A 57671-nucleotide genomic window follows, 5' to 3' on the forward strand; every position below is an offset into this window, starting at 1 on the left:
GGCCTTGCGTTTCCGACTCTATCAGATCTTTCCGATCCGATTTCCTCGGTGCTTTCCAGGTTCCCGCTCTCGCGTTTCCCTTTCCGGCGGTTCCGACTTTATCAGAAGTTCTGAGTCGAAATTCCCGCCCCCTCGGGGACTGGTTCCGGCGCACGAAGCGGCCGGGTTCCCGTCTGGGCGGAGCCGTAAACCTACTGGAGCGGGGCGCCTCGATGCAAATCGAGGCGCCCCGCTCCTGGTTGACGCAGATGAGGGCCGACGGACCGTCAGACCTCCACCACCACAGGGAGGATCATCGGCCGACGCCGGTAGTTGTCCGAGACCCACTTGCCCAGGGTCCGGCGGATGAGCTGCTGCATCTGGTGGGGCTCCACGACGCCGTCCTGAGCTGACCGCTCCAGGACCTCCGTGACTCTCGGGATGACATCGCTGAAGGCCGAGTCCTCGATGCCGGAGCCGCGGGCCTGGACGTGCGGCCCTCCGGTGATCTTGCCCGTCGAGGAGTCGATGACCACGAAGACCGAGATGATGCCCTCGTCTCCCAGGATCTTGCGGTCCTTCAGCGCCGGCTCCCCGACGTCACCGACCGAGAGGCCGTCGACGTACACGTAGCCCGCCTGGACCTTGCCGGAGATCTGCGCCTTGCCCTCGATGAGGTCGACGACCACGCCGTCCTCGGCGATGACGATCCGGTCGTGCGGGACGCCGGTCAGGGCACCCAGTTCCGCGTTGGCACGTAGGTGGCGCCATTCCCCGTGGACCGGCATCAGGTTCTTCGGGCGGCAGATGTTGTAGAAGTACAGGAGCTCGCCAGCGGAGGCGTGGCCGGAGACGTGCACCTTGGCGTTGCCCTTGTGGACGACGTTCGCGCCCCAGCGGGTCAGGCCGTTGATGACGCGGTAGACCGCGTTCTCGTTGCCTGGGATCAGCGACGACGCCAGGATGACCGTGTCGCCGGGGACGATGCGGATCTGGTGGTCGCGGTTGGCCATGCGGGACAGGGCCGCCATCGGTTCGCCCTGGGAACCCGTGCAGACCAGGACCACCTCGTGGTCCGGGAGGTCGTCGAGGGTCTTGACGTCCACGACGAGGCCCGGCGGGACCTTCAGGTAGCCCAGATCCCGGGCGATGCCCATGTTGCGGACCATCGAGCGGCCGACGAAGGCGACCCGGCGGCCGTACTCGTGGGCCGCGTCCAGGATCTGCTGGATACGGTGGACGTGGCTGGCGAAGCTCGCCACGATGATCCGCTTGCGGGCGTTGCCGAAGACGGTGCGCAGGACGTTGGAGATGTCGCGCTCGGGTGGAACGAAGCCCGGTACCTCGGCGTTCGTCGAGTCGGAGAGGAGGAGGTCGATGCCCTCCTCGCTCAGTCGTGCGAACGCGTGCAGATCCGTGAGGCGGTTGTCCAGCGGAAGCTGGTCCATCTTGAAGTCGCCCGTGTGGACCACCATGCCGGCGGGCGTGCGGATGGCCACGGCCAGGGCGTCCGGGATGGAGTGGTTGACCGCGACGAACTCGCAGTCGAAGGGACCGATGCGCTCGCGGTGTCCCTCCGTCACTTCCAGGGTGTACGGACGGATGCGGTGCTCCTGGAGCTTGGCCTCGATCAGGGCGAGGGTCAGCTTGGAGCCGATGAGCGGGATGTCCGGCTTCTCGCGGAGGAGATAGGGGACGCCACCGATGTGGTCCTCGTGGCCGTGCGTGAGGACGATGCCCTCGATGTCGTCCAGGCGGTCCCGGACGGACGTGAAGTCCGGCAGGATCAGGTCGATGCCGGGCTGCTCCTCCTCGGGGAAGAGCACGCCGCAGTCGACGATCAACAGGCGGCCGCCGTACTCGAAGACGGTCATGTTCCGGCCGATTTCGCCGAGGCCGCCGAGCGGGGTGACGCGCAGGCCGCTCGCGGGGAGCAGCGGGGGCGGGCCGAGTTCAGGATGCGGATGACTCAAAAGACTCTCCTCACCACACGCGCCACGTACCGGTGGGCACGTGGCGCGCATGACGTTCGTGCAGAAGCAGTTGTCGTTGTGGACACAGGCACCGGTGACCTGTTTATTCAGTTGTGAAGTCTTGATCGCGCGAAGCAGTTCGCGAAGTCTGGTGCTAGAGCTGTACCCCGCCCGCGGCAAGATCGATCTTGAGCTGCTCGATCTCCTCGGGCGCGAGCTCGACCATGGGGGCGCGCAGCGGTCCGGCGGGCAGGCCCTGGAGGGCGAGCGCGGCCTTGGCGGTCATGACGCCCTGGGTGCGGAACATCCCGGTGTAGACCGGGAGCAGCTTCTGGTGGATCTCGGTCGCCTTCTGGACGTCACCGGAGGTGAACGCGTCCACGAGCGCCCGCAGGTCGGGAGTGACCACGTGGCCGACGACCGAGACGAAACCGACCGCTCCCACGGAGAGCAGTGGCAGGTTCAGCATGTCGTCGCCGGAGTACCAGGCGAGGCGGGAGCGGGCGATGGCCCAGCTGGCTCGGCCCAGGTCTCCCTTGGCGTCCTTGTTGGCGACGATCCGCGGGTGCTCGGCGAGGCGGACGAGCGTCTCGGTGTTGATCGGGACGCCGCTGCGGCCGGGGATGTCATACAGCATGACCGGCAGTTCGGTGGCGTCGGCGAGGGCCGTGAAGTGCCGGTACAGGCCCTCCTGCGGGGGCTTGTTGTAGTACGGCGTGACGACCAGGAGGCCCTGTGCGCCCGCCTTCTCGGCCGCGCGGGCGAGCTGGATGCTGTGGTGGGTGTCGTTCGTGCCGACGCCGGCGACGACGTGGGCGCGCTCGCCGACGGCCTCCAGGACGGCTCGTACGAGATCCGATTTCTCCGCGTCGCTGGTGGTGGGCGACTCGCCGGTGGTGCCGTTGACGATCAGGCCGTCGTTGCCTGCGTCCACCAGGTGGGTGGCGAGCCGCTGTGCGCCGTCGAGGTCAAGTGCGCCGTCCGCCGCGAAGGGCGTGACCATGGCGGTGAGGACCCGCCCGAAGGGGGTCTGCGGAGTGGAGGTCGGAGCCATGGGTAACACGCTACTCGCTGCTCAAGGCCGGGTCTGCCCTCGGGTGAGGCGACAAGTGGTGACAAATGCGGAACCCGGCACTGCCTGCTCGGGGGTTCAAGCAGTGCCGGGTCCGTTTGATCAGGCTAGATGAACTTCGCTAAATGCCGCAATACGGACACTTCGTGAGGCTGACCCGTACATCTGTGCCCTGAAGGGGAACGGGGGTGCGCTACGGCGCCACTCGGCCGTTCGCGTTGAAGGCCGCGTACGTGAGTGGCATGAGCTTGGCCCACTCGGCCTCCATCTTCTCGCCGACCATCTCGATCTCCCGCTGCGGGAAGGACGGGACCTTCGCCAGCTCGTGCTGGGTGCGCAGGCCGAGGAAGTGCATCAGCGAGCGGGCGTTGCAGGTGGCGTACATCGAGGAGAAGAGGCCGACGGGGAGGACCGCGCGGGCGACCTCGCGGGCGACTCCCGCGGCGAGCATCTCCTGGTAGGCCTCGTAGGCCTGGCGGTAGGAGTTCTCCATGGTGCGGCCGACCAGCTCCTGCTGCGCCTGGGTGCCCTCGACGAAGACGTACTTGCCCGGGCGGCCCTCCTGGACCAGCTTGCGGGACTCACCGGGGACGTAGAAGACCGGCTGGAGCTCGCGGTAGCGGCCGCTTTCCTCGTTGTACGACCAGCCCACCCGGTGGCGCATGAACTCGCGGAAGACGAAGATCGGGGCGCTGATGAAGAACGTCATCGAGTTGTGCTCGAAGGGGCTGCCGTGCCGGTCCCGCATGAGGTAGTTGATCAGGCCCTTGGAACGCTCCGGGTCCTTGCCCATCTCCTCCAGGGACTGCTCGCCGATGGTCGAGACGCGGGCGGCGAAGAGCACGTCGGCGTCGGACGCGGTGTGCTTGACGAGCTCGACGGTGACGTCGCTGCGGAAGCCGGGCTTGAGGTCGTCGGCGGGGGTGTCGGTCACGGCTCGGAGGGTCCTTCCATCACTTCTCTCGGGCGGCGCCCACTCTACGGCCCGGCACTGACATCGGGGCGTTCGGTGCCGGGACGCGACAACTTCGGTGAACTTCTGCGAATTCGGGGAATCATGGCACCTTTTGGGGCACCCGCTCGTCTGTGTCAGTGAGAGTCACTCGTTCGACCCCGAAGGGAGAAGCACCCCCGATGTTCCGTCGGCGCGAACCCGTACCGTTCGCCTTCCTCGCCGAAGCCGACAAGTTCCGCAGCAATGTCGCTCCCCCGCCCCGCGAGCGGGCGTCCGTCAGTCAGATTGCCGGGCGCTGGCTGCTGGGGCTCACCATCGTCGCCGCCCTCGTGGGTTCCCTGGTCGTCGGGATGCCGGCGCTCAGTCCGGACCAGTCGGCGCAGACGCAGCAGTCCCAGGCGTCCCAGGGGCGCTGACTCCATCCGGACCCCCAGATGTGGTGGGCAGGGACGCAGGTCGATAACCTCACCGGGCACAGCCCATGGATGGATTGAGTGAGGACCCAGCCGTGCCCCTGCCCTTCCTGACGGCCGACCGCGCATTCGAGTCAGCGGACGACGTCGCGTTGCCTTTCGACGACCGCGACCGCTGGCGGCGCCCCTACCGGCCCGGCCCGTGGCGTGTGGGGGCGGCCGCGGTCCTGCTGCTGCTCGCCTCGTACGTGCTGTTCGCGGCCGTGATCATCGCGCTGACCGGCTCGGTGTCCGAGGCGAGTGTGGTGTTCGGTATCGCGCTGCTCGTCATCGTCGGCGCCCTGCGGCTGCTGCGGGTGGGCGTGTGGGTGAGTGCCTACGGACTGCGCCGAGTGGACTTCCTCTTCACGCGCACCGTGCCCTGGGACCGGGTGACGGCCGTGCGGACGGTGCAGCAGCCGGTGCGCTGGCTCGGACTGCCTCGCACCATCCAGGGGCAGGCGCTGCTCCTCGTACGGCACGACCGGGCCGCGGACGACGTGTCGGTCCTGCTGACCACGCACAACGCGGACTTCCTGGCGCGTGCCGAGGCCTTCGACAGGGCGTCGGACGCGGTCGAGGTCTGGGCCTACGAGTACCAGCGAAGCTGACGTCGGCAGCGACGCGAAGGGGCCGGTCCGCAGGTGGTGCGGGTCGGCCCCTTCGGCGTACGGAGCGAGCGGTCAGGCCCTGACCGGCCTGCCTTCGTGGAGGGCGATCGCCCGCTGCATGGCCTTGCGGGCGCGCGGGGTGTCGCGGGCGTCCTGGTAGGCGACGGCGAGACGGAACCAGCTGCGCCAGTCGTCGGGGGCCGCTTCCGTCTCGGCCTTGCGCTGGGCGAAGACCTCGTCGGCGGAGTCGCGGTCGATGCGGCCGCCGGGGGTGCGCTTCAGCTCGTCGACGGGCAGGCCGCCCTGGGCGTCTAGTTCGGCGGCGAGCCGGTTGGCCTTGCGGACGAACTGGGTGTTCTTCCACAGGAACCACACGCCGATGACCGGCAGGATCAGCACCGCCACGCCGAACGTGACGGTGAGGAGCGTGCCGGTCTGGATGAGCATGACACCGCGGCTGCCGACCAGGACGAAGTAGAAGACCAGGACGGCGGCCGTTACGGCGTAGGAGAGCTTGGCTCGCATGGCGGTGTCAGCCCAGGTCCAGGAAGTTTTCCAGGCCGAAGGTCAGGCCAGGGGTGGTCGCCACGCGGCGGGCGCCGAGCAGGATGCCCGGCATGAAGCTGCTGTGGTGCAGGGAGTCGTGGCGGACGGTCAGCGTCTCGCCCTCCCCGCCCAGCAGGACCTCCTGGTGGGCGAGCAGTCCGCGCAGGCGGATGGCGTGCACGGGCACGCCGTCCACGCTGGCTCCCCGTGCGCCGTCCAGGGCCGTCGCCGTGGCGTCCGGCGCCGGAGCGGAGCCGGCCGCGCGGCGGGCCTCGGCGATGAGCTGGGCGGTCCGCGTGGCGGTGCCGGACGGGGCGTCCACCTTGTTCGGGTGGTGCAGCTCGACGACCTCGACGGACTCGAAGTACGGCGCGGCGATCTGCGCGAACTTCATGGTCAGGACGGCCCCGATGGAGAAGTTGGGCGCGATGAGCACGCCGGTCTCCGGGGACTGGGCGAGCCAGCCCTCGAGCTGCGCGAGGCGCTCGTCGGTCCAGCCGGTGGTGCCCACGACCGCGTGGATGCCGTGCCGTACGCAGAACTCGAGGTTGTCCATGACCGAGGCCGGCGTGGTCAGCTCGACGGCGACCTGGGCGCCGGTCTCGGCCAGCGTCTCCAGCTTGTCGCCCCGGCTGAGGGCGGCCACCAGCTCCATGTCCTCGGCGGCCTCGACCGCCCGTACCGCCTCGGAGCCGATCCGGCCCTTGGCGCCGAGGACCGCCACGCGCAGCTTGCTCATCTTCTTGCTTCCTTAACCGTGGTTCCGGAGTCCCGGGGTTCGGATTGGTTAGGCGACGGCCTCGTGCAGACGGGACGCCTGCTTGTCCTTGAGCGGGCCGATGACCGACAGAGAGGGCCGTCGGCCCAGGATCTCGCCGGCGACCGCGCGGACGTCGTCCGGGGTGACCGAAGCTATCCGGGCCAGCATGTCGTCGACGGACATCTGTTCGCCCCAGCACAGCTCGCTCTTGCCGATGCGGTTCATCAGCGCGCCGGTGTCCTCCAGGCCCAGGACCGTGGAGCCCTGGAGCTGGCCGATGGCGCGGCCGATCTCGTCGTCCGAGAGGCCGTGCTCGGCGACGTGGTCGAGTTCGTCGCGGCAGATCTTCAGCACGTCGTGCACCTGGCTCGGGCGGCAGCCCGCGTACACGCCGAACAGGCCGCAGTCGGCGAAGCCGGAGGTGTACGAGTACACGCTGTAGGCCAGGCCGCGCTTCTCGCGGACCTCCTGGAAGAGGCGGGACGACATACCGCCGCCGAGGGCGGTGTTCAGTACCCCCAGCGCCCAGCGCCGCTCGTCCGTACGCGCCAGGCCCGGCATGCCGAGGACGACATGGGCCTGCTCGGTCTTGCGGCCGACCAGTTCGACGCGGCCCGCGGTGCGCAGGGCGCGGCGGCCTTCGCGCGGCGCGACGGGGCTGGCGTCGGGCTCCTTGAAGGCGCCGGCCTTCTCGAAGGCGGCGCGGACCTGTCGTACGACCTTGTTGTGGTCGATGTTGCCGGCCGCGGCGACCACGAGGTGGGTCGGGTCGTAGTGCTTCTTGTAGAAGCGGCGGATGCGGTCGGCGGTGAGGGCGTTGACCGTGTCGACCGTGCCGAGGACCGGGCGGCCGAGGGGGTTGTCGCCAAACATGGTGTGCGCGAACAGGTCGTGCACACAGTCGCCCGGGTCGTCCTCGGTCATGGCGATCTCTTCGAGGATCGCGCCGCGCTCGACGTTGACGTCCTCTTCGCGGATGAGCGAGCCCGTGAGCATGTCGCAGACGACGTCGATGGCCAGCGGCAGGTCGGTGTCGAGGACGCGTGCGTAGTAGCACGTGTACTCCTTCGCCGTGAACGCGTTCATCTCGCCGCCGACGGCGTCGATGGCGGAGGAGATGTCCAGGGCGGACCGGCGCTGCGTCCCCTTGAAGAGGAGGTGCTCCAGGTAGTGGGTGGCGCCGTTCAGGGCCGGGGTCTCGTCGCGGGAGCCGACGTGGGCCCAGATGCCGAAGGTCGCGGAGCGTACGGAGGGCAGGGTCTCGGTGACGATGCGCAGGCCGCCGGGGAGGGTGGTCTTGCGGACGACACCGATGCCGTTGGTCCCCTTGATGAGGGTTTGGGTACGGGCGACGGCCCGCGCCTCCGAGGAGGTGCGGGCCGTCGCCGTGGAGCTACTCGACGTCACTGGTCGGTGTCGTCCTTCTTCTCGTCGTCGCCTTCGCCCTCGATCACGGGGATGAGGGAGAGCTTGCCGCGCGAGTCGATCTCGGCGATCTCGACCTGGACCTTGGAGCCCACGGCGAGGACGTCCTCGACGTTCTCCACGCGCTTGCCGCCGGCGAGCTTGCGGATCTGCGAGATGTGCAGCAGACCGTCCTTGCCCGGGAGCAGCGAGACGAACGCACCGAAGGTGGTCGTCTTCACGACCGTGCCCAGGTAGCGCTCGCCGACCTCCGGCATGGTCGGGTTCGCGATCGAGTTGATCGTGGCGCGGGCGGCCTCGGCCTGCGAGCCGACCTGGGCACCGATGTAGATGGTGCCGTCGTCCTCGATCGTGATCTCGGCGCCGGTGTCCTCCTGGATCTGGTTGATCATCTTGCCCTTCGGGCCGATGACCTCGCCGATCTTGTCCACGGGGATCTTGACGGTGATGATCCGCGGGGCGTTGGGGGACATCTCGTCCGGCGTGTCGATCGCTTCCATCATCACGTCGAGGATGTGGAGGCGGGCGTCACGGGCCTGCTTGAGGGCCGCGGCCAGGACGGAGGCCGGGATGCCGTCCAGCTTGGTGTCCAGCTGGAGAGCGGTCACGAACTCCTTGGTGCCGGCGACCTTGAAGTCCATGTCGCCGAAGGCGTCCTCCGCACCGAGGATGTCGGTGAGGGCGACGTAGTGCGTCTCGCCGTTGATCTCCTGGGAGATCAGGCCCATGGCGATACCGGCGACGGGGGCCTTCAGCGGCACACCGGCGTTCAGCAGCGACATGGTGGAGGCGCAGACCGAGCCCATGGACGTCGAGCCGTTGGAGCCGAGAGCCTCGGACACCTGACGGATCGCGTACGGGAACTCCTCGCGCGTCGGCAGGACCGGCACGATGGCGCGCTCGGCGAGAGCGCCGTGACCGATCTCGCGGCGCTTCGGGGAGCCGACGCGGCCGGTCTCGCCGACGGAGTACGGCGGGAAGTTGTAGTTGTGCATGTAACGCTTGCGGGTCACCGGGGAGAGGGTGTCCAGCTGCTGCTCCATCCGGAGCATGTTCAGGGTGGTGACGCCCAGGATCTGGGTCTCGCCACGCTCGAACAGCGCCGAACCGTGCACGCGCGGGATGGCCTCGACCTCGGCGGCGAGCGTACGGATGTCCGTCAGCCCACGGCCGTCGATGCGCGTCTTCTCCTTGATGACGCGCTCACGGACCAGGGCCTTGGTCAGCGAGCGGTACGCGGCGGAGATCTCCTTCTCGCGTCCCTCGAACTCCGGCAGGAGCTTCTCGGCGGCCAGCGCCTTGACGCGGTCCAGCTCGGCCTCGCGGTCCTGCTTGCCCGCGATGGTGAGCGCCTGGGCGAGCTCGGGGCGGACCGCGGCGGAGAGCGCCTCGAAGACGTCGTCCTGGTAGTCCAGGAAGACCGGGAACTCGCCGGTCGGCTTGGCGGCCTTCGAGGCGAGGTCGGCCTGGGCCTTGCAGAGCACCTTGATGAAGGGCTTCGCGGCGTCCAGACCGGAGGCGACGACCTCCTCGGTCGGCGCCTCGGCGCCGCCCTTGACCAGCTGGATGGTCTTCTCGGTGGCCTCGGCCTCGACCATCATGATCGCGACGTCGCCGTCCTCCAGGACGCGACCGGCGACGACCATGTCGAAGACGGCGTCCTCGAGCTCGGTGTGCGTCGGGAACGCGACCCACTGGCCGTTGATCAGCGCGACGCGGACGCCGCCGATCGGGCCGGAGAAGGGCAGGCCGGCCAGCTGCGTGGACGCGGAGGCGGCGTTGATCGCCACGACGTCGTACAGGTGGTCGGGGTTGAGCGCCATGATGGTGGCGACGACCTGGATCTCGTTGCGCAGGCCCTTCTTGAAGGACGGGCGCAGCGGGCGGTCGATCAGGCGGCAGGTGAGGATGGCGTCCTCGGAGGGACGGCCCTCACGGCGGAAGAAGCTGCCGGGGATCTTGCCGGCGGCGTACATCCGCTCCTCGACGTCCACCGTGAGGGGGAAGAAGTCGAGCTGGTCCTTGGGGTTCTTGGAGGCGGTGGTGGCCGACAGCACCATGGTGTCGTCGTCCAGGTACGCCACGGCGGAGCCGGCGGCCTGCTTGGCCAGGCGGCCCGTCTCGAAGCGGATGGTGCGGGTGCCGAAGGAGCCGTTGTCGATGACGGCCTCGGCGTAGTGGGTCTCGTTCTCCACTAGTACTTTCTCCTCGTCTTCGTCCCTCGGCTGCCCGTGTGGCAGGGGGACGGTTGCGGAGAAGCGCTCCGTCTGGTGCGGGCCGGTCTTCGATCGAAGCCCTCGGGGCTCTCTTCCCCCGGGGGCCACTACCGAGGACCGGCGGCGGCGAGGTGCGCTTCTCCTCGTTCGTTTGTCGTGATGACGCCCTACCCTCAGCGAGTACCCGTCATCACTCTGTGTCGTCCGTATTGCGTTGTGCTACCACACTACAAAGCGTCGGTGACACTCCGCACGTTTCCGTACGTACAGCAAAGGGAGCGGCCCCGATGATCACGGGAACCGCTCCCCTCACGGCGTCTTACTTGGCGCCCGCCGCACCGCGGCGGATGCCGAGGCGGTCGACCAGCGCACGGAAGCGCTGGATGTCCTTCTTGGCGAGGTACTGCAGCAGGCGGCGACGCTGACCGACCAGGATGAGCAGACCACGGCGGGAGTGGTGGTCGTGCTTGTGGGTCTTGAGGTGCTCGGTCAGGTCCGAGATACGGCGCGAGAGCATCGCGACCTGGACCTCGGGGGAGCCGGTGTCGCCCTCCTTGGTACCGAACTCGGTGATGAGCTGCTTCTTCGTTGCGGCGTCGAGCGACACGCGTACTCCTCGTAGTCTGTGAAGGGCCACCGAGTGCCCCCGGTCCACATCTCGGGGGAGCTTCCGTTACTCGGGAGGCGGGGATCCGCTGGGCGCGGCCTCCAGGGCCTGGGCTCCGGAAGGGCGTACACAAACGGCCACAGCACAGACTACCAGCCTGCGAGGATGCCCCCCGACCGGGGTGCTCTCCATGTCAGCCGCCGGTCTCGAACCCGTCGGCGAGCCACAGGCCCTCCCCTTCGTCGTCCTTGCTCACCGGTCCGGCGAGGCTCGTGGCGGCGAAGAAGACGCGGCCGTGTTCGTAGCGGACGTCCAGATACTCGAAGGGCAGCATGCCGACCGTGCCGTAGAGCAGGAGCAGGGTCTCCTTCCCCGTCCTGGGATCGATGCTCACGGCGGCGCTGGGCGTGTGGGCGGAGGTGGACTCCCGGACGGCGATCAGCCTGTCGCCGCTCATGCGGACGGGGTACATCGGCCGGCCGGCCCGGGCATCGAACTTCCCGGCGCTCTTCCCGGTGGCCAGGTCGAAGGCGACGATCTCGTTGGGCACCTGTCCGTGGGCGCTCGCGGTGCCGGTGTCGCGGGCCTGCGTGGCGACGTACAGCTGCCGCTCGTCGACCACCACCGCCTCGCAGGTCTCGACCGGGCCCGTGACGTCGATGCCGTCGCCGCACTTGGTGAGGTAGTTCTGGCCGGGCACCGAGATGGTGGCGCGGAACTCGCCCTGGTCACCGAGGGAGATCAGGTCGGTGATCACGGAGTCGCCCGCCGCGACGGCGATGACCACGGGGGACGAGGAGATCAGACGAACGTCCTGGACCCCTGGGCTCACCGCGTAGCTCCACAGGGGTTTTCCGGTCCCGGGGTCCGTCCCCTCCACCCGAAAGCGCCGGTTGTCCGCGTTGCCGCACTTGACGACGCGCACGAGGGCCTTGCCCCCGGAGTAGCCGCTGTCCCCGCAGGCCGGTCCGGGCGTGTGCGACCAGAGCGGTTTCCCGTTGGTCATGGCGTAGCCAGCCGAGCCGTCCTCCCAGGCAGCGACGACCTTTCCGCGCGTCATCGTGACCCTGGCGGGCACGAGTCGCCGCTCGGGCAACTCGACGTGCCACAGCCGCTTGCCCGTGTCGATGTCGAACATCGCGATCCTGTCGCACGGACCGCTCATGGTCCCCCCGCTCGGATCGGTCCTGGTGGGTTCGCTCGAGAAGGCCACGGCGGTCCGGCCGTCCACGGTGACGTGCGGGGTGGCGGCGCAGACACCGCCGGGGAAGGTCAGTTTCCACGCCTCGCGGTTGGTCGAGACCCTGTACCCCGTGATGCGGTTGCCCACGGTCTTCGCGAACGTCCTGGCGGTCGCCCAGGTGCCCGTCGCCTTGACGTTCTGGCCGGCCTTGATGCCCTCGGCGCGACGCTCGACCGCGCTCACCGCTTCCGGAGTCGCCGGCCGCCGCTCGATCGTCTCCCGGATGTCGTCCGGGGCCTGGCTCACCGCGGCCGGGCTCTGGTGGGAGGCAGTGCCGGTGCCGTCGTACGACAGGACCCAGATGCCCGCGAGCAGCAGCGCGAGCGCGGTCGTGGTTGCTCCGAGGGTGAGCAGTCGGCGGCGTTTTCTGCAGTTCTCGGCCGCCAGGGTGGACTCTGTGTAGACGGACGGCGGTGGGCCGAAACTCACGGACGGGACCTTTCTGCCGAGGGCGTGGATGTGTGAGGGAGTTGTCGCCCTTCGTGACGGTTACTCATGAGCAAACCTCTGACCTGGGGGAACGGCGGCAAGTAGGGTGGCTGGACAGCTCGTTGCAGAGGGAAGGATCAGAAGTCGCCATGGCCGACACCAAGGACGAGGAAGTCAAGGCACGCAAGGAGCGCGAGAGGGACGAGCTGTACGCCCTCGACATCTCCGGCGTCGAGTGGCACAGCGCCCCGGGCACCGAGGAGCACGAGGAGCGGGTCGAGATCGCCTACCTCCCCGAAGGAGCCGTGGCCATGCGGTCGTCGCTCGACCCCGGCACCGTGCTGCGGTACACGGAGGCGGAGTGGCGGGCGTTCGTGCTGGGGGCGCGGGACGGGGAGTTCGATCTGGACCCTGCGCCCCCCGGTGGCGGGCCCGCCGCTCAGTGACAGGCCGGGGCGGGGAACGGGTGCACGGCCGGTTCCCCGCTCGTCGTCTCCGCTACCGGGTCGCGGTCATGCTCGCCCGCGCGGCGCTCTCGATGCCGAGGGCCAGCCAGATCCACTGCTTGCCCTTGGCGGGGCCGTTCGCCTCCTTCGCCGCGAAGAACAGCCGCCCGTTCTGGACGAGGATGTCGTACGAGTCCCTGAGGGTGAACACCTCGGCCTCCAGTGGCAGACCGAAGTAGAAGTACGGGGTCTCCTCCCCTGTCTTCGGGTCGAGACTGACCAGCGCCATCGGTGAGATGCGGTCGCCGCTCTCGCGGAGTGCGAGGAGTCGGTCGCCGCTCATCCGCATCGGGTACAGCAGCTCGTTGGGCCCCGAGTCGAACTTCTTGACCGTGTTCCCGGTTTTCAGATCGAAGCCGACGATCCAGTTGGAGGGACGCTTGGCGTCCTCGTGGTCCTTGCTCCGGAGGAAGACCTGGCCGCCGCCCACCGGGATCGTGGGGCAGTCGTCGATGATGCCGTAGTCGAGCGCGGCGTCGTTGCACTCACCGACGTACTGCCCGCCCTGCAGCCGGACCGTGGCACGGTTCTTGCCCTTGCCGTCCAGGGAGAGCAGCTCGGTGTAGCCGGTGTCGCCGGCCGCGACCGCGAGGACGGCGGGGTCGGTGGACGGGACCTGGACGTCCCGAACCCCGGACGCGATCCGGTAGGTCCACACGGTCCTGCCGGTGCCCGGCGCCACCTTGCGCACCTGGTACACCGTGGACTCCCACGCGGTGGCGGGCTTGTCACCCTGGGGACAGGCGACCAGCACGAGCAGGGCACCCCCGCCGGCCACACCGCGGTCCTTGCAATCGCCAGGGCCCTCGGTGCGCCACAGCCGCCGGCCCCCGTTCATGTCGTACGCCTCGGAGCCGCCGTCCCGGGTCACGGCGACCGTGGCGTGGGTGAGGGTCACGCTGGTGGAATCCCACTTGCCGGACGTGAACGCGCGCTCCCAGATCTTCCGGCCGTCGTCGAGGTCGAAGAAGGCCACGTGGTCGCAGTGGGCGTCCTCGCCGGTGCCCGAACGGAAGAGGACGGCCGTACGGTTCTCGACGGTCACATGGCGCGTGTAGCCGCAGATCGGGCCGGGGAACTGGAGCTTCCACTCCTCGTCGCCGACGGAGGCGTCCGTGCCGATCCTCAGGCCGACGAGGCTTCTGTTGATGCCCTTGGCGAGGATCTCGTCCGTGGCCCACGTGCCGGGCATTTGGACCCGCTCGCCGGGGGCCATCTCGTCCTCCGAGAAACGGAACGCCATGACGCCGGTGGTGCTCTTGGGCGGTGTCTCGACCGATTCCCGGACGTCGAGGCGGCTTTGGGGGGCGGCGGCCAGGGGCTTGTTCGACGGTGACGGATCCCGGTTCCACAGCAGCCGGCCGCCGACGGCCAGGACGACGACCAGGACGGCCGCCGCTCCGCCGAACAGCAGCGCCCTACGACGCTTCCTGCGCTGGAGGTGCGCCGAGACCGTCGACTGGGTGAATATCGAGGGAGGTGGGCCGAAGCTCACGCTCAAGGGTCCCTTCGCTCATAGCCGGATCGGCTGGGTCAGCTCGTCATCGACCGGGCGGTGGTGTACACGTCGAAGACGGCCAGGGCCAGCGGCACCAGGGTGAGCAGCACAAAGCCCTCGGCGATCTCCAGGAAGCGTCCCCAGAACGGGGTGGGACCGCCGCGCGAGACGATCAGGCCGAGTGAGGTGACGAGCGCGGCCGTCGCGGCGATCGCCGCGACCAGCCAGATGGTCCGGATGTCGAGGTCGCCGCGGTCGCCCAGGAGGGCGTCGCGGACGATCGACTGCGGCGGGTTGAGCGCCAGACCGAGGCCGAGCAGGACGAGGGAGGCGAGTCCGGCGGAGAGGACGGGTGCGACCTGACCGGTGTACCGGAAGAGGTGGGCGCGCATCAGCAGGGCCACCCCGGTCGCGAGGGCGAGGAGCTGGGCCCAGACGTTGGACGAGAAGCCGAGGACCGCCGAGGAACCGACCACGGTCACCGCGCAGCCGCCCACCAGGCCGACCAGCAGCTCGTGGCCGCGCCGGGCCTTGGCGGTGATCCGCTCGGCGTCGACCGGCTCCTGCGGGGTGGGATCGGTGTCGTACGCGCTGCGCGGGGCGGCCTCCGGGGTGTCGAAGCCGATCGGCAGCCGGGCGAAGCGCATCGACAGCCCCGGCAGGAAGGCGAGGGCGCCGACGGCGATCGGGGCGCACAGGGCGGCGATCTCGGAGGCCGTCCAGTTGGCGAGGGTGGCCGCGAACACGGAGAGCAGACCGATGGCGGAGGCGAAGACGAAGGCGACGAACGGGCCGTCTCCGCTCGGCGAGCACAACGTGAGCAGGAACGAAGCCAGCAGTACCGCGGCGCAGGCGAGGAGGAACTGGAGCTTGCCGATGCCCTGCCCGTCGGTGAGCGGGAGGAGTCCCGAGCCGGCCACGCCGACGTTGGGGAGGGCGCCGAGTCCCAGAGCGATGGCCGAGGCCCGGTCGTCGTAGACCCGGGCGCGTACGCACGCGAGGACGACCAGGAGCACACCGGCGATTCCGGCGAGGACGCCGGGCAGGCTGTGCATGTCGTGGCGCGGGTCGCCGGTCCAGGCCACGAAGGCGAGCAGGACCGGCAGTACGCCGCCTCCGACGAGGCCCGCGGCGCGCGTCAAGTCGCCGCTCCACAGGGTGCGTTCACTCGTCACCGCGGAGGCGACCGCTTCGGAGACGTCGTCGAAGACGGACGGGGGCAGGGACTCGGCGAAGGGGCGCAGGGTGAGGAGTTCGCCGTCGAGGATGCGCTGGGCGGCGAAGGACCGGGAGCTGTCGAGGACGGTGCCGTCCCGGCGTACCAGGTGGTAGCCGACGGGTGCGCCCTCGGTGGGGCTCTGCTGGGAGAGCCTGAGGATCTCCGGATAGATGTCGGCGACCGGGATGTCGTCGGGCAGTGCCACATCGATCCGGCTGTCGGGCGCGACGATCGTGACCCGGCAGAAGCCGAGCCCCGTGCCCGTACCGGAGGTCCCCGTACCGGTCCCTCCTCCGGTGGCTGCCGCGGAGGCCGTCATGCTCACCTGCTGATCCCCCTCAGTGATAATTCCGCGTCTGCGGTGTGAAAGTCCTGCGCCGCTTTCCCCGCCCGTCAGGACGGACGCCGCGGGAAGGTGGCGACCAGTCCGCCGCAGGGCTGACACCGGTGTTCCGTACCTCGTCAGATGGCACGGAATGCCCTGATCCTCCAGCCCAACTCGCGTGTGCTCACGCGAACATCCGGCACCCTACCGTCCCGTCGTCTCTTATGAAGTCAGTAGGATCACGCGGCGGCCTGCGTCCGCCCGAGACGGGGCGGCGGACGGACTCTCCGGGCCGGCCAAGGGAATGGATGACAGTGAGCCACATCGTCGTGAAGCGCCCGCCTCGGGTGCTGCCGTCCGAAGTGTCCACGCGGGAGATCGTCCTGCAGCCTCCGCCCGAACTGCCGCGGGGGCACCAGGAAAGCGTGCTGATGCAACTCCTGCCGACGCTCGGCATGGGTGGCTCGGTGGTCTTCTTCTTCACGAGCGGGCAGCCGTTCATGAAGATCATGGGCATGATCATGATCGCGTCGACGATCGCCATGTCCATCGCGATGGTGGTCCGCTTCCGCCGCGGCTCCCAAGGGGAGTTGGCGGACATGCGCCGCGACTACCTCAGCTACCTGGCGCAGACCCGGCGCACGGCCGTCGACACGGCGAGGGCACAGCGGGACGCGCAGTACTTCCTCCACCCCTCCCCCGAGCAGCTGTGGGCGCTGGTCGCCGAAGGCAGCCGGGTGTGGGAACGGCGCCCCGGCGACGAGGACTTCGCCCAGGTCCGCATCGGCCTCGGCTCGCAGGCGCTCGCCAGTGCCCTGGTTGCCCCCGAGACCGCCCCCGTCGAACAGCTGGAGCCGCTGACGGCGGGCGCGATGCAGCGCTTCCTCGCCGTCCACAGCACCCTGGACGACCTGCCGATGGCGGTCTCGCTGCGTGCCTTCTACCACGTCACGATCAGCGGTGACCCGCAGTCCGTACGGTCCTCGGCTCGGGCCATGGCCGGCTCGCTGGCCGCGCTGCACTCCCCCCAGGACCTCCTCATCGTGGTCGCGGCAGGCCGGCAGGCCCTGCCCCACTGGGAGTGGGCCAAGTGGCTCCCGCACGTCCAGGCGCCCGGTTCCGTGGACGGCGCCGGCAGCCGCAGACTGATCGACAGCGACAGCCGCGAGCTGGAGAACCTGCTCGCCAACCGGCTGACCGGCCGTCCGCGCTTCCACCCGAACGCGGCGCCACTGCCGGAGGAACCCCACATCGTCGTCGTGCTCGACGGCCTCTCCCTGCCCCCGGACTCCGTCCTCGCCAACCCTGAGGGCCTGCAGGGCGTCACCGTCCTCGAGGTCGTCCCCGGCGAGCTGACCGGGGCCGGCGGCGAGCTCTCCATCGTCGTACAACCCGAGGCGCTGCACCTGGAGTCGGGGCACGGCGTCGTCTACGAGGGAACTCCCGACACCCTCTCCTACGAGTCCGCCGAAGCGCTCGCCCGGCAACTCGCCCCGCTGCGGATGGCCTCCGGCGGCGACGACGACGAACCACTGCTGGCCAACCTGGAGTTCACCGACCTGCTGAACCTCGGTGACGCGGCGTCCGTCGACACCCAGCGCACCTGGCGGCCGCGTTCGCTGGCCGAGCGGCTGCGGGTGCCGATCGGACTCGGCGAGGACGGCCGGCCCGTCATGCTGGACCTCAAGGAGGCCGCGCAGGAGGGCATGGGCCCGCACGGGCTGTGCGTGGGCGCCACCGGTTCCGGCAAGTCGGAGCTGCTGCGCACCCTGGTGCTGGGCCTCGCGGTGACGCACTCCTCGGAGACCCTGAACTTCGTCCTCGCCGACTTCAAGGGCGGCGCCACCTTCGCCGGCATGGCGCAGATGCCGCACGTGGCGGCCGTCATCACCAACCTCGCGGACGACCTGACCCTGGTCGACCGCATGGGCGACTCCATCCGCGGCGAGCTCAACCGCCGCCAGGAGATGCTGCGGGACGCGGGCAACTACGCCAACATCCACGACTACGAGAAGGCACGCGCGGCCGGTGCGCCGCTGCAGCCGATCCCCTCGCTGGTCCTGGTGATCGACGAGTTCAGCGAACTGCTCACCGCCAAGCCGGACTTCATCGAGATGTTCGTCCAGATCGGCCGCATCGGCCGGTCGCTCGGCGTGCACCTGCTGCTGGCCTCGCAGCGCCTGGAAGAGGGGCGGCTGCGCGGACTGGAGACGTATCTGTCGTACCGGATCGGTCTGCGCACCTTCTCCGCCGCGGAGTCCCGGGCGGCGATCGGTGTACCGGACGCCTACGAACTGCCCAACGTCCCAGGCTCCGGCATCCTGAAGTTCGGCACGGGCGAGATGGTGCGCTTCAAGGCGGCGTACGTCTCCGGCGTGTACCGCTCGGGCACGCAGCGGTCGGCGCTGGGCAGCGGCCGGCTGCCGATGGACCGGCGGCCGGTGCTGTTCACCGCGGCCGAGGTGCCCGTCCAGTACGTGGCGGTACCGCAGCAGCGCCCTGCGGCCTCGGACACCCCGGACGTCGACGACGCTCTCGCGGACACCGTGCTGGACGTGGTGGTGCGCCGGCTGGAGGCGCAGGGCCCGGCCGCCCACCAGGTGTGGCTGCCGCCGCTGGACAGCCCACCCTCCCTGGACAGCCTCCTGCCCGGACTCACCTCCGTACCGGGCCGCGGCCTCACCCAGCCCGGCTACGAAGGCGCGGGCCGCCTGATCGTGCCGGCGGGCCTGGTCGACAAGCCCTTCGAACAGCGCCGCGATCCGCTCTGGGCGGACTTCTCCGGCGCGGCCGGCCACATGCAGATCGTCGGCGGCCCGCAGTCCGGCAAGTCGACGCTGCTGCGCACGCTGATCTCCGCGTTCGCGCTGACCCACACGCCGCACGAAGTCCAGTTCTACGGCCTGGACTTCGGCGGTGGCGGCATGGCGGCGATCGCCGGACTGCCGCACGTGGGTGGCGTGGCCTCACGACTGGACCCGGAGCGCGTGCGGCGCACGGTGGCCGAGGTGTACGGCGTGCTCACCCACCGCGAGGAGTACTTCCGCTCCGCCGGCATCGCGTCCATCGCCGACTTCCGGGCCCGGCGCGCCCGGGGCGAGATCTCGGTCACGGACCAGCCGTGGGGAGATGTCTTCCTCGTCATCGACGGCTGGGGCAACTTCCGCGCGGACTACGAGGCGATGGACCAGGTGATCCACGACATCGCGGCGCGCGGCCTCGGCTACGGCATCCACCTGATCCTCACGGCCTCGCGCTCGATGGAGGTCAGGGCCGCCCTCAAGGACCAGCTGATGAACCGCCTGGAGCTGCGGCTCGGCGACACCATGGACTCCGAGCTGGACCGCAAGGTGGCCGCGAACGTTCCGGCGGGCGTGCCGGGCCGCGGACAGGCACCGCAGAAGCTGCACTTCATGGCGGCGGTGCCCCGCATCGACGGTCTGACCTCCGACACCGACCTGGCGGAGGCCACGGCGGCACTGGCGACCGAGGTCTCCCGGCACTGGCAGGCACCCGGAGCTCCCGAAGTCCGCCTGCTCCCCCGCGAGTTCCCGGCCGAGCAGCTGCCGCCCGGCAACCGTTTCCCCCAGCGCGGTGTCTCCTTCGCGCTCGACGAGGACAACCTCGAACCGGTCTTCGTCGACTTCGAGCAGGACCCGTTCTTCCTCGTCTTCGGTGAGAGCGAGTCGGGCAAGTCCAACCTGCTGCGGCTGTTGATCAAGCAGCTGACGGAACGGTACGAGGGCCACGAGGCCAAGCTGTTCGTCATCGACAACCGGCGCTCACTGCTGGACGTGACGCCGGCGTCGCACCTCGCCGAGTACATCCCCATGTCCAACTCCATGGACCACCACATGGCCGCCCTGGCCGACCTGATGCAGCGCCGCTCACCCACGGCCGACGTGACTGCCCAGCAACTGCGGGACCGGAGCTGGTGGCAGGGACCGACGGTGTACGTCGTCGTCGACGACTACGACCTCGTGTCCACGTCGAGCGGCAATCCGCTGGCGGGCCTGACCGAGCTGCTTCCGTTCGCCCGCGACGTGGGCGTGCGGTTCATCATCGCGCGGTCGACGGCCGGCGCGGGACGGGCCTCCTACGAGGCGTTCATGCAGCGCATCAAGGAACTGGGCGCCCAGGGTGTCGTCCTGGCCGGCGACCCGGGCGAGGGGGACCTGCTCGGCGGGGTCCGGCCACGGCCGATGCCCGCGGGGCGGGGGGTCTTCGTGTCTCGGCGGCGAGGGAAGCCGTTGGTTCAGGTGGGGTTGGTGGCGGAAAGGGAGTTCTGAGGTGACCTGCGTGAGGTCGGTGGTGTACGTGGCATCGGTGGCTCGTGCGGCATCGGTGGCTCGTGCGGCGTCGGTGGCTCGTGCGGCGTCGGTGGCTCGTGCGGCGTCGGTGGTGGTGGACGAGGTCTCTGTGGTCAGCGAGGCCTCGGTGGTGTGCGTGGCGTCGGTGGTGTGCGTGGCGTCGGTGGTGTACGTGGCGTCGGGAGGGACGTACTGATGGTGGGAGTGGGGATCTTCATGATCTGCTCGCGCTGGCCCTCGCCGGGCTCGGTGCGGCCGATCAGCGGGCGCTGTGGTGGCGGTTCCAGGCGCGCCGGTTCCGGGATCCGGAGGCGAACGAGCCGTCGGACTCGGAGTATCGGTCCAAACGGGTCGTGGCGTTTGTCTGTGCGGTGGTGATGGCGGGGATGGCTGTGTGGACGTTCTCGTTGGCTGCGCAGATGTAAGGCGGCGGCGGTGGGCTGGAGATCCTCCGATCCACGACCGTCAAGCGCGTGGGATCTGTGAAGTCGCTTGAAACGAGTGCACGGGTCTGGCCAGTTAGTACTTTGACGGAACAAGTTCCGCCCTGAGAGGCGGACTTCACGGGGACACGGGGAGAGGTACACGCATGGCCTGGGACGAGTGGGAGCAGCTGAAGTCGCAGGCTGCCGAGCGTCAGCCGACGCAGATGCAGCTGAACCAGTTGGACCCCGGTGACGGCGGGGGCTACACCTCGACTCCCAGCCAGTACGGCGAACTCAAGGTCAGTCAGGGCGACCTGTCGAACATCGGCAAGAAGGCCTTCGCCTTGTACAACGACCTGTGGGACAAGGGACGCAGGGCTGTACCCAGCAGCGAGACGGCCGCGGGGACCCTGTCCAAGGAAGGATTCGCCCTGGGCGGGGGCCTCCAACATGTGGCGACGCGCTGGGACGAGCAGTTGTCTTCCCTCCGGGACGCGTGCGCGCACATCTCCAATCACATGACGGTCACCAAGAATCTGCACTCGGACGGCGACGACTACATCCGTCGCCAGATGAGCAGCATCGACACGCTTGACGCGGGCTTCGACGAAAGGGTCGGTGAACCGGGCGCGAAGAATCCGGCCTACGCCGACTCCGGCGAGAAGAAAGACAAGAACTGATGGACCTCGACGCTCTTCGTTTCGCCAACTTCAGTCAACTCGACACCGCCATCGACGACTGGTCGACGATGATCAGCGACCTCGAGACACTCAAGGACGACGCCGAGAAGGGTCTCCGGGGGGCCTCTAACAAGGCCAACTGGGCGGGCTACAACGCCACCGTGTCCAAAGAGTTCATCGGCAAGACAGCAGGCGAATTCGCTGATGCCCACACGCAGGCGACGTCGATCCGGAACATCCTCCGTGACACACGGGACGAGCTCAAGCGCTACCAGGGCAAGCTCAACGACTCGATCGACCGGGGTCTGAAGAAGAACCTGACGGTGGTGTCCACCGGTGACGGCGGGTTCACCGTCACCATGAACATCCACCCTGACCGCGCCGCGAAGGGCACGTCGGTTCCCGAGCACCAGGAGAGCGACGTCACCGCCTTGCGCGATGAGGTACAGAGGATCCTGAACGAGGCTACGGAGAGCGACAGCTCGGCCAGCACTGTCCTCAAAGCAATCGCTGACCAGAGCGCACTCGGATTCTCGGAAGCCAACTACAAGGACCGGGACACTGCGGCCGAGGCCGTCAAGCAGGCCGACGAACTGGCCAAGCTCGCGAAGAAAAACCCGGAAGACCTCACTCTCGAGGAGTTCGATCGGCTCAACGCAGGCCTCAAGAAGTACGGGAACGACGAACTGTTCGCCGAACGGTTCGCCACGGGTCTCGGGCCCCAGAAGACCCTGGAGTTCTGGACTGGTGTCACAAACCCGCACACCAACTCTGACGTATTCCGTAACCGGCTCGAGCAGCTCGACGACATGCAGCGGAACCTCAGCCTCACCCTCGCCGGTGCATCGCAGAGTGACTCCGCCGCGATGACCGACTGGAAGAGCAACATGGTCGGCCTCGGAGAGAACCGTATCGGCGGTCCCAGCGGACCCATGGGCTTCCAGGTCATGAGCAACCTCATGCGCATCGGCGACTACGACGACACGTTCATGAAGCAATACGGCACCGAACTCATGGCGACCGAACGGAAACTGACCGGCAATGGCGAACGAGACAACCTCGCCTGGCACTTCGGTGGAGCCGGAGGCACGATGCAGTACCTCAATCGCATCGGTGAGGACAGTGGGGCCGACCCACTGACGGGCTTCTTGAAGGGTCTGTCCAACAGCCCGGATGCCGCGACGGGGTTCTTCAACGAGGAGTACATCTCGAAGGACGATCCGAATAACCCCTTCGAGCGGGACTCCGACGATGAGAACGACTACAAAGGGAAAGTCACACTGTCCAACTTCCAGTACCTGTTCGAGGAACGGGACTGGCCCCAGGAAGTGGACTCCCACGGAGACGATCTCCATACCGGACAGAACAATCTGGCGTTGGCACTGGAGGCGGCTACCACGGGGCATCCGGCGGGTGAGCTTCCGACAGCAGATACACCTGCCCACAACGGAGAGCAGACGAAGCTCTTTGAGAGCATCGTGTCCTCCATCTCGGACGACAATGGGCGACTCACCGATAACAGCTACATGTCCGACAGTATCGGACAGATCACGTCAGAGTATCTCCCGGATATCAACCGAGCAATGACGGACGACTCCGATGGAGACACAAACAGGCTATTCCCGGTAGCGGGATCCTCCGCCACGCTCAACCACAGGGACGTGACCGCCCTACTCGTTTCAGTCGGGCAGAATCCTGAAGGTTATGCAGCCGTCGAAGTGGCAAACAAGGCCTACATGGCGAACATGATGGATTACCATATGAACCCGAACTTGGCAGCGGGTGATCGGTACTCCAACGACACGCAATTTGCCGTCGAACAGCTAGCTCACGGTTCGGGCGAGATCTCCGGAACACTCGCCATCGGGCGTCAGGAAGCAGTAGCCGGTCCCGCGAAGGAGTCCGACGACGCCTACGACCAGTCTGTCACCCAGTGGAAGAATGGCATCTCAGGCGGTATCGGCACGGGTATCGGCGTCGGCGTGACCTTCATCGCGAGCCCTATTGGTGGTGCTGTGGCCGGCGGCGCAGCCAGCACTGTCAGCAGCATGGTTCTCGAGGAACTGTTCCAGAATGCCGAGGGCCATGCAAAGGATGACGCCGGCGCCGTTATGGGGGCGAAGTGGGAAAGCGGCCTCGAAGAGAACTCGGCTTATACGGAGCGGGCTGCCGAGCTTGCGGCCAAGGCTCACAACCGGACTGACCTGCAGGACAGCAGCATCGACGAGAAAGCGCGCGCAGCGACGCAGCAGGGCTTCAGGGACGCGGGCATAAACACCGAGTACATGGCCCCGCATCTCAAGACAGAAATCTGACCCCACGCGAGAGGGCCTCTTCATGTTCCGCCCCCGACTCACCCACCCCGCACGAGCCGTCCGAGCTTCGGCTTCCGTCGCCATAACACTGGCCGGAGCACTGACTCTTTCTGCGTGCTCAGGCGGAGGCGGAGAAGAAGAGAAGAACTACACAGTGCCCAGCACCCTCTGTGGCATTTCACTGGACTCCAAGCTGCTCGATGCTTTCCTGTCGGGCGGTGATTCCATCTCCGTGAAGCCCTCGTCTCCCAACGGGGGAACAAAACGGTGTGATGTCGTCGTCGACGGCGATATCGCGGTTCGGCAGATTCAGGCATGGTGGAGCAACGGGGAGAGCGCGTCCACTGTCGCCGCGGGATACGACAAAATGGATGACGGCCAAGTGACCGACGATGATCGCTATCTGCACTCGGGTACTGGTGCGGTAGGGAAGACCACGGCGTCATGCAAGTCCTCGGATCACCCGGATCAGACTCTGTACGCCGTAATCCAGGTGTTCACTCCGGACCGATCTGACGCCGATGCGATGAAGACACTGATCACGGCCTACACCAAGGCTCTTGAGGACTCCGGCGCGTGCGGCTGACCACTGCTGCGGCGAGCGGGCCGGACCTGCCATGACCAGAATGGCCGTGGCGGAAACGGTGCACATATGAAGCATCGTCGAGTGCACCAGTTCGCTGAGGCTCCAGGAGATACAGACGATCCGCACATGACACAGGGTGGGCACCTCCCGTGCGTGCCCACCCTGTCATGTCGATCCGCTCAGCTCACTGGAAGTAGCTGGCTCCCTTGAGGTCACCGGCGCGGTAGTCGCCGCCGGCCTGGGTGACCTTCTGGCCGATGGACACGAGCGCCGTGTGGAGCGCGGCGGCGTCGGTGTCCCACTGCTTCATCTTCGCGCCGAACGCGTTCGCGGCCTCACCTTCCCAGCCGGCGGCGACCTTCATCACTGCGGCCTTGAGCGCCTGGATGTCCTCTTCGAGCTTGCTGGCCTGCTTACCGAGCGTAGTGGTGATCGTATCGAGGCCGTCGTACTTCACAGCCATCTCGTCGTTGTGAATGCTCACCGTGGGTTCCTCATCTCTTCATTGGCTTTTTTTGGGGGCACGACGGCCCGGAGACGTGACGGGTGCCGCTCAGTAGCTGTTGAGAGCCGACTTCTCGCCGCCGTACTGGACATCGATGCTCTGCATGGTCGAGCGCACCGCGTCCTCATTCGTGTTCGTGAGCTTGCGGGTCTCGTTGATGTTGTCCAGGAACCACGTGAGCAGTGCGCCGATGCTCTTGACGCGCTGGTTGATCTCGACCTGCTTGTCGTTGAAGGCCTTGGCTCCGATGCCTCGCCAGTTGACCTCCATCGTGTCCAGCGTTCCCTGGAGAACGCTGAGCTGACCCTTGATCGACTCGTACCGCTGAACCATTTCCTTTTCGAGCTTGATTACTTCGGCATCGTTGAGCTTCTGCCCAGCCACCATCGCCAGACTTCCCTTCGTCTAATTCGCTGTTGGTCGTAGAGGTGTTCAGGCCCGCTTACGGGGAGCGGGAAGCGGTCAGGCGGTTCGCCGCTTGCGTGCCAAAGCGAAGGCACCGCCGCCGATTGCGACGACAAGGACGGCGCCCAGGATTGCGTACAACTGGGTGTTGTCGTCGGAGGAGTTCGAGCTGGATGCTGCTGCTGAGGTCGCGCCGCCCGACGTTTCCTTCGGCGCTTGGGGCGAGGATGAGGCGGGAGCCGATGGAGAAGAGGAGGCTCCGGTGACGCCGGTCCCGTTCTCGTAGCCGAGAGGGTCCGTGTTGGCGGGGCCTGGGTTGATGCTGCTGTTGTCGAGCACCTTGCGAGGGCGGACCAAGCCATAGCCCAGATACCTGCTCGGCTGGTCCTTCGGCCAGTCGCGGCTGGCAGTGTCGAGCAAGGTGCGGAGAACCTGGTTGGCTGTCCAACTGGGGTGGGCGGACCAGATCAGTGCGGCAGAGGCAGCGGCGATGGCAGAGGCGATACTCGTTCCCTCCTGATCGCAGTATGAGCGGAACGATGAGTCGCACCATACGGGTGCATTGAGGCCGGGAGCCGCCAGATCCACATAGTTGCCGTGCTCCGAGAAGTCTCCGACTGTCCCCGTCTGGTCCGCGGCAGCGACCCCGACGACATAAGGGTAGGCCGCGGGATAGCCGATGTCGTTCTTCTTTTCTGCGTCGTTTCCGACACTGGCGAACATCAACTTGCCCTTGGAGTGGGCGTATTCAATCGCCGCCTGCTCATCGGGATAGATATAGGGCGTGCCGAAGGACATGTTGATGATCTTGACGTCGGTGTCAGCAGCAGCTCTGATCGCTTGCGCCGCGTCGGGGGTTTTCTCTCTCTCCGCCTCGCCCTTCAGATCCTCGAGCCGGATCCGGTAGGGCACAATCTTCGCCCCCGGCGCCAGGCCCTTGAGGCCACCACCAGCCCCTGTGCCGGCGATGAGTTCCGCGATGCTCGTACCGTGGCCGTTGAAATCCTGGGTCGCGTGGTACGCAACAGATTTCGGCACCTCGTCGACGAGAACCTGCCCCTTCAGGGAAGAAGTGCCTGGGTTGACGCCCGAGTCGATGAGGGCGACTTTGACACCCTTGCCTGTACTCACCTTCCACATACCGTCGACGTTCATCGGGCCCAAGTACCACTGCCTCGACTGGACGTCCGCGGCGACCGCGCTCTGCGCCAGGCCCGAAGACACGATGGCGAATGCACCGAGTACGGCGCACACGGTTGACACACGTCTCCCGGCACGTCCTGCGAAGAACGCGGTAAATGCGCCGTGGGGGCTGGTCCCTGTCATGCGTCTGTCGATCCTCGCTCGTATTCAGTCATTTGCGGGTGGCGCGTTGCGCCGCGGGGTCTCGGGCTGAGTGTCGTCCTCGCGGCCCGCGCGGTTGACGTTCCGCCGATTGCCGGTCGGGCCTGGCGCGGCACCCGCGTTGCCTGCGACAAGCCCGGCGTTCCTCGCTGCGGCGGCTCGCCCTGTGGGCGTACCGACAACCCCGTCGGAATTGCCGGTCACGGGCCGGGCAGTCCGTCCCGTGCGCGCGCCCGAACCAGGGTTCGGCGCCCCGATTACTCCACGCTGCCCGATCTGGCCGGCGGGTGTACGGGATGCACTGTTGCCGTCGGCGCCGACGACCGTACCGCGAGGAACCCTGGAACCGGTCGCTGACTGAGGACCTGTGGCAGGCCTTCCTCCCACGACACCATTGCCGCGTGCCGCACCTGTCGAACTCGTGCCACCTACCCGGCCGTTCACCGGCCCCGCGACAGGGCGTGGCGTTCCGCCAGAGACACCTCGGCCCATGGGAGACGGGGTCCCGCCCCGGCTTCCCGACTGCCCCATAGGAGCGGTGCGTCCCATCGGCCCCGTGGTGCCGCGCCCACCGGCTTGGCCGCTGGGAGTGGTTGTGCGGCCTTGCGCCGACATCGGGGACCTGTTGCCATTGGCTCCGCCGGAGACCGGAGTACGGCCGGACTGTCCGCGGAGGCCAGGAGGAACATTGGTCGGTGAGAAGGGAGGGACCTGTCCTCCGTTCCCGCTACTCGGGCCGGTCGGTGTCGGCGGCACATGGGTCGTCGGCCTCGCGCTCTCCTGAGGCGGGAGGGTACCCACGCTGTCGATCTTCGTGCCGACATTCACATCCGGCCGGGTGGTCGGGTCGTCCAGATTCTTGAGCGGCGGAGTGATGACGTCTCTCTGACGCCCCTCGCCTGTCGCCCCGCTCGAAGAGTCCTGCCCCGCCGTCACGGATTCATGAGCGGCGCCAAGCCCGCCGGAGGCCTGCCGTTCCGCTGGGAACTCTCGCGTGGGATCCGGCTTGGGCACCCCCACATCCGGCATGGCCTCGAACGTAGGCGCCTCCTGCTTCGCCAGGTATCCCTCCGACACCTCGTAGAAGGAGGCCAGCCGGTTCATCTGATTGATCGCCTCTTGGCGGTCCTTCTCGACCTTGACCGCCGCCGCGTACTCCGCGTTGCCGTCGACCTGCTTGGGGGTGGGGATGTCCTCCACCGGCGTGCGGACGAGTCGGGTGTCGCGGGGCGGCATGGCGCTGCGGACCGACGCGAGGCCCGTGGCCGCTGCCGCGATCTGCGTACCGGCAGTTTCGGCGAAGGTCGCGAGGTCCAAGGCATGCTTGACGAGGTTGTCGCCCCATTTGTGGAAGGCCGTGGCGGACTCGCCTTCCCACTCGACCCTGCCGATATGGTCCTTGAGCTCGTTGGCGGCCGTTTCGATGGCGTCCTTGGCGTCCCACAGAGCCTTGCCCGCGGTCTCCAGATCCTCCGGTTTCGCGGACTCGACCAGGTCGATCATCGCGTTCAGGTCGTGGCTCTCGAAGTCCGTCTTGCCGAAGACCCGGGGGATACCACCGCCGAAGGGAAGGGCCCTGCTGACGAACGCCGTCCCCTGATTGATCAAGTCGATGGCGCTGAGTTGCGCGGCGGCGTCTTCCTTTTCCGCCAGGTGCGGATCCTGGCTCTTCTGCTCGTCACTCATTAGAGGCCACCCCCTGCGTTCTTGTCGTCGGAGAGCTCCTTCGCACCTTCGCGGTGCTCCGACGCTTCCGCGGCGGCCTTCTCCTGCCGCGCTTCCTCTTCCTGCCGCCCGATCTCGGTCTGGATCTCCCAGAACCGTCGCCGCTGCTCCTCTTCGATGGAGCTGAAGTTGCCGCGCGCGCCGTTGACGGCGATCTGGAGCGCCTCTATCTGCAGGCCCAGGTTCTTGGAGAGCGTGGTCAGGCGCTCATGGACCGTCTCGTACGCCGTATGGAGCGCCGTGGCCTCGTCGAAGCGACCCACACCCTTGAACGATGCCTCGGAGAGACGATGCGCCCCGACCTTCTGCGCACTGCCCTGCGAGTCCTCGAAGTTGGAGAGCGCGACGTCCACGCGCTTCTTGAACTCTCCGAGCGACTCCAGCGTGACCTTGAGAGCCTGGCGCTCCGCAGCAGGCACGATGCCTTCCCTCCCCGTTCCCCGTTTGTGAAGCTGTCGAGCGGTGCACAGGCCGTGGCCTGATCAACACACTCGATGACCACTGTAGTCATTGTGTAAATCGCGGCCAACTGAACTTTGTGTTAGGTGAGTTACGAAGTTGTCGAGACACCGTCAGGAGACCCGCTCCGAACCTCCCCGAAGGATCTGAAACTCGGGCAAGCCATGCTCGCCTCGCCGCACTCGGTGCCCGCAAGGAACCGTCCAGTGGGTCAGATGCCGTGCATGGCTCATTCTTTGCGATGCCAAAACGTGCCTGTCCTTCTCAGCACCCCGCCGCCAACGTCGGCATGACCGCCGCGAGCGACACGAGAGCAGTGCGCACCGCCTCGCCGTCACGTCCCGGACGGATGCCGCTCCCGCAGCCAGCGTCGCGCACCGACCTCGCTCGGGTATTCGCGGACCGTGAGCCAGGCTGTCAGCCAGCCGACGACGTACGCGGCGAACGCCGGCATGACGGGCGCCGCGAGGAGGACCAGGGCACGGCCGGCGGCGATCCGTCCCGGGCCGCGCCTGTTGTGGTCGCGTTCGGCGTGGAGGGTCTGCTCGGGGGTGGGCGGGTGGAGGAGCCCTTCGCGGTGGCTCCGGCGCTGCCTGATCCAGCCCCAGGCCAGGGCTGCGCAGGACGCTACGGCCTGCGTCCAGTTCCACACCGTGCGCGCGGTGGGCGACCACTCGCTGGTGAACCCCCGGTAGAGGTTGAGGGCGAAGAAGCAGACCATGGCCATGACGACGATCAGGAAGACGGCCGTCCGGGCGCGGCGCAGCCAGTAGGGCATGCCGCGCTTGTACCAGGTGGTGCCGAGTTTCGGCAGGGCCGGAATGTGGGCGGGCGTTCCGTGAACCGGGGCCTCAGAAGATGCCTGTGACGCCATGCCAGATGTCCTTCCCCAGTCGCGCGACATCGTCCCCGGTCTCCGTGGCGACGTTCCCGGCGCCGTGCAGGACCCCGCCGACCACGCCGTGGTCGTGGATGTCCTCGCTCCAGTGTTCGTGGAGGGAGTGGTCGAGGACGTCCGTCGCGAGGATCGCCGCCCCCACGCCGACCACAGCCACCGCGGCCGCGCCTTCGACGGGCAGGGCGGCCACCGCGACGGCTCCGGCGGCGACACCGGCGACGGCGGCCCCGACGTCGACGGTGACGGAGTGCTGCCAGGACCAGCCCTTGTCATGGTCGTCCTTCGCCTCGACCAGTCCGCAGGCGGCGGCCGCGGCGACGTCCAGCACCGGGATCTCCCTGAGGAATTCGGGAAGCTTGCTCACCCCTTCGCCCAGGCGCAGCGCGTCCGCCGCGTCGGCCAGCTTCACGTTGAGGGCCCGGTCGTACGGCAGGGCCGTACTGCCGTGATCGGCGCGGGCGATGGCGTCTTCCAGCGAGTCGACCTTCATGACCGCGTCGCGGTAGGCGCCCTTGGCGGGAAGGTCGTCGGGCAGCGCGCGGCCCGCCTTCTGGAACGCCTTGCGCTCGGACCGCAGTTCCTTCTTGGCGGACCGTTCCTCGGCCTTGGCGCCGTCGAGCAGCTCGCGGGCCTGTTTGCCGCCGGCCCGGGCGTCCTCGGCGTCGTAGGCGTACAGACCGCGCAGCGCGTCGGCGATGGTGATCTTGTCTCCGGTGGACACCGGTGCCGTCACCTGCGCGTACAGGCCCCGGAGTGCGTTCGCCGCGACCAGCCGGGCGTGCTGGGCGGTGTGCAGGATCTCCGTGCGCACCTTGTCGTACTCACCCCTCGCGGCGATCGCCTTCTGGTCGTCGGCACTGGGCGGATTCGCTGTCGCCATCTCCAGCGGGACCCCCTTGTCCCTCATGGCCACGCCCTTGCGCGTGGCCGCGTGCTCCGCGTTCTGCAGGGCCGTCTCGCAGGTGGAGAGGGCGTCGGCGAGGTCGGACAGGATGCCGCCCGCGGCGTGCACGAGGCTCGCGAAGGCGCCCGCTGTCAGCGCGTCCTGACTCCAGGTGGCGCGGAACGTCTCCGCCGCCTCACCCTTCCAGGAGGCGTCGTCGACCAGCTCCTCGACCGCGCGGCTCAGCGGGCGGACGACGTCGTCGAGCTTCTGCTTCGCGTTCTTGTACGTCTCGGCCATCGTGCGCAGCCCGCCGATGTCTCCGCCGACCCAGCTGTCGACCATCAGCCGTCACCCACCATCAGGTCCTCGAACAGGCCGTGTACGTCGATGTCGTGCCGCTGGAAGGAGTCGCGGGCGTACGTCACCCTGTCGCCGTGGTCGTCCAGGCGGTCGGCGAAGCCGATGTGCAGGGCGACGATCAGGTCGGCGACCTCCTTGACGGCGTGATCGAGCCCGGCGTCGCCGCCGTCCGCCACGGGCGGGGCGACATCGGGGTGCAGCTTGCGGTAGTTGACGGCCTCGTCGTGGAAGGTCTTCGACATCGCGGTGAGGTCGCTCAGCACGGCCTTGAAGTCGACGGCCATCAGCTCACCGCCCGCGCGTAGGCGGCCAGGTCGGCCGACAGCCAGTTGGGGTGCATGGTGGCGGCGACCGGCGGGTCCAGGAGGACCGTGACGCCGTGCTCGTCCAGCGCCTCCGCCAGCAGTCCGATCGAGGTGGCCACCCACGGCTGCGCCTCACCGAGCGCCGCGACCAGTTTGGCCGGCGTGGTGAAGGCGAACACCACCCTTCCCTGCACGGGGTGCTCGAACAGTTCGTACGCGATGAAGGGCGCACGGGCGGGTCTGCCGGAAACGTCCGTCGTGTCGACGTACCGGGGATGGGCGGGGACGAGGACAGGAGTGCGGTACGGGGGTACGCCCGGTTTCGGGCCCGGTGACCGCTGCGTCTCAAGGTGTTCGGTGTGCTCGCTGTATTCGACGTAATCCAGGAGGCGCGATCTGCGGGGCTGCGGGTCCAATGCCCCGGCCCTGGCCGGCGCCTGGGCCTGGCCTGCGGGCGGCTCCGCCTCGAAGTAGTCGAGAAGGTGGGAACGGATCGGTACGGCCACCGCCGTCTCCTCTCCCCCGTGGACGATGTGGCGGCACCACCGTAGCCAGCGGACGATCGGGCAAATCCCGCTATGTCAGGTTGGTGGGGTCGGGGCATGCGGAACCCATACGACGGTTTGGCCACGACCCGGTCGGGGCTTGACTGCGGGATGACCCCCGCGCTCAGCCGTCGCTCGGCTGAGGCCCGTACTCCGCCCGCGGCACACCGAGCCGATCCGCGACCAGCGCGAGCCACCCACCCGGCGAGTACGGGGCCGGCGGGTCGACCTCCATGCCCAACTCGGCGACGGCCAAGGCGTAGTCGGACTCGTCGAGGCCCAGCGCGAGCAGCTCGTGCAGCTCGCCGACGAGCCGGGCCGTGAGCTGCGGGTCGGTGGAGGCCCGGTAGTCGTCGACGGCCGAGTCGTGGCCGTCGAACTCGTCCGGCATGTCCTGGGAGAACCAACCGCCGAGGAACTGGCCCAGCTCGGGGAAACGGGCCTGCCACTCCCAGTGGGTGGCGGGCGTGGCCGTGGGCGGGACCTCGCCCTCCTCGACACTGTGCTTGATGTGGTCGGCGAGGCAGTACAGCCACTGCTGGATCTCACCCTCGGGCAGGCCGACGTCGGGGATCGGGTAGAACTCGCCGAGGCGCAGCCGGAGCCGGCCGGGCGGGTGGTCGGCGTACTCGCGCAGTTGCCGCTCGGCGACGGCCAGCGCCCACGGGCGGCTGTGCCAGGTGTGTCGCAGGTATGCGGTCAGGGCCGCGCTGGGCTTGTCCGCGGTGTCGTCCGCAGTTTGCCCGGCGTAGGCACGCATCACCTGGTCCAGCTCGCCGTAGCGGCGGTCGTGTTCAAGAGGGCTCAAGGGCACGGTGATCAGCCTCTGCAGGTCTCTACAGGTAGACGGGGAACGTGGCGTGGACGGCGAAGCCGTGAGGGCGTGACGCGTCCCGCTTGAGGACCACCCGTGCCGCGCGGACGTCCACCGGGTCCCGCCCGGCCAGCATCATCGCCTGCAACAGCACCCGGCCCACCGGCTCGGGCCGCGAGGGCCAGGACGCCTCGATCGACAGGCGGGCGCGCGTGGACTGGGCCAGCCAGCGGTGGATGACCTGCTCGTTGGCTGTGACCACCTGCTGAGTGGTCCATTGGGCGGTCTCGCGGTCAGGATACGTGGCGGCCCGGGTGCGGACCACGGCTGCTGCTGCGCCGTCCATGCCGTCCATGCCGTCCATGCCGTACGTGGTGTTCATGGGAGTCCCATCAGGTGGCGTCGAAGGACCAGAAAATACCGAGTTCGGTCTCGGACACCGCGATCAGGCCGAGATCCCAGTCGTACTGGGACATGGGGGTACAGCCAGTGGTCGCCTCATAGAAGTCAGGGGGCGTGGCGTGGCTGCCCGTGATCGATCCCGGGTAGCCGGCGTTCGTGTAGAAGGACGTCCCCTCCGGGAAGCGGGAGAGGATCACCCTGGCCTTCCGCTCGAGTTCCGACCGGCGGGTCTCGAAGTGATTGTGGGCGCGTTCGCTGGGGACATCCAGCCATGTGGTGGACAACATGACGAGCAGTCCTTCCACCGACGTCCGGGGCACCGTCCACAATCCGGCCCGCCACGCCGCAGCGGCCTCCGGGTCGGAAGGCGGCAGGACGAAGGGGAAAAACGGGTCCTCCAGACGTTCCTCCTCTCCTTCGTCGACGTCGATCCACCTCCAGGACCGGGGATCCGCCACCTCCCGGCGCATGACTGCCGCTACGTCCCGTTCCCAGTCACGGTGCGCGCGGGGGCCCACCAGGACGTACGAGTACCGCCCCTCGTACATGGTGAGCGCCTCGGCCCAGGCCTCGGCTACCAACGTCGACATCGCGGCTCCCTGTGACGGTCGTGTGGTGTTCTGTGAGGCAAGGATTCAGCCTATTTGGGCATGGAGGTGACCACGACGAAGGGCGGGGTGAGGCTGTTGTCGTATCTGAGCCGGGTGGCAACGCCGTGCGCTTCCGTCACCGGGGTCGCCTGGCCATTGACCATCCTGGAGGTGCGTCCGGTCACCGGGGCCGCGGCCAGCGGGTTGTTGGGGTCGGTACCCACCGAGCTGACCTGGAAGATCGGGCTGGCCGGCTGGGGCGGAGGGCCAGTCGCCAGCCACGCGTTGATGGCACCGGTGTTTTGCCGGATACAGGCCTGTGTGTACTTCTGGGCCGAGGCCAGGTCCGTGAAGCTGGAGGCCGCCGGAATGCCGGACTGATCGCGCAGACGCTGGAGAAGTTGGGCGTCGGTCTTGCCGACGTGTTTGTCGATGGTGTGGCCGCCGCCGAGGTCCTCGGCCATCGCCAGGTCCATCGTGTACATGTATGGGAACGGGTTCTCCCCGTTCAGAATTTTGTGCTCCTTCTTGAATTCGTTCAACGAGCGACCGGCGAAGGCCTCGGCCCGGGCCTCCTGTGCGATGAACGTGGGTGCGCTCCTGAGCGCCTCGTCCAGTTCCCATTCCAGCGCGAGGAGCGTGGTGGCGGCGTCACTGAACTTCTGTTGATAGATCTCGACGGCCCTGTCCGCGGCCGCGCGGTCCATGTGCTTGCGGAACGTCAGCACCAGCTGGCCGAACATGGCGGAGCCCGCGAGCTTGAGCAGTTCCAGCGCATCGAGGCCGACCGTCAGATCCTCCACCATCTTCTGAGCCGCCGTCTTGGCGAGGGCGGTGGTGGTCTCCCGACAGGTCTGCGCGGCCTGGGCCAGGTCGTCACAGGTCTTCTGAATGGTGTCCGCCGTGTGGTGCAGCACCTCCAGGATCGGCCTGCGCTGTGCGGGCGCCACGTTTCCCGAGGTCTTCCAACTCCGCCCACCCTGGTGAGGCGGGGTGATCTGTCCCTGCGAGTTCCGGCTACGGCCCCATGCGGTGGTCCCCCAGACCGACTGGCAGAACGACTTCATCGCGCTCTGCCATTCGTTGTTTCCGCTCGGGTCCGTCATGTAGCTGATGGCGGACGTGAAATTGTCACCGGCCTCGAGCGCGGTGCTCGCCGCATCCCGCCACGCGGTGGCCATTCCTTTGAGGTCGTCATCGCGAGCGCCCGGCGTGATCTCATGGGTCTTGCCGAGGTTCAGCCCCTGCTCGATGGCCGGCCGGATGACGTCGGCGAGGAAGTCCGGAATCTCGCCCATGGCCCCGGAGATCGCCCACGAGTCGGCGTCCTCGCCGGTCCCGGTCCACTTGATGTCGTTGATCTTCCCGTAATTGGGCTGTTTGTCGATGACGACGGGAGGACTGCGGCGCGGCGCCGGGCCCTGCATACCGCGCGTGGACCAGTCCGCTGCCTGGTAGTTGTTGGCAGTCGTGGTCAGGCCCACCGCGACGCCGCCGACGCTCACCACGCTGGCCGCCCAGACCTGGACGAACTTCTCGGCTATCTGCATGTAGACCTTGGCGAAGGAGTCCGGGCCCCACCCGGTTCCTGCCGACTGGCTGTACTGGTTGAGCGCACCGACCAGCTTGGTGGCGCCCTTGTCGTAGTCGAACTGCCCGTCGCGTATGACCACTGCCGAGTAGTACAGGTGTGGTGGCTGCACGTCGAAACCACCCCCGCTGTCCGGCGCCGCCGGGTTCAGCCGGTCCCGCTCCTCCTTGCGTTCGGCATCGCTTGGCCGGTCTGCCATCAGGCGGCCCCCCAGCCCCGCAGCACCGCCTGGTGCGCCGCCGCGTAGTTGACGTGCCCGTTGGTGACGTACTCGTGCAGCCACTTCTGGGCCGCCTGCAGATCCTGCGCCGAGCGGTCCCACTCGTCGAGCTTGTCGACGAAGACGTCGCGTGTCTCGCCCTCCCAGGACAGCACGACGGGCACCACACGGTCGTAGAGGCCGTCCAGCTTGCCGTTGAGCTGCTTGAGGATGTCCTCAAGCTCCGCGGCGAGGTCGTGGAGCGTGCCGAAGGTGACGGATATGTGGTCGTCGGAAGCGGGCCCGGTCGACATGATCCCCCAGTGGATGTCGGTAACTACGTGTGCGAATACGAGAGTTGGCGGTGCGGATCAGAATCCGTCGAGGCTGCTGCGCGGTGCCGGTGGTTCCGTGTTGGGCGTCGACAGTTTGTCCACCTCGCTGCCGACGTCCACCTGGATCTGCCGCATCTGCGTCAGCACCTCGAGGTCGTCCCGGGAGAAGCCGTCGCGGCTCAGCCGTACCGCCTCCTCCAGTAGCTTCATGACCTCGCGGATGCGTACGGCGTCCTCGGCCGCCGCCTGGTGGAACTTCCGGTATGCCGTCGCCGCCGGGCCGCGCCATCCGGCCTCGATGCGGTCGACGACCGCATCCATGCGTTTGACCTGTTTGTCCAGGTGCTCCTGCATGTCGTCCAGGTCACCCGCGAGCTTGGTCAGATCCTGGGACGAGACCCGGAGGTTCTCGCCGCCGCCCTGCGCCGAACCTGCTCCGGCTCCGGCTCCGTTCACACCCATGCCGTACCTCTGCCCCCGTCGCTTCGGCATCACGAGCCCCGCACTGTTCCGACAATCGTATGATTTTCGGAACCGGCACGCCCAACTCCAGTTCTCTGGCGGCGAGATACGCGTGCCGCCGCCTACTCCGCTCCCACGACCCGTCGCGCACGCCTGCGCGCGTCCCGGATCGCCACTGCCGTACCGCCGAGCCCGGCGACGAGTACCGCCGCGCCCACGGAGACGTACGTCGCGAGGCGGGCGTTTCGTTCGGCGGCCGTTTCGCCGATCTGGAACTTCGCCGGTGTGGGGGCTTCCGGTTTGCTCAGGCCCGCTTGGGGGTCGGGGGTCTCCAGCGGTTCGTCGTCCTCCGTGAGGGCACGTACGGGGTCGACCACGCCCCAGCCGACGTAGATGTCGTGGCCCCCGGTCGTACGTTCCGCGGTCTGTTCGATCTGGGCGACGATCTGCTGGGCCGTCCAGGTCGGGTGCTTCGCCTTGATCAGCGCCGCGACGCCCGCGACGTACGGCGCGGAGAAGCTCGTACCGTTGTCGGAGCAGTGGCCGCCCTTGGGGACGGTGGAGATCATGTCGACGCCGGGGGCGGCCACGCCGACGAACTCGCCGGACTGGGAGAAGGAGGCGCGCTCGTTGTTGCGGTCCGAGGCGGCGACCGCGAGAACGCCCTTGTAGGACGCCGGGTACGTCTCCTTGACGTTGCCGCCGAGTCCGTCGTTGCCCGCCGAGGCCACCACGACGATCTTCTGGGCCAGGGCCTCGTTGATCGCCTGCTCCAGGTCGGAGGAGGGCCTCACCGCGTTCGAGGTGTCCTGGGAGATGTTGATGACGTCGGCGCCGGCCTGGATGGCGTAGAGGATCGCGCTGGTCAGGGTGTCGGCGGTGCCGTGGCCCTCGGCGTCGTTCTGCTGGATCGGGATGATCGTCGCGTCGGGGGCCAGGCCCACGAATCCGGTGCCCGCGGCGGGGCGGGCCGCGATGATGCCCGCGACCTTGGTGCCGTGGCCGACGGTGTCCGTGGTGCCGTTCTCCTTGCCCCGCTCGATGGGGTTGCCGTCGTCGTCCTTGAGGTTCTTCGGCAGGAGGTTGCGGCCGCTCTTCGCGTCGACCGCGTCGGCGAGCTGCGGGTTCGTCACGTCCACGCCGGTGTCGATCACCGCCACCCGCACGTTCTTCCCCTTGGACTGGCGCCACAGTTCGTCCAGGAGGACCCGTTGCAGGGCCCAGGGGCGGCCCGGGTACTTGCCGTTGGGGAACGTGCACTGTTCCGAGTAGGGGAGGTCGGCCGCCGCGGCGGGAGGCGCGAAGAGGACGGGGGCGGTCGTCAGCAGGGCCGCGGCCGACGCGGTCGTCAGGCGGCGTACGGAGGGGAGAAGTCGCATGCCCGCACCCCTCAGGAGCCCTGCGGCTGGCGTGCCGCGGTGGTCGACAGGCGTGGGCCCGTGGGCAGGAACTCCGACCAGGCGGCGGGGACCGGTGCGGGGTCCACCTCCTTGTAACCCAGCCGGGTCTGGGCCTGCTCGGCCTCTTCCTGGGCCTGCTTGCGCTCCTTGGCCGTCGTACCGATGCCGGAGTCGCCCGTGCCGCTGTCGGCGTTGGACTGCAGTACGTAGCGCAGGCCGGTGTCGGTGACCAGGAAGACGGGTCCCGCCTTGGTCTCCTGGCCCTGGAACTGGCGGTAGAGCTGGCCGGAGCCGGGCGTGACGTAGGCGCTGGAGGAGCCGGTGGGGAGCTTGGCCGGGAAGTCCTTGCCCGCCCATGTGCTCAGCGTCGTCGCGCCGGAGCCGTTCACGTCGCGCAGGACGTTGCAGACGGTGCTGCGGCTGCCGGCCGCGCCGGAGGCCTCGTTGACGGGCTGGGGATCCTCGGTGGGCCAGCGGTGTTCCGTGCCGAACGGCTTGCCCGGGACGATCGCGCCGGGGCCCATCTCCTTGGCCTGACCGGCCTGTCCGAGGGAGGCGAGGTCCTCGCTGAACAGCAGGAGCTGGGCGACGAAGGCCGAGATGGGGGCGACCCGGCCGGGCAGCACCACGTAGTACTGCTCCGTGTTGTTGTCGAGCGCCTTGAGCACCATGCCGACCTTGTTGGTCGACTCGTCCAGCTGGCCGGGGGCGCCGGCCGCTGTGCCCGCCTGGTCGGCGATCTCCGGGAAGGAGATCGCGTCGCCCGTGTGCAGGGTCTCCAGCCACTCCTTGGACACCTTCTGCGGCTCCCGGCCGGAGCCGACGACGGCACGCAGCAGCAGTTCGTCGCTCTTGTCGATGGGATACGCCCGTCCGCTCGCGTCCACGACATAGCGGTTGCCGTCGGGGCCCTCGACGTACAGGAGTTGACCGCCGGCCAGCTTCTCGCCCTTGCCCTCGGTCGCCTTCATGTCGCGGGAGGCGAGGACCAGGGCCGCCTTCTGGATGGACTCGCCGCCGGCGCTGGGCCGTTCGCAGACCACCCAGCGCTTGTCGCTGCCCGCCTCGGACGCCGACGGCAGGCGGTCGGGCGCGTACGGGATGCCGATGGTGACGCCGTGCGGGATCTTGCCGTTGTCGAGGACGGACTCGGAGACGGTCACGACCTCGCCCTGGCCCTGGTTCAGGAGCAGCTTGGCGGACGCCATGTTGAGAACCGGGTGCAACTGGACCTGCCCGGTGGTCTTCAGGACGACGTACCGCGTGGTCGAGTCGCTGGCGATGATCACCTTGGCGTTGGGGACGTTCCAGCCCTTGGGCGCGGTGGGCTTGAACATGCCCCACGCGCCGAAGCCGGCGATGACGATCACGCCCACGATGATGCCGGGGAGGATCGAGCGGAGCGGGCGGGGCGCGCCCTCCTCCGAGCCGTCGGGCGACGACTGCAGGAAGGCCGCGAGCATGCGGCGCTTCGCGAAGGTGTAGGCATTGAGCTGATCGCGCCGAGATGCCATCTGTGCCTGTCTCTCCCCGTGTTCACATGGGCCGCGCTCGCCGGGGTGACGTGGTCCCCCGCCTCCGATGTCAGAGCGGCCCCCTACTATGCCTGGTATCCGCGGGGACTTGCGGAGCGGGTAGGGTACGCGGGCCTTCAAAGGCCTTGTGTGGTGCTGAAATACCAGTGAGTTGTGAGTAAAACGGGGGGATGGAGTGATGGCTTCCGGAACACGCGCCCGGTCCCGCGGCCGATCGCGGTCACAGGGCTCCTCGGCGGTCGGACAGACACCGGCAGTGCCCCGGCGGACACCGCCGCCGCGGCCGGCGACGCCGGGCGCGCTCCACCTCAGGGTGCGTTCGGGTCAGGCCGGGGCATTCCGGCTGCAACGTGTCGTCCTGCTGGAGATCGCGCTCGCCGTCGTGCTCGTCGGGTGGGTGATCGGTCCCGTCGCCCTGGTGGCCGCGGCCGTCGTCGCCGTCTGCCTGGTGCTGCTCTCCCTCTTCCGCCGCCGCGGCCGCTCCCTGCCCGAATGGCTCGCCACGGCACGGGCGTTGCGCGCACGGCAGCGCCGGGCCGCGAGCGGGCCGATACCGGAAGGTACGGAACCGGGTCTCGCGCCGGCCGTGGAGTGCGACCCGACCCTGCGGACGTACACGTACGCCGGGCGTGACCGCAGGCCCGTCGGAGTCATCGGGGACGGCACGTTCGTCACCGCGGTCCTGCAGGTGGAGGCCGACGCCACCGCCCTGCGGGCCGAGCGGAACCGGCAGCCGCTGCCGCTCTCGCTGGTCTACGACGCCCTGGGCGTCGACGACATCAGGCTCGAGTCGGCGCAGGTCGTACTGCACACCCAGCCCGCGCCCGCGCTGCACCTGCCCCAGCAGTCCGTGGCAGTCGCCAACTACGCGCCCCTGCAGGAGCAGACGGGTGCGCCGGCCGTGCGGATCACCTGGATCGCGCTGAAGCTCGACCCCGAGCTGTGTGCGGAGGCGGTGGAGGCGCGCGGCGGCGGTCTCGTGGGGGCGCAGAAGTGTGTCGTACGCGCCGCCGACCACCTCGCGAGCCGGCTGACCGGAGCGGGCTTCCGCGCCACCCTGCTCGACGAGGAGGAGCTGACCTCCGCCGTCGCCACCTCGGCCTGCGCCAACCCGTTGGTGACGGCGGAGGCGGGGCGGACGGACACACGGGAGCGGCGGACCGAGGAGTCCAGCCGGAGCTGGCGCTGCGACAACCGAAGGCACACCACGTACTGGATCCGCCGGTGGCCGTCGCTGGGAGGCGAGAGGGCACCCTCACTGCCGCAACTCGTGGCCCTGGTCACGGCCGTTCCCGCGCTCGCCACCACCTTCAGCCTCACGCTCACGCGCGGGGAGCGCCAGGAGGTCTCCGTGTGCGGACACCTGCGGGTGACCGGGCGCAGCGACGACGAACTCGTGGCGGCCAGGAGGGCGCTGCAGGGCGCGGCCCGGCACACCGGCACCGGCCTCGCCCGCCTCGACCGGGAACAGGTGCCCGGCATGCTCGCCACCCTTCCCCTCGGAGGTGCCCGGTGACGGCGATGACCACGCGCACGGGCCAGACGGCCACCAGCCACGGCGAACCCCGGCCCTCCGGCCCGCAGCGGGCGCGCGAGCTGCTGCGCAGCGGCTTCGGGCTCATCGGCCCGCGGCACGCGCGGCACTCCCTGCCCGTGGAGCAACTGGACGCGTTCACGCTGCCCATCGGGGACGACGGCGTAGTCATCGGCGTGGACGCGGACGGCCGTCCGGCGGTTCTGGGACTCAACCGTCCGACGCCGTACGACGTCGTCCTCATCGGCGGTCTGTGGACCGCGCAGGTCATCGCGCTCAGGGCGGCGGCGACCGGCGCGCGTGTCGCCGTGGAGACGGGGCGGCCACAGGCCTGGATGCAGATGGTGCACGCGATGGGCGGCGGGCAGAACGGCCTGGCGGTGTACGAGGTCGGCCGGGTGCCCCCGCAGGGCACCTCGGCGGGCACGCCGGTGCTGGTGGTGCGGGACTGCGGCATGCGCCCGCCGCGCGGTCGGGTGGTCTCCGGCCCCTGGCAGGCAGTGCTGACCCTGCTGCCGTATCTCAGCCCGGTGGCCCCGCGGCTGCTCAGACAGGCACGGCTCGTCGGAGTGCAGCGCGTCTCCCCGGACGAGGCGGCGGAACTGGGCCGTACGATGGCGTTGCCCCGGGCCGAGATGGACGCGCTGCCCGGCCTCTCCGACGGGCTTACGCTCTGGTGCACCGACCGCGACCGGCAGTACGTGTTGACGCAGCCCACCGACGCCGAGATCGGATTGTTGGGTATGCCTCGAAGGATGGACTGAAACAGCCATCACCTGACGCGAATTGACCATTCGGGGATGATTGTTCCACTTTGCCGTACGGCAGCACATCCGTTATCAGGCGGTTTGTTCGCCGGAATTGGCGTGAAGCACGGCACTTCGGGGACGGTGGTGATGCCGGAGGCGGGCCTTGAGGAATGGATGGGCCTGCCGAGGTGGGTCGCGTGGTGATTAGGCTGGTACCGGGCGCGATGCCAGAACCCCGTTGACCGGGCGTCGGCGCCCGAGGGGGAGCCGGTGGATCGGACGACCTCGAACGACTAAGGCCGACAAGTATTGGTCGCCCCGGCACGGCATGAGGGTGCTCGACCACACCAGGAGGAACTGTGAGCAGCGATCGGGACGGGATCCGCGGGGGCTGGGCCACACCCGACGATGACCAGCCCGACGCCGAGTCCGCCATCGAGATGACGGGCGAGTTCACCATCGACTATGCGCCGCCCGCCTGGTACACGCAGAACGCGGGCGACACGGCGTCGGGACAGGGCACGGCCGGCGGTGCCTCCGGCGCCCCCGCGGCCGCTCCGCCACCGGCGGACAACGCGTTTGCGCCGCCGGCTCCGACCCCGCCTCCGGCGGCCGGGCCGACGCCCCCGCCCGGGCCTTCCGCGAGCGGCGGCTTCGAACTGCAGCAGCCGCAGGCTCAGCCGGAGGGACACGGGCCGGGCCAGGGCCAGGAACACGGGCAGGTCCAGGGTCACGGGCAGGGGCAGGCGCAGTGGGCTCCGGCCGCGCATGAGTCTCCCGTTGCGCCGCCTTCGCCGTCCTCTCCGCCTTCTCCGCCCGCCCCGCCGGTCGCCTCTGCGCCGTCCGTCACCCCGGCCCAGCCCGGCCCTTCCCCGTCTCCGTCGCCTTTCCCGACGTTCGGCGCGGAAGAGTCCGGCGACGGCGATCTGGAGAGCGGCGCGACCATGCGGTTCTCCGCCGCCTCCCTGAAGCAGGAGATCGCGGATCTCGCCGCCGCGGCCAACGCCCAGCAGACTGCCGCGGAGAGCGAGCGCGAGAGCGAGAGCGAAGGCGAAGCCTCGGCCGCCGGTTCCGCCGAGGAAGCTGCTGCCGTCGCTGCGGCGCAGTCCGGCGACGGTGACGGCGATTCCGACGGTACGACCGTGGACTCGGGCCGTGCCGAGGCCGGCACCGATGACGGCGTGGCCGTCTCCGACGCCCCTTCCGTCGGCGCCTCCGATGACGACGTGGACAGCGCCGACGATGCGGAGGCCCCGGCCGTCGCCTCCGAGGGCGCCGCCACAACGGCGGACAACGAGGCCGAGGGCGCGTCGGCAGCGGACGCCGGTGCGTCCGCCGAGTCTTCCGGCGCCGACGCCGCTCCGCAAGGCGCACCCTCCGCCTGGACACCCCCGCCGGCGCCGCAGAACGGGGTGCCGCCGCTGCCGCCGTCGTACCAGCCCGCCGCTCCCGCGGCCGCCCCGCAGTGGCCCGCGCAGCCACAGCCACAGCCACAGCCACAGCAGGACCCAGCGGCATCGGCGCAGCAGCCGCCCTTCCAGCCGCAGGCACCGCAGCCCGCGCCGAATGCCTGGAACTCGCCCGCCGCGCCGACGCCGCCCGGCCCGCCGGCCACGCCGCAGCACGGCTACGGCTTCCCGCACCCCGGCCCGCAGGCCCAGCAGCCTCCCGCCGCCCAGGGCGGGTACGGGTTCCCCCAGCAGCCGGCCCCCAACGCCCAGGGTGGGTACGGCTTCCCGCAGCCCCCTGCGCCCAACGCCCAAGGGGGGTACGGATTCCCGCAGCCCAACCCCCCGGCCCAGCAGCCCCCCGCCGCCCAGGGCGGGTACGGCTTCCCCCTGCCGCCCATGCAGCAGGGCCACCCGGGCCAGCCCACGAACCCCGCACAACCTCACCCGGGCCCTCCGCAGCAGCAGCCCGACGGCCAGGCCCCGCCGTTCCCCCAGCACCCGCAACACGCGCAACACCCGCAGCACCCTCAGCACCCTCAGCAAGGTCAGCCGCCCCAGCAGCCGCAGCCGCAGGCCGTCGATCCCCGCACCGGTGCCGCCTGGCCCCAGGCCGTCCAGCACGACCAGCGGCAGCCGGCCAACCCCGGTGCCGCGCCACTCGGTTACACCGCGGCCGTGGAGCTGTCCTCCGACCGTCTGCTCAACAGCAAGAAGCAGAAGGCGAAGAGCAGCCGCCCGGCGGCCGGCGGCAAGTTCAAGATCGGCGGGAAGAAGGAAGAGGCCGAGCGGCAGCGGAAGTTGGAGCTGATCCGCACGCCGGTGCTGTCCTGCTACCGGATCGCCGTCATCAGCCTCAAGGGCGGCGTCGGCAAGACGACCACGACCACCGCGCTGGGCTCCACGCTCGCGACCGAGCGACAGGACAAGATCCTCGCGATCGACGCCAACCCGGACGCCGGCACCCTCGGCCGCCGGGTGCGCCGCGAGACCGGGGCCACGATCCGCGACCTCGTCCAGGCGATCCCGTACCTCAACTCGTACATGGACATCAGGCGGTTCACCTCCCAGGCCGCGTCCGGCCTGGAGATCATCGCCAACGACGTCGACCCGGCCGTGTCGACCACGTTCAACGACGAGGACTACCGGCGCGCGATCGACGTGCTCGGCAACCAGTACCCGATCATCCTCACCGACTCCGGTACCGGCCTGCTCTACAGCGCCATGCGTGGTGTGCTCGACCTCGCCGACCAGCTCATCATCATCTCGACGCCGTCCGTGGACGGTGCGAGCAGTGCCAGCACGACCCTGGACTGGCTGTCGGCGCACGGATACGCCGACCTCGTCTCGCGGTCCCTCACGGTCATCTCCGGGGTCCGCGAGACCGGCAAGATGATCAAGGTCGAGGACATCGTCAGCCACTTCGAGACGCGCTGCCGCGGTGTCGTCGTCGTCCCCTTCGACGAACACCTCTCTGCCGGCGCCGAGGTCGACCTCGACATGATGCGGCCGAAGGTGCGGGAGGCGTACTTCAACCTCGCGGCGATGGTCGCCGAGGACTTCGTACGGCACCAGCAGTTGCACGGCCTGTGGACGGCCAACGGCAACCCGCCCCCGGTGGCGGCACCGCCGATGCCGGGACAGCAGCAGATTCCGGGACAGCCGTACGCCCAGCCGGGACAGCCCGGACAGCAGCCTCCGTACCCGCAGCAGCCCCACCCCGGCCAGCAGCCCCCGCCCCACCAGCCGTACCCCCAGGGCCAGCCCTACGCCCAGCCGGGACAGCCGCCCGCCGCGCCGGGACAGCCGTATCCGCAGCCAGGGCAGCAGCCCTACCCGCAGCAGGGCTACGGCTATCCCCAGCCGGGGCAGCCAGGCGGGCAGGGTGGGCAGGCCCCGCCACCGCCCCAGCAGCAGTAGGCCCACACGAAAGGGCGGCCGGTACCCGACAGGTACCGGCCGCCCTTCGGCGTCGTGGCGAGTACTACTCGGCGGTCTCCGCAGCCGCCACCAGCTCCCGGCACCGCTTCACGTCCTCCGCGATCTGCACGAGCAGCGCGTCGAGCGTGTCGAACTTCGCCTGGCCGCGGACGAAGGCGAGGAAGTCGACGGCGACGTGCAGGCCGTACAGGTCGAGGCCCACGCGGTCGATGGCGTACGCCTCCACCGTGCGCTCGGTGCCGTCGAACTGCGGGTTGGTGCCGACGGAGATCGCGGCGGGCATCGCCTCGCCCTGCGTGTGCAGCCAGCCGGCGTACACGCCGTCGGCGGGGATCGCGGTGTGCGGAAGGGTCTCGACGTTCGCCGTCGGGAAGCCCATCTCGCGGCCGCGCTGGGCACCGCGGACGACGATGCCCTCCACCCGGTGTGGGCGGCCCAGGATCTCGGCGGCGCCTTCGAGGTCGCCCTCGGCGACCAGGCGCCGGGTGAGGGTCGAGGAGAAGGGTTCGCCGCCGCCCGCCGTGCCGGACACGTACAGGTCGACGACCTCGACCTCGAAGTCGTAGACCTTGCCCTGTTCGGCAAGGAACTCCACGTTCCCGGCGGCCTTGTGGCCGAAGCGGAAGTTGGGGCCCTCCACGACCGCCCTGGCGTGCAGCTTGTCGACCAGGACCTTGACGACGAAGTCGGCCGGGGACAGCTTCGAGAACTCCGTGGTGAAGGGGAGGATCAGGAGCGCGTCCACGCCCAGCTCGGCCATCAGTTCGGCGCGGCGGTGGTGCGGGGCGAGCAGCGGCGGGTGGCTGCCGGGGCGGACGACCTCGCTGGGGTGCGGGTCGAAGGTGACGACGACGGCGGGAACGCCCAGCTCACGGGCATGATCCACGGCATGCCGGATGATCAGCTGGTGCCCGCGGTGGACCCCGTCGTAGGAACCGATGGTGACGACGCTGCGCCCCCAGTCCTCGGGGATGTCCTCCAAGCCACGCCAGCGCTGCACTGTGACTGCTCCTCGTCGCAAACTCGTCGAACCCGTGTCCGTGGTTGTCTCTCACGCACGTATGTCTCACGCAGGTCTAAGGGTGCCATGCCGGGTGCTTCCTGCCCGCATCGGCATGGGCGCTGTGACCCGGCGCACGTGAACCCGGTCAGGCGGGCACCCGCACGCCCGCCAGATTCTCGATCATCCGGCGGGCGCTCGGCCCCACCACCGCCGCCCACTCCTGCGGTGTCTCGGTCAGCCAGCCGGCCACCAGCGCGGCGAAGCCGGGGACGTGTCGCCCGAGGTCGACGAGGCCGCGGTCGAAGCAGGTCGCGCCGTCCGGGGTGCGGACGAGGAGAAGTCCGGTGCGGTGGACCAGGCCGCGCGCGACGAGCGGGTCGTCGTCACGCGAGGCGGCGGCGCGCAGTACGGCGATCAGGACGGCCGGGTCGTGTTCGCGGGTCAGGAGGAGTTCGAGGAGTTCCTGGCGCAGGGGGCGGGAGGCGGGTGCTCCGGAGGCCGCGAGTACGGTCGCGAGGTCTGCCCGCATCCCCTCTGGGCCGTCCAGCAGGCCGGTGACCAGGGGCAGCAGGACCGCGCGGGCAGTGGGGCCGTGGTCCAGTCGCCGGTCCACGTACGCCGCCACGTCCCCGGCCGTCGCCGGGCGCCGCTCCGCCGCCTCCCGTACCAGCGCGGCGATCCGGCGGCTCAGTGCGGGCGTGGTGACGTCGGCGAGCGCGCGCAGCACCGCCCCGGCGTCCGGGCGGCGCATCCGGGCCCGGAACGCGTCGAGCACCGGGTCCGGGTGGGTCGCCAGGGCGGGCACCAGCGCGCTCGGCGGCACCTGCGGATCGCCGGCCACGAACTGCCCGAGCGCCTGCGGCAGATGACGGGCCCGGGTGTGCGGGTCCCGGACGAGCAGGGCGAGCGCGCCGCCGTGCAGGGTGCAGTCGGCGGGGCGGGCGAGCAGGGCGAGAGCGGCGTAGCGCAGCAGTTCACGGTCGGCGTCGGTGCGCACGTGGGGGGCGGCGCGCAGTCCGTACGTCACCGCCGCGACCCGCCGCGCGGGCCGCTCGTCGTGCGTCCACCGGTCCACGGCCCGGCACACGGCCGACGGCTCGTCCTCGGACAGTACGGCGAGCAGTTCCTCGGCCCTGCCGTGCGCACTGTCGACGAGTACCTCCGTCAGGTCGTCCAGCGCCCGGTGCCGGTGCGTGTGCAGCAGCGCCTGCGCGGCCCTCGCCACGGTCGCGTGCGGGGTGGCGGGCAACGGGCGTTCGTCGTCGAACCAGCGGACGAGATGCGGTTGTACGGCGGCATGGTCGGCGATGAGCAGCCGGGCGACCGCGTCGAGGAACCGAGGCCCGCCGGTCTCGTGCGGCGCGCCGTCGGCGAGGACGAGCCGGCGCAGCAGGTCGAAGCGGGTGTCCTGCGGGAGCGGCAGGGCGGTCCAGAAGTCCGGCCCGAACTCGGTGGGCAACGGTCGCTCCTGCTGCCGCCAGGCCACCATCCGGTCGGTGAGCAGGCGGAGGAGGGGGGTGTACGGCGTCGCGTCCGGCACGCGCGGCAGGACCTCGGCGATGAGGCGGGCGGCCCACCAGTTGTCGGGGTCGGCGTCGATCGCGTGCACCAACTCGTCCAGGCGGCCGATGAGTTGACCGGCTCCGTGCTGACGGGCGAGGAGCAGCAGGGCTTGGACGACGGGGCCGATGCGGTGGTGCGGCACGGGGAACGGGCGGTCGCCGTCCGGGTCGGCCGGGCGGTGGACCAGGGCGCGCAACGCCTCGTCCAGATCGAGGTGCATGCCCTGGATCCAGTCGGCGAGCTCCTCGTGGGCGAAGCGGTAGCCGCCGCCGGCGGGGACGAGAAGGCCCTCGGTGAGGACGGCGGAGGCCCAGCCGGTGCCGCCGCCGAGCCTCGCGGGCACCTGCCCCCATGGGAACACCGCTTCGAAGGACTCGCGGCCCAGCTCGCCCTGCCCCGGGCCGAGGCTGCGGCGGGCGGCCTCGTGGACCTGCCCGGAGACCCGGGCGGCCAGGCGGCGTACGGCGGTGCCGCGCAGGCCGTTCTGCGCCGCCAGGCGGACGGCGATGCGCAGGCACATCAGGTCGAGGTGGGCCGAGAAGACGTCGTGGCGGTCGAGGCGGGTGTCGGGGGCGTCGGGGTGTGCGGCGCGGATCTCCGAGAGGAGGCGGAGGGTGAGGGGGTGCCGGGCGTCGGGGTCCGCGAGGACGCCCTCGGGGATGCCGTACCGCGCCCGTGCGAGGCGGGCCTCGTCGTCCTCCAGGTCGCCGAGGTGGACGCACGGGGGGCCAGGCTCGGGCCTGCGACGGGCCGGGGCGTCGTACGTCAGCTCCGCCGGAAACCTCACCCCCTCCCAGTACTCACTCCGACACGCCACCACCATGCGCACCCCGGTCTCCCGCAGCCACGTCGCCGTCCCGTCGGTCCACTCGGCGAGGCGGTGGGCCAGGACCGGCGGCATCTCCTCGGGGCCGTCGAGCAGGAGCAGGAGGGGGCGCCCCGCACGGTGGGCGAGGCGGGCGAGGCGTTCCGGGGTGGTGTCGCCGAGGTCCGGGAGGGCGGGGTCCGAGGCCGCGACGATCCGGGCGGCCCGCGCCAGCGCCCGTCGCGCCGCGTCCGCCACCGAGTCGTCGTCGTCCTTCAGGTCCGCGCCGCGCAGCCACAGCGTGGGCGCCGGTTCCGCGGAGCGGTGACGGCGTGCGGCCAGGGCGGCGAGCTCTGTCGTACGGCCGCTGCCGGGCGCCCCGACGAGCCCGAGGACGGCGGCCGGGCCCTCGAGGAACGCGGCGAACGCCGCCGCCGTGACGGCCCGTTCGACCGGCTCCACCGCGCCCGGCCCTCTTGCCCCGGCGCCCACCTCCACCCCCGCACCCGGACTCGGACCCGGACCCGCTGAGTCCGCGCCCGGCTCGCCGGCCCCCACCCCCGCCAGCACCCCCACCGGCCCGTCCTGGCCCACCGAAGTCGCCGTCAGCTCCAGCACCCCGGCGAGGTTGAGGTCGACGCCGTACGCGGGGACCGTCGCCGCGTTCTCGGCCAGCAGATCCGCGAGGGGCCCGCTCGGCGCCGGGCGCAGCGGTACCGCGAAGCCCACGTCCCGGTGGCCGCTCTGCAGCGCGGTGCCGAGGACGCCGACCACGGCACCGGTGTCGGCGTCGAGCACCGGCCCACCGGCGGCGCCGCCGCCCAGGCGCAGCGCGTCCCGCCCGGCCGTGCCGATCGCGAGCTCCAGGGCGTCCCCGAGGTAGTGGAAGCGGTCGGTGGCGGTGTACGTCACTGGGGTCGCGCCCAGTACCCGTGCCTCGCGCCAGCAACCTGCGGGGACGCGCACGTAGGTGCCGGTCTCGACCCGGTCCCGCACGGTGACGGGCAGGGGATCCACGCCGAGGCCTGCGGTGCGGACGAGAGCGAGGTCCAGCTCGGGCAGCGGGGTCACCGCGTCGGCGGTCACGACACGGCTGCGGTCCCCAGCGGCGTACAGGACGAGCCGGGACAGGCCGTCGACGGTCTCGTGGCTGGTGACGACCGTGCCGTGGTGGTCGGCCACGAAGCCGGTGCCGCGGGGGCGGCCGGCGAGGTCGTGGATGTGGACCAGCGAGTCGTCGCGCCCGGGCCCCTCCCCCGGTTCCTCCACTGCGGGACGCTGTCCGCCGCGCGTGTACCGGGAACCGTCGTCCTGCTGGATCGGACGTGCGGTGCCGCGGGCGTCCCCGGTCCGCGGGCCCCGTCCCGCCATGGTCGAACCTCCCCGCCGTACCGAGCGCGTGCCCAGGGCCTCGGATGAGCTCTCGGACACTGATGAGCCGAGAAAGAGGCCCTGACCTCGACGTTAGGCGCGAGGCGATCAGCCGGACAGATCGTCCGGCGAACGCGCCCCCTTCCGCTCCCCCGGTTCACTCCGAGCGCCTGCCCGGTCGGGTGAATGGACGGGGGCGGCTGGATACACCCTAGGGGTGGGGGAACCGAGGGGGGACCGTGGAGCGGCGGCAGCGACGACCCCGTGATCGCCGCTCCACGGTCGGCCACCGCGCCGTGCGCAGGCCGGCCTCGGCGCGGACCTCAGCCGAATATGGCGAGGCTCTTCGCCTTGCCCTTGTGCTCCTCGACGAGGGCGAGGAAACGGCCCTTGGGGTCGAAGACGGCCACGGCGCCCACGCCCGTGTACTCGTCGGACATGTCGAGCCGGACGCCGTTGGTGAGCAGCTGGGCCCGCCTGGCGTCCACGTCCCAGCGCGGGAACGCGGCCGCGGCGGCCTCGGCGATCGGCATCACCGTGAGTTCCTGCTGGTGCTGGTCGAGGGTGCGGGCGGAGTCCAGCTTGTACGGGCCGACGCGCGTGCGGCGCAGCGCCGTGAGGTGCCCGCCGACGCCCAGCCCGGCGCCCAGGTCGCGGGCGAGGGCCCGGATGTACGTGCCGGACGAGCAGACCACCGACACCACCAGGTCCAGGACCGGGGTGCCGTCCTCGGCGACGGCGTCCCGGACGTCGTACACCGCGAAGGAGGAGACGGTGACGGGCCGGGCGGGGATCTCGAAGTCCTCGCCCTCCCGCGCCCGCTTGTAGGACCGCACGCCGTTGATCTTGATCGCGCTGACCTTGGACGGCACCTGCATGATCCGGCCGGTCAGCTCGGCGATACCCGAGTCGACGGCGTCGCGGGTGACCTTCGAGGCGTCGACCGACCCCGTGATCGCGCCCTCGGCGTCGTCGGTCAGGGTCGTCTGCCCCAGGCGGATCGTGCCCAGGTACTCCTTCTCGGTGAGCGCGAGGTGCCCGAGGAGCTTGGTCGCCTTCTCGACGCCGAGGACGAGCACGCCCGTCGCCATGGGGTCGAGGGTGCCGGCGTGGCCGACACGGCGGGTCCGGGCGATGCCGCGCATCTTGGCGACGACATCGTGCGAAGTGAAGCCCGACGGCTTGTCGACAATGACAAGGCCGTCGGGCGTCCGGGTCTTCTCGGTCATTCGGCGGCGTCGTCCTCGTCCTCGCCCGGCTTCTTGTACGGGTCCGCCTCGCCGGCGTACTTGGCGCCGGCCGAGACCTCGCGCACCTTCTCGTCGGACTGGCGTGCCTTGTCGAGGAGATCCTCGATGGTCTTGGCGGTGTCGGGCAGCGCGTCGGCCACGAAGGTCAGCGTGGGGGTGAACTTCACGCCCGCCGCCGCACCGACCGCGGAGCGGAGCACGCCCTTGGCGCTCTCCAGTCCGGCGGCCGCGGCCGCCCGCTCCTCGTCGTCCCCGTACACCGTGTAGAAGACGGTCGCCTCCCGCAGGTCACCCGTGACCCGGGTGTCCGTGATGGTGACGTGCGAGCCGAGCCGCGGGTCCTTGATCCCGCGCTGCAGCTTCTGGGCCACCACCTCCCGGATGAGGTCCGCCAGCCTTTTCGCCCGCGCGTTGTCGGCCACTGGTCCGTCTCCCGTTCTTTCTTCTTCTACGTTCCTGGGTCAGTCGTCGTCACCGTGGAAGCGCCGCCGCACGGACAGCAGTTCCACTTCGGGGCGTCCGGCGACCAGCCGTTCACACCGGTCCAGTACGTCCGTCACGTGCCCCGCGTCGCCGGACACCAGCGCGAGGCCGATACCGGCCCTGCGGTGGAGGTCCATATGGTCCACCTCGGCCGCGCTCACCGCGTACTTCCGCTGCAGCTCGGCGACGATCGGGCGGACGACGGAGCGCTTCTCCTTCAGCGACCGTACGTCGCCGAGGAGGAGGTCGAAGGACAGCGTCCCCACATACATGTGTGTAACCGGTTCACCCGCCGGTACGGGATCGATGGCCCCGCCATCCTTGTGGCAGGGACATCAGAACCGTACAACGAACGGCCGGGGCCGATCGACGGAAATACTCTCCGTCGACCGGCCCCGGACCGGACCGTCTCGGAAGTCCGAGCGCTTACGCGCGCGGCTTCTCCCGCATCTCGTACGTCGCGATGACGTCGTCGATCTTGATGTCGTTGAAGTTGCCGAGGTTGATACCGCCCTCGAACCCTTCGCGGATCTCGGTGACATCGTCCTTGAAGCGGCGCAGACCGGAGATGGTGAGGCTCTCCGCGACCACCTTGCCGTCGCGGATGAGGCGCGCCTTGGTGTTGCGCTTGACCTCGCCCGACCGGACCAGGACACCGGCGATGTTGCCCAGCTTGGACGACTTGAAGACCTCGCGGATCTCCGCCGTACCGAGCTCGACCTCTTCGTACTCCGGCTTCAGCATGCCCTTCAGGGCCGCCTCGATCTCCTCGATCGCCTGGTAGATGACCGAGTAGTAACGGACGTCCACGCCTTCGCGCTCGGCCATCTGCGCGGCACGCCCTGCGGCGCGCACGTTGAAGCCGATCACGATGGCGTCCGAGCCCATCGCCAGGTCGATGTCCGACTCCGTGACCGCACCGACACCACGGTGCAGGACGCGGATGTCGACCTCTTCGCCGACGTCGAGCTGGAGCAGCGAGGACTCGAGAGCCTCCACCGAACCGGACGCGTCGCCCTTGATGATGAGGTTGAGTTCCTGCACCAGACCGGCCTTGAGGGCCTCGTCCAGGTTCTCCAGGGAGAACCGGACACCCCGGCGGGCGAAGTTGGCGTTCCGCTCACGAGCGGCGCGCTTCTCGGCGATCTGGCGGGCCGTACGGTCCTCGTCGACGACGAGGAAGTTGTCGCCGGCGCCCGGGACGTTGGTGAGACCGAGGACGAGGACCGGAGTCGACGGACCCGCCTCTTCCAGGTTCTCGCCCGTGTCGTCGAGCATCGCGCGGACACGGCCGTACGCGTCGCCGACCACCATGGTGTCGCCGACCCGCAGGGTGCCTCGCTGGACCAGGACGGTCGCGACGGCACCGCGGCCACGGTCGAGACGGGACTCGATCGCAATACCCTGCGCGTCCTGCTCCGGGTTGGCCCGCAGGTCGAGCGAGGCGTCCGCGGTGAGGACCACGGCCTCCAGAAGAGCCTCGATGTTGAGGCCCTGCTTGGCGGAGATGTCGACGAACATGGTGTCGCCGCCGTACTCCTCGGCCACGAGGCCGTATTCGGTCAGCTGACCGCGCACCTTCGTCGGGTCGGCACCCTCGACGTCGATCTTGTTGACCGCGACCACGATCGGCACGTCGGCCGCCTTGGCGTGGTTCAGCGCCTCGATCGTCTGGGGCATCACACCGTCGTTGGCCGCCACCACGAGGATCGCGATGTCGGTCGACTTGGCACCACGGGCACGCATGGCGGTGAACGCCTCGTGACCCGGGGTGTCGATGAAGGTGATCTTGCGCTCTTCGTCGTTGACCTGAGTCGTGACCTGGTACGCGCCGATGTGCTGCGTGATACCGCCGGCCTCGCCCGCGACGACGTTCGTCTTGCGGATGGTGTCGAGGAGGCGGGTCTTACCGTGGTCGACGTGACCCATGACGGTCACGACCGGCGGACGCGCGACGAGGAACTCCTCGCCACCCTCGTCCTCGCCGAACTCGATGTCGAAGGACTCGAGCAGCTCGCGGTCCTCCTCCTCGGGGCTGACGATCTCGAGGACGAAGTTCATCTCGTCCGCGAGGAGCTTCAGCGTCTCGTCGGAGACGGACTGCGTGGCAGTGACCATCTCGCCGAGGTTCATCATCACGCCGACGAGCGACGCCGGGTTCGCGCCGATCTTCTCGGCGAAGTCGGTGAGGGAGGCACCGCGCGACAGACGGACGGACTGTCCGTTGCCACGAGGCAGCATCACACCGCCGACCGACGGGGCCTGCATGGCCTCGTACTCCTGGCGCCTCTGCCGCTTCGACTTGCGACCGCGACGCGCGGGACCGCCGGGACGACCGAAGGCGCCCTGCGTGCCACCACGACCGCCCGGACCACCGGGACGACCACCGAAGCCGGGACGACCGCCGCCGCCACCGGGACCACCGGGACGACCGGCGAAGCCGCCGCCGCCACCACCGGGACCACCGGGACGACCGGCGAAGCCGCCGCCGCCACCGCCGGGACCGGCCGGACGACCGGCGAAGCCGCCGCCGCCCGGACGACCGCCGCCACCGCCACCGGGACGACCTGCGCCGCCCGGACCGCGACCCCCACCGGGGCCACCGCCGGGACGCGGGCCGGCAGCGGGACGCTGCGGCATCATGCCGGGGTTGGGACGCGCACCGCCGGGACCGCCGCCGGGACGCGGGCCGCCGCCCTGCGGGCGGGGCATGCCGCCCGGGCTGGGACGCGCGCCGCCCGGGGACTGCGGACGGGGGCCGCCCGACGCCCCCTGGGGACGGGGACCGCCCTGGCCCTGGCCCTGCGGACGCGGAGCGCCGCCGGGAGCACCGGGGCCACCAGGGCCGCCGGGACGAGGGGCACCGCCCGGACGGGGCGTCTGAGGACGCGCCATGCCGGTGGAGCCACCAGAGGTGAAGGGGTTGTTGCCCGGACGGGGACCGGCCGGACGGGCACCGCCGGGACGCGGCGACTGGCCACCCGGACGCTGCGCGCCGGCGGGACGGTCACCACGCTCGGGACGCTCGGGACGGTCACCACGGCCCTGGCCGGGACCGGCCGGACGAGCGCCCGGACGCGGAGCCTGACCGGCCGGACGCGGAGCGCCCGGACGGGGGCCGGAGCCGGTGCCGGTACCCGGAGCTGCCGGGGCACCCGTGCCGGAGCCGGAGGCCGCCGGTGCGGCGGGAGCCGACGGCGGCGCCGTGAACTCGGGCGTGGTCGGAGCCGGAGACGCCGGGGCGGGCCGCGGCGCGGGCTTCGGGCCCGGAGTGGGACGGGGGCCGGAAGCGGCCGGCGCGGCGGGAGCCGCGGGCTGCTCGGCGGCCGGCTTGGGAGCCGGCGGGCGCGGGGCAGCCGGACGGGCTGCCTGCGCGGGAGAAGGCGCACCCGGCTTGGCCGGGGCGGACGTGCGTGCGGAAGCGGGCTTGCCGCCTCCGTTGCCCTGCTGGAGGGCGTCAGTCAGCTTGCGTACGACGGGCGCCTCGATCGTCGAGGAAGCCGAACGAACAAATTCACCGAGTTCTTGGAGCTTGGCCATGACGACCTTGCTCTCCACCCCGAACTCCTTGGCGAGTTCGTATACCCGGACCTTAGCCACTTCGCTCCTTTTAGGTCCGGGTTGCGTCCGGACCGTCGCTACTTCATGGGCGTACTCATCGCGTGCTCATCGAGTGCTCATCGCAATCTCGACCTACTTCCAACTCGCGGGGTACCAGGGCCGCACGGGGGTTCCGGGCGACGCGTCTTACGGTGTTGCCTGCTCGACGTAGTGGCGCAACGTCGTGGTGTCGAGTGCTCCCGGGGCGCGCAACGCCCTTGGGAACGCCCGGCGACGTACCGCCAGGTCGAGACAGACCAGGGCGGGGTGCACATACGCACCCCGGCCGGGCAGCGTACCGCGATCATCGGGGACGCATTCGCCCTCGACTGCCACGATGCGCAGCAAATCCTTCTTGGCCGCTCGCTCCCGGCACCCCACACAGGTGCGCTCAGGGCATGCGCGGGCTCGCGTCCGGCCAGACACTCTTAAGTCTACCTCCCCGCACCGACCTCACCCGTTGGGGGCAAGAATCGAACGGATGTTGTCGTGATCTAAGCGACCTGCGGCTTGGATCTATTCCCCGGGCTGTTCGGTGTCCGGACGGATGTCGATCCGCCAGCCGGTCAGGCGGGCCGCGAGGCGGGCGTTCTGGCCCTCCTTGCCGATCGCCAGGGACAGCTGGTAGTCGGGCACCGTCACGCGCGCGGACCGGGCCGCCATGTCCACGACCTCCACCTTGGAGACGCGGGCCGGGGACAGCGCGTTCGCCACCATCTCGGCCGGGTCGTCCGACCAGTCGACGATGTCGATCTTCTCGCCGTTCAGCTCGGCCATCACGTTGCGCACCCGGCCGCCCATGGGGCCGATGCAGGCACCCTTGGCGTTCAGACCCGAACGGGTGGACCGTACGGCGATCTTCGTACGGTGGCCGGCCTCGCGGGCGATGGCGGCGATCTCGACGGACCCGTCGGCGATCTCCGGCACCTCGAGGGCGAAGAGTTTCTTCACCAGATTGGGATGTGTGCGGGACAGGGTCACGGACGGACCACGGACCCCCTTCGCCACCCGGACGACGTACGACCGAAGGCGCATTCCGTGCGGATACGTCTCACCGGGGACCTGCTCCTGCACCGGCAGGATGGCCTCCAGCCTGCCGATGTCGACGAGCACGTTCTTCGGGTCGCGGCCCTGCTGGACCACGCCGGTGAGGATGTCGCCCTCACGGCCCGCGAACTCGCCGAGCGTCGCGTCGTCCTGGGCGTCACGCAGGCGCTGCAGGATGACCTGCTTGGCCGTGGTGGCGGCGATGCGGCCGAAACCGGTCGGGGTGTCGTCGAACTCGCGGGCCTCCTGGCCCTCCTCGAGGTCCTCGGGATCCTCCTTCGCCCACACCGTCACGTGGCCGGTCTCCCGGTTGAGCTCCACGCGCGCGTGGCGGCGGCTTCCCTCGGTGCGGTGGTAGGCGATGAGGAGGGCCGACTCGATCGCCTCGACCAGCAGGTCGAAGGAGATCTCCTTCTCCCGTACCAAGCCCCTCAGGGCACTCATGTCGATATCCACGGCTACGCCTCCTCTTCTTCCGTCATGTCGTTCTTGTCCTTGCGGTTGAACTCGACCTGCACACGGGCCTTTTCGATGTCCTCGAAGGCGAGTCTGCGGCTGGTGGCCTTGCGGCCCTTCACGCCGGGCACTTCGAGGTCGAGGCCCTCGTCGTCGACCCGCAGGATCCTGGCCACCAGTTCGTCGCCGTCGGTCAGCTGGAACCTCACCAGCCGGTCGACGGCGCGCAGGTAGTGCCGGTGTTCCTTGAGGAGGCGTTCGGCGCCGGGGGTTCCGACCTCGAGGGTGTACTCGCCCTGGCCCATCGCGTCCGTCTCGTCGAGCTTCGCCGAGAGCGCGCGGCTCACATCGGCGATCTGGTCGAGGTCGGCGCCGGTGTCGGAGTCGACGACCACGCGCAGCACACGCTTGCGTCCGACCGAGTCCACCGCGATCTCCTCGAGATCCAGGCCCTGGGAGCCGACGAGCGGCTCCAGAAGTTCTCGCAGCCTCTCGCTCTGGGTGGTGCTCATCCGGGTGACTCCTCGGCCGCGTGTGCTGTTGTGGGTGGGTCGCGTGTCTGGTGAAAGGGTATCCGGTCCAGGGGTGTGTTGCCGTCCACCTGCGCCGGGGCGGTGCCGCTGAGTGGTGCCGGGCCGGTGCGCGGGTACCGTGATCACCGGCGGGGCCGCCCTCCCGCCCACGTGTTCGTACGAGCTCCCCGAGGACGTCTGACGTGCCGTACCCCTCACCGCCGCGCACCCCCTCGGGGACGCGCCGAAGAACCGTGCTCGCCTCCGCCGGGGCCGTCCTGCTGACGGGCTGCTCCACCGGCTCCGAGGACTCCGACGGCGGGACGGGCGGCAGCCCGTCGGTCGTCGAGCGGGCACGCGCGCGTGCGGCCGGCGAGAGCACGGGGCTGGTGAAGCGCTACGACGCCGTGATCGCCGTGCATCCGGCGCTGGCGGAGCGGCTGGGACCGCTGCGGGCGGAGGTCGTACGGCATGCGGAGGCGTTCGGGGCCTCCCGGCAGGCGTCCCCCCGCGCCTCGCAGACCTCCTCTTCCGCGACGCCCTCCAATTCGGCAGCGCCCTCCGTCTCCCCGCCGGCCGCCGTGCCCGCGGACGAGAAGGACGCCCTCGCCGAACTCGCCGCCGCCGAGCGGACGCTCGCCGACCGGCGGGCCACGGCACTGCTCGACCTGCCGGGCGAACTGGCCCGGCTGCTGGCCTCGGTGGCGGCGGCCGGGGCGGCGCACGCGTATCTGCTGACGGAGGGGGCGAAGTGAAGGAACGGGAGCTGAAGGCCCTCCAGGCGGCGCTGGCCGCCGAGCACGCGGCGGTGTACGGCTACGGGGTCGTCGGCGGCCGGATCCGCGAGGACCGTCGCACGGAGGCGCAGGCGGCCTACGACGCCCATCGGGCACGGCGGGACGCGCTGGTGCGCGAGGTGCGGGACCAGGGCGGCACGCCGGTGGCCGCGGCCGCCGCGTACGCGCTGCCCTTCCCGGTGCCGGACTCGGCCGCGGCCGTACGGCTGGCCGCCGAGCT

At 69.7% G+C, this 57671-nt stretch carries 50 protein-coding genes (1 of these 50 running past the window's edge); 13 read left to right on the forward strand and 37 right to left on the reverse strand.

Going from position 1 to position 57671, the window contains the following annotated elements:
* Positions 1–266: 266 nt before the first annotated feature.
* The 3 genes from KUM49_RS00005 to thyX form a co-directional block, all read right to left on the reverse strand.
* Positions 267–1952 (reverse strand): ribonuclease J, encoded by a 1686-nt coding sequence (locus KUM49_RS00005; RefSeq protein ID WP_217234530.1) that lies wholly within the window; start codon positions 1950–1952, stop codon positions 267–269.
* Between the two features lie 154 nt (positions 1953–2106).
* On the reverse strand, positions 2107–3006 hold the full coding sequence (gene dapA, locus KUM49_RS00010) for a 4-hydroxy-tetrahydrodipicolinate synthase (protein ID WP_217234531.1): 900 nt from the start codon (positions 3004–3006) through the stop codon (positions 2107–2109).
* Between the two features lie 211 nt (positions 3007–3217).
* Positions 3218–3958, reverse strand: a complete 741-nt coding sequence (thyX, locus tag KUM49_RS00015; protein ID WP_217234532.1) for an FAD-dependent thymidylate synthase — start codon at positions 3956–3958, stop codon at positions 3218–3220.
* A 200-nt stretch (positions 3959–4158) separates the two neighbouring features.
* Between thyX and KUM49_RS00020 the strand changes: the two genes are divergently transcribed.
* Both KUM49_RS00020 and KUM49_RS00025 read left to right on the forward strand, forming a co-directional pair.
* Positions 4159–4395 (forward strand): hypothetical protein, encoded by a 237-nt coding sequence (locus KUM49_RS00020; protein WP_217234533.1) that lies wholly within the window; start codon positions 4159–4161, stop codon positions 4393–4395.
* 92 nt (positions 4396–4487) lie between these two features.
* Entirely contained in the window at positions 4488–5042 is a 555-nt protein-coding gene (locus KUM49_RS00025; RefSeq protein WP_217234534.1) for a PH domain-containing protein, read from the forward strand.
* Positions 5043–5114: 72 nt separating this feature from the next.
* Here the strand turns inward: KUM49_RS00025 and KUM49_RS00030 are convergent, their stop codons facing one another.
* The 6 genes from KUM49_RS00030 to KUM49_RS00055 all read right to left on the reverse strand — a co-directional run bounded on the left by KUM49_RS00030 (position 5115) and on the right by KUM49_RS00055 (position 12268).
* Complete coding sequence (locus KUM49_RS00030; RefSeq protein ID WP_217234535.1) at positions 5115–5567, reverse strand: hypothetical protein; 453 nt, start codon at positions 5565–5567, stop codon at positions 5115–5117.
* A 7-nt stretch (positions 5568–5574) separates the two neighbouring features.
* Positions 5575–6327 carry a 4-hydroxy-tetrahydrodipicolinate reductase gene (dapB, locus tag KUM49_RS00035; protein WP_217234536.1) on the reverse strand — a complete coding sequence of 251 codons (753 nt, stop codon included), beginning with the start codon at positions 6325–6327 and terminating at the stop codon, positions 5575–5577.
* Between the two features lie 48 nt (positions 6328–6375).
* Positions 6376–7755: a pitrilysin family protein gene (locus KUM49_RS00040; RefSeq protein WP_217234537.1), complete on the reverse strand. Its 1380-nt coding sequence runs from the start codon at positions 7753–7755 to the stop codon at positions 6376–6378.
* Entirely contained in the window at positions 7752–9968 is a 2217-nt protein-coding gene (locus KUM49_RS00045) for a polyribonucleotide nucleotidyltransferase (RefSeq protein WP_217234538.1), read from the reverse strand. Before KUM49_RS00045 ends, KUM49_RS00040 begins: the two co-directional genes overlap by 4 nt.
* A gap of 340 nt (positions 9969–10308) precedes the next feature.
* Positions 10309–10596: a 30S ribosomal protein S15 gene (gene rpsO / locus KUM49_RS00050; protein ID WP_217234539.1), complete on the reverse strand. Its 288-nt coding sequence runs from the start codon at positions 10594–10596 to the stop codon at positions 10309–10311.
* Positions 10597–10789: 193 nt separating this feature from the next.
* Complete coding sequence (locus KUM49_RS00055) at positions 10790–12268, reverse strand: PQQ-binding-like beta-propeller repeat protein (RefSeq protein WP_217234540.1); 1479 nt, start codon at positions 12266–12268, stop codon at positions 10790–10792.
* A gap of 149 nt (positions 12269–12417) precedes the next feature.
* On the opposite strand from KUM49_RS00055, the gene KUM49_RS00060 reads away from it, so the two are divergent.
* A complete protein-coding gene (locus KUM49_RS00060; protein ID WP_217234541.1) occupies positions 12418–12714 on the forward strand; it encodes a DUF397 domain-containing protein in 297 nt (98 codons plus the stop codon).
* Positions 12715–12766: 52 nt separating this feature from the next.
* On the opposite strand, the gene KUM49_RS00065 is transcribed toward KUM49_RS00060, so the two are convergent.
* Both KUM49_RS00065 and eccD read right to left on the reverse strand, forming a co-directional pair.
* On the reverse strand, positions 12767–14269 hold the full coding sequence (locus KUM49_RS00065; protein ID WP_308406519.1) for a PQQ-binding-like beta-propeller repeat protein: 1503 nt from the start codon (positions 14267–14269) through the stop codon (positions 12767–12769).
* Positions 14270–14307: 38 nt separating this feature from the next.
* On the reverse strand, positions 14308–15810 hold the full coding sequence (gene eccD, locus KUM49_RS00070; protein WP_217234542.1) for a type VII secretion integral membrane protein EccD: 1503 nt from the start codon (positions 15808–15810) through the stop codon (positions 14308–14310).
* A gap of 320 nt (positions 15811–16130) precedes the next feature.
* Here eccD and eccCa point away from each other — a divergent pair, with 320 nt between their 5' ends.
* From eccCa to KUM49_RS00095, 5 genes are all read left to right on the forward strand, one after another.
* Positions 16131–20105 carry a type VII secretion protein EccCa gene (eccCa, locus tag KUM49_RS00075; RefSeq protein ID WP_217234806.1) on the forward strand — a complete coding sequence of 1325 codons (3975 nt, stop codon included), beginning with the start codon at positions 16131–16133 and terminating at the stop codon, positions 20103–20105.
* A 1-nt stretch (position 20106) separates the two neighbouring features.
* On the forward strand, positions 20107–20322 hold the full coding sequence (locus tag KUM49_RS00080; protein WP_217234543.1) for a hypothetical protein: 216 nt from the start codon (positions 20107–20109) through the stop codon (positions 20320–20322).
* Between the two features lie 393 nt (positions 20323–20715).
* Positions 20716–21231 carry a hypothetical protein gene (locus KUM49_RS00085; protein WP_217234544.1) on the forward strand — a complete coding sequence of 172 codons (516 nt, stop codon included), beginning with the start codon at positions 20716–20718 and terminating at the stop codon, positions 21229–21231.
* Complete coding sequence (locus KUM49_RS00090; RefSeq protein ID WP_217234545.1) at positions 21231–23546, forward strand: hypothetical protein; 2316 nt, start codon at positions 21231–21233, stop codon at positions 23544–23546. Before KUM49_RS00085 ends, KUM49_RS00090 begins: the two co-directional genes overlap by 1 nt.
* 154 nt (positions 23547–23700) lie before the next feature.
* The gene (locus KUM49_RS00095) at positions 23701–24132 is read left to right on the forward strand and encodes a hypothetical protein (protein ID WP_254400516.1); all 432 of its coding nucleotides are present in this window, start codon (positions 23701–23703) and stop codon (positions 24130–24132) included.
* A 184-nt stretch (positions 24133–24316) separates the two neighbouring features.
* On the opposite strand, the gene KUM49_RS00100 is transcribed toward KUM49_RS00095, so the two are convergent.
* The 17 genes from KUM49_RS00100 to eccB all read right to left on the reverse strand — a co-directional run bounded on the left by KUM49_RS00100 (position 24317) and on the right by eccB (position 38871).
* Positions 24317–24616 (reverse strand): WXG100 family type VII secretion target, encoded by a 300-nt coding sequence (locus tag KUM49_RS00100; protein ID WP_308406520.1) that lies wholly within the window; start codon positions 24614–24616, stop codon positions 24317–24319.
* Between the two features lie 69 nt (positions 24617–24685).
* Positions 24686–24970: a WXG100 family type VII secretion target gene (locus KUM49_RS00105; protein ID WP_254400517.1), complete on the reverse strand. Its 285-nt coding sequence runs from the start codon at positions 24968–24970 to the stop codon at positions 24686–24688.
* Positions 24971–25099: 129 nt separating this feature from the next.
* Positions 25100–26197: a S8 family serine peptidase gene (locus KUM49_RS00110; RefSeq protein WP_254400518.1), complete on the reverse strand. Its 1098-nt coding sequence runs from the start codon at positions 26195–26197 to the stop codon at positions 25100–25102.
* A gap of 195 nt (positions 26198–26392) precedes the next feature.
* Entirely contained in the window at positions 26393–28072 is a 1680-nt protein-coding gene (locus KUM49_RS00115) for a WXG100 family type VII secretion target (RefSeq protein WP_217234549.1), read from the reverse strand.
* Complete coding sequence (locus KUM49_RS00120) at positions 28072–28530, reverse strand: hypothetical protein (RefSeq protein ID WP_217234550.1); 459 nt, start codon at positions 28528–28530, stop codon at positions 28072–28074. The genes KUM49_RS00115 and KUM49_RS00120 overlap by 1 nt, the downstream gene beginning before the upstream one ends.
* Positions 28531–28904: 374 nt before the next feature.
* Positions 28905–29444 carry a hypothetical protein gene (locus KUM49_RS00125; protein WP_217234551.1) on the reverse strand — a complete coding sequence of 180 codons (540 nt, stop codon included), beginning with the start codon at positions 29442–29444 and terminating at the stop codon, positions 28905–28907.
* Positions 29422–30696 (reverse strand): WXG100 family type VII secretion target, encoded by a 1275-nt coding sequence (locus tag KUM49_RS00130; RefSeq protein WP_217234552.1) that lies wholly within the window; start codon positions 30694–30696, stop codon positions 29422–29424. The genes KUM49_RS00125 and KUM49_RS00130 overlap by 23 nt, the downstream gene beginning before the upstream one ends.
* The gene (locus KUM49_RS00135) at positions 30696–30998 is read right to left on the reverse strand and encodes a DUF6317 family protein (protein ID WP_217234553.1); all 303 of its coding nucleotides are present in this window, start codon (positions 30996–30998) and stop codon (positions 30696–30698) included. Before KUM49_RS00135 ends, KUM49_RS00130 begins: the two co-directional genes overlap by 1 nt.
* Complete coding sequence (locus tag KUM49_RS47935; RefSeq protein WP_254400519.1) at positions 30998–31525, reverse strand: SAV_915 family protein; 528 nt, start codon at positions 31523–31525, stop codon at positions 30998–31000. The genes KUM49_RS00135 and KUM49_RS47935 overlap by 1 nt, the downstream gene beginning before the upstream one ends.
* Positions 31526–31688: 163 nt before the next feature.
* Positions 31689–32378: a contact-dependent growth inhibition system immunity protein gene (locus KUM49_RS00145; protein ID WP_217234554.1), complete on the reverse strand. Its 690-nt coding sequence runs from the start codon at positions 32376–32378 to the stop codon at positions 31689–31691.
* A gap of 22 nt (positions 32379–32400) precedes the next feature.
* A complete protein-coding gene (locus KUM49_RS00150; protein ID WP_217234809.1) occupies positions 32401–32724 on the reverse strand; it encodes an RNase A-like domain-containing protein in 324 nt (107 codons plus the stop codon).
* Between the two features lie 46 nt (positions 32725–32770).
* The gene (locus KUM49_RS00155; RefSeq protein ID WP_217234555.1) at positions 32771–33370 is read right to left on the reverse strand and encodes a hypothetical protein; all 600 of its coding nucleotides are present in this window, start codon (positions 33368–33370) and stop codon (positions 32771–32773) included.
* Positions 33371–33420: 50 nt separating this feature from the next.
* Entirely contained in the window at positions 33421–35160 is a 1740-nt protein-coding gene (locus KUM49_RS00160; protein ID WP_217234556.1) for an RNase A-like domain-containing protein, read from the reverse strand.
* Positions 35160–35474: a WXG100 family type VII secretion target gene (locus tag KUM49_RS00165; RefSeq protein ID WP_217234557.1), complete on the reverse strand. Its 315-nt coding sequence runs from the start codon at positions 35472–35474 to the stop codon at positions 35160–35162. The genes KUM49_RS00160 and KUM49_RS00165 overlap by 1 nt, the downstream gene beginning before the upstream one ends.
* A gap of 57 nt (positions 35475–35531) precedes the next feature.
* On the reverse strand, positions 35532–35957 hold the full coding sequence (locus tag KUM49_RS00170) for a WXG100 family type VII secretion target (protein WP_217234558.1): 426 nt from the start codon (positions 35955–35957) through the stop codon (positions 35532–35534).
* A gap of 122 nt (positions 35958–36079) precedes the next feature.
* Entirely contained in the window at positions 36080–37336 is a 1257-nt protein-coding gene (mycP, locus tag KUM49_RS00175; protein WP_217234559.1) for a type VII secretion-associated serine protease mycosin, read from the reverse strand.
* Positions 37337–37347: 11 nt separating this feature from the next.
* Entirely contained in the window at positions 37348–38871 is a 1524-nt protein-coding gene (gene eccB, locus KUM49_RS00180; RefSeq protein ID WP_217234560.1) for a type VII secretion protein EccB, read from the reverse strand.
* Between the two features lie 199 nt (positions 38872–39070).
* Between eccB and eccE the strand changes: the two genes are divergently transcribed.
* The 3 genes from eccE (at position 39071) to KUM49_RS00195 (ending at position 44543) form a co-directional block, all read left to right on the forward strand.
* Positions 39071–40408 (forward strand): type VII secretion protein EccE, encoded by a 1338-nt coding sequence (gene eccE / locus KUM49_RS00185; RefSeq protein WP_217234561.1) that lies wholly within the window; start codon positions 39071–39073, stop codon positions 40406–40408.
* Between the two features lie 5 nt (positions 40409–40413).
* Positions 40414–41190, forward strand: a complete 777-nt coding sequence (locus KUM49_RS00190) for a hypothetical protein (RefSeq protein ID WP_217234562.1) — start codon at positions 40414–40416, stop codon at positions 41188–41190.
* 344 nt (positions 41191–41534) lie between these two features.
* Complete coding sequence (locus KUM49_RS00195) at positions 41535–44543, forward strand: SCO5717 family growth-regulating ATPase (RefSeq protein WP_308406521.1); 3009 nt, start codon at positions 41535–41537, stop codon at positions 44541–44543.
* Positions 44544–44607: 64 nt separating this feature from the next.
* On the opposite strand, the gene KUM49_RS00200 is transcribed toward KUM49_RS00195, so the two are convergent.
* From KUM49_RS00200 to rimP, 9 genes are all read right to left on the reverse strand, one after another.
* Positions 44608–45564: a bifunctional riboflavin kinase/FAD synthetase gene (locus KUM49_RS00200; RefSeq protein WP_217234563.1), complete on the reverse strand. Its 957-nt coding sequence runs from the start codon at positions 45562–45564 to the stop codon at positions 44608–44610.
* Between the two features lie 148 nt (positions 45565–45712).
* Positions 45713–49306 (reverse strand): trypsin-like peptidase domain-containing protein, encoded by a 3594-nt coding sequence (locus KUM49_RS00205; protein WP_217234564.1) that lies wholly within the window; start codon positions 49304–49306, stop codon positions 45713–45715.
* Between the two features lie 323 nt (positions 49307–49629).
* Positions 49630–50535: a tRNA pseudouridine(55) synthase TruB gene (gene truB / locus KUM49_RS00210; RefSeq protein WP_217234565.1), complete on the reverse strand. Its 906-nt coding sequence runs from the start codon at positions 50533–50535 to the stop codon at positions 49630–49632.
* The gene (gene rbfA, locus KUM49_RS00215; RefSeq protein WP_217234566.1) at positions 50532–50978 is read right to left on the reverse strand and encodes a 30S ribosome-binding factor RbfA; all 447 of its coding nucleotides are present in this window, start codon (positions 50976–50978) and stop codon (positions 50532–50534) included. The genes truB and rbfA overlap by 4 nt, the downstream gene beginning before the upstream one ends.
* Before the next feature lie 39 nt (positions 50979–51017).
* The gene (locus KUM49_RS00220) at positions 51018–51311 is read right to left on the reverse strand and encodes a DUF503 domain-containing protein (protein ID WP_217234567.1); all 294 of its coding nucleotides are present in this window, start codon (positions 51309–51311) and stop codon (positions 51018–51020) included.
* 154 nt (positions 51312–51465) lie between these two features.
* The gene (gene infB / locus KUM49_RS00225; protein ID WP_217234568.1) at positions 51466–54639 is read right to left on the reverse strand and encodes a translation initiation factor IF-2; all 3174 of its coding nucleotides are present in this window, start codon (positions 54637–54639) and stop codon (positions 51466–51468) included.
* Between the two features lie 147 nt (positions 54640–54786).
* A complete protein-coding gene (locus KUM49_RS00230) occupies positions 54787–55065 on the reverse strand; it encodes a YlxR family protein (protein WP_217234569.1) in 279 nt (92 codons plus the stop codon).
* A gap of 90 nt (positions 55066–55155) precedes the next feature.
* A complete protein-coding gene (nusA, locus tag KUM49_RS00235) occupies positions 55156–56142 on the reverse strand; it encodes a transcription termination factor NusA (protein WP_217234570.1) in 987 nt (328 codons plus the stop codon).
* Positions 56143–56144: 2 nt separating this feature from the next.
* Positions 56145–56654 carry a ribosome maturation factor RimP gene (gene rimP, locus KUM49_RS00240; RefSeq protein ID WP_217234571.1) on the reverse strand — a complete coding sequence of 170 codons (510 nt, stop codon included), beginning with the start codon at positions 56652–56654 and terminating at the stop codon, positions 56145–56147.
* Positions 56655–56857: 203 nt separating this feature from the next.
* Here rimP and KUM49_RS00245 point away from each other — a divergent pair, with 203 nt between their 5' ends.
* Positions 56858–57409, forward strand: coding sequence for a hypothetical protein (locus KUM49_RS00245; protein WP_217234572.1), 552 nt, complete (start codon positions 56858–56860; stop codon positions 57407–57409).
* On the forward strand, positions 57406–57671 hold the 5' portion of the coding sequence (locus KUM49_RS00250) for a ferritin-like domain-containing protein (RefSeq protein WP_217234573.1). The gene runs 202 nt beyond the window's last position; only the first 266 of its 468 coding nucleotides appear in the window; it begins with the start codon at positions 57406–57408; its stop codon lies off the right edge, out of view. The genes KUM49_RS00245 and KUM49_RS00250 overlap by 4 nt, the downstream gene beginning before the upstream one ends.

It is taken from the genome of Streptomyces sp. AC555_RSS877, from assembly GCF_019049245.1.
Classification (GTDB): domain Bacteria; phylum Actinomycetota; class Actinomycetes; order Streptomycetales; family Streptomycetaceae; genus Streptomyces.

Bases quoted from the DNA above. Each gene is read 5' to 3' on its own strand.
- dapA (WP_217234531.1), bottom strand. From the start codon at position 3,006: ATGGCTCCGACCTCCACTCCGCAGACCCCCTTCGGGCGGGTCCTCACC.
- KUM49_RS00020 (WP_217234533.1), top strand. From the start codon at position 4,159: ATGTTCCGTCGGCGCGAACCCGTACCGTTCGCCTTCCTCGCCGAAGCC.
- KUM49_RS00030 (WP_217234535.1), bottom strand. From the start codon at position 5,567: ATGCGAGCCAAGCTCTCCTACGCCGTAACGGCCGCCGTCCTGGTCTTC.
- dapB (WP_217234536.1), bottom strand. From the start codon at position 6,327: ATGAGCAAGCTGCGCGTGGCGGTCCTCGGCGCCAAGGGCCGGATCGGC.
- KUM49_RS00060 (WP_217234541.1), top strand. From the start codon at position 12,418: ATGGCCGACACCAAGGACGAGGAAGTCAAGGCACGCAAGGAGCGCGAG.
- eccD (WP_217234542.1), bottom strand. From the start codon at position 15,810: ATGACGGCCTCCGCGGCAGCCACCGGAGGAGGGACCGGTACGGGGACC.
- KUM49_RS00085 (WP_217234544.1), top strand. From the start codon at position 20,716: ATGGCCTGGGACGAGTGGGAGCAGCTGAAGTCGCAGGCTGCCGAGCGT.
- KUM49_RS00090 (WP_217234545.1), top strand. From the start codon at position 21,231: ATGGACCTCGACGCTCTTCGTTTCGCCAACTTCAGTCAACTCGACACC.
- KUM49_RS00105 (WP_254400517.1), bottom strand. From the start codon at position 24,970: ATGGTTCAGCGGTACGAGTCGATCAAGGGTCAGCTCAGCGTTCTCCAG.
- KUM49_RS00110 (WP_254400518.1), bottom strand. From the start codon at position 26,197: ATGAACGTCGACGGTATGTGGAAGGTGAGTACAGGCAAGGGTGTCAAA.
- KUM49_RS00115 (WP_217234549.1), bottom strand. From the start codon at position 28,072: ATGAGTGACGAGCAGAAGAGCCAGGATCCGCACCTGGCGGAAAAGGAA.
- KUM49_RS00125 (WP_217234551.1), bottom strand. From the start codon at position 29,444: ATGGCGTCACAGGCATCTTCTGAGGCCCCGGTTCACGGAACGCCCGCC.
- KUM49_RS00130 (WP_217234552.1), bottom strand. From the start codon at position 30,696: ATGGTCGACAGCTGGGTCGGCGGAGACATCGGCGGGCTGCGCACGATG.
- KUM49_RS00135 (WP_217234553.1), bottom strand. From the start codon at position 30,998: ATGGCCGTCGACTTCAAGGCCGTGCTGAGCGACCTCACCGCGATGTCG.
- KUM49_RS00150 (WP_217234809.1), bottom strand. From the start codon at position 32,724: ATGGACGGCGCAGCAGCAGCCGTGGTCCGCACCCGGGCCGCCACGTAT.
- KUM49_RS00155 (WP_217234555.1), bottom strand. From the start codon at position 33,370: ATGTCGACGTTGGTAGCCGAGGCCTGGGCCGAGGCGCTCACCATGTAC.
- KUM49_RS00160 (WP_217234556.1), bottom strand. From the start codon at position 35,160: ATGGCAGACCGGCCAAGCGATGCCGAACGCAAGGAGGAGCGGGACCGG.
- KUM49_RS00165 (WP_217234557.1), bottom strand. From the start codon at position 35,474: ATGTCGACCGGGCCCGCTTCCGACGACCACATATCCGTCACCTTCGGC.
- KUM49_RS00170 (WP_217234558.1), bottom strand. From the start codon at position 35,957: ATGGGTGTGAACGGAGCCGGAGCCGGAGCAGGTTCGGCGCAGGGCGGC.
- mycP (WP_217234559.1), bottom strand. From the start codon at position 37,336: ATGCGACTTCTCCCCTCCGTACGCCGCCTGACGACCGCGTCGGCCGCG.
- eccB (WP_217234560.1), bottom strand. From the start codon at position 38,871: ATGGCATCTCGGCGCGATCAGCTCAATGCCTACACCTTCGCGAAGCGC.
- eccE (WP_217234561.1), top strand. From the start codon at position 39,071: ATGGCTTCCGGAACACGCGCCCGGTCCCGCGGCCGATCGCGGTCACAG.
- KUM49_RS00190 (WP_217234562.1), top strand. From the start codon at position 40,414: ATGACCACGCGCACGGGCCAGACGGCCACCAGCCACGGCGAACCCCGG.
- KUM49_RS00205 (WP_217234564.1), bottom strand. From the start codon at position 49,306: ATGGCGGGACGGGGCCCGCGGACCGGGGACGCCCGCGGCACCGCACGT.
- truB (WP_217234565.1), bottom strand. From the start codon at position 50,535: ATGACCGAGAAGACCCGGACGCCCGACGGCCTTGTCATTGTCGACAAG.
- KUM49_RS00220 (WP_217234567.1), bottom strand. From the start codon at position 51,311: ATGTATGTGGGGACGCTGTCCTTCGACCTCCTCCTCGGCGACGTACGG.
- rimP (WP_217234571.1), bottom strand. From the start codon at position 56,654: ATGAGCACCACCCAGAGCGAGAGGCTGCGAGAACTTCTGGAGCCGCTC.